The organism is Acinetobacter sp. 1124_18A, assembly GCF_052824995.1.
The window spans coordinates 1-55,900 of sequence record NZ_VTDF01000003.1 but is presented as its reverse complement, the minus strand read 5'-3'; the positions used below and the strand labels follow the sequence as shown (position 1 = coordinate 55,900).

64 protein-coding genes, 4 tRNA genes and 4 pseudogenes (1 of these 72 cut by a window edge) are annotated in these 55,900 nt (G+C 39.6%); 52 read left to right on the top strand and 20 right to left on the bottom strand.

Annotation, left to right across the window (positions count from 1 at the left end; all coding sequences use genetic code 11):
* The 4 genes and pseudogenes from FY048_RS07915 to FY048_RS07900 form a co-directional block, all read right to left on the bottom strand.
* Positions 1-239, bottom strand: the 5' end (the start) of a protein-coding gene (locus FY048_RS07915; protein ID WP_016140104.1) for a globin domain-containing protein. Its footprint begins 526 nt before the window's first position; the window shows 239 of its 765 coding nt (coding positions 1-239); the start codon lies at positions 237-239; the stop codon falls past the left edge of the window.
* A gap of 2 nt (positions 240-241) precedes the next feature.
* Positions 242-368: pseudogene (locus tag FY048_RS07910) on the bottom strand (hypothetical protein).
* A gap of 15 nt (positions 369-383) precedes the next feature.
* Positions 384-1,931 carry a helicase HerA-like domain-containing protein gene (locus FY048_RS07905; RefSeq protein ID WP_446090760.1) on the bottom strand — a complete coding sequence of 516 codons (1,548 nt, stop codon included), beginning with the start codon at positions 1,929-1,931 and terminating at the stop codon, positions 384-386.
* A gap of 42 nt (positions 1,932-1,973) precedes the next feature.
* Entirely contained in the window at positions 1,974-3,164 is a 1,191-nt protein-coding gene (locus FY048_RS07900) for a PLP-dependent transferase (protein WP_446090759.1), read from the bottom strand.
* 168 nt (positions 3,165-3,332) lie between these two features.
* Here FY048_RS07900 and FY048_RS07895 point away from each other — a divergent pair, with 168 nt between their 5' ends.
* From FY048_RS07895 to FY048_RS07750, 30 genes and pseudogenes are all read left to right on the top strand, one after another.
* Complete coding sequence (locus tag FY048_RS07895; protein WP_446090758.1) at positions 3,333-4,061, top strand: type 1 glutamine amidotransferase; 729 nt, start codon at positions 3,333-3,335, stop codon at positions 4,059-4,061.
* A gap of 252 nt (positions 4,062-4,313) precedes the next feature.
* Positions 4,314-4,625, top strand: coding sequence for a 30S ribosomal protein S10 (gene rpsJ, locus FY048_RS07890; RefSeq protein ID WP_004725677.1), 312 nt, complete (start codon positions 4,314-4,316; stop codon positions 4,623-4,625).
* A 58-nt stretch (positions 4,626-4,683) separates the two neighbouring features.
* Positions 4,684-5,322 carry a 50S ribosomal protein L3 gene (gene rplC, locus FY048_RS07885; RefSeq protein WP_446090757.1) on the top strand — a complete coding sequence of 213 codons (639 nt, stop codon included), beginning with the start codon at positions 4,684-4,686 and terminating at the stop codon, positions 5,320-5,322.
* Positions 5,323-5,333: 11 nt separating this feature from the next.
* The gene (gene rplD / locus FY048_RS07880) at positions 5,334-5,936 is read left to right on the top strand and encodes a 50S ribosomal protein L4 (RefSeq protein WP_003653663.1); all 603 of its coding nucleotides are present in this window, start codon (positions 5,334-5,336) and stop codon (positions 5,934-5,936) included.
* Positions 5,933-6,253 (top strand): 50S ribosomal protein L23, encoded by a 321-nt coding sequence (gene rplW, locus FY048_RS07875; RefSeq protein WP_003653662.1) that lies wholly within the window; start codon positions 5,933-5,935, stop codon positions 6,251-6,253. Before rplD ends, rplW begins: the two co-directional genes overlap by 4 nt.
* Before the next feature lie 11 nt (positions 6,254-6,264).
* Positions 6,265-7,089, top strand: coding sequence for a 50S ribosomal protein L2 (gene rplB, locus FY048_RS07870; protein ID WP_004789629.1), 825 nt, complete (start codon positions 6,265-6,267; stop codon positions 7,087-7,089).
* 13 nt (positions 7,090-7,102) lie between these two features.
* On the top strand, positions 7,103-7,378 hold the full coding sequence (gene rpsS, locus FY048_RS07865; RefSeq protein WP_001138119.1) for a 30S ribosomal protein S19: 276 nt from the start codon (positions 7,103-7,105) through the stop codon (positions 7,376-7,378).
* Between the two features lie 11 nt (positions 7,379-7,389).
* On the top strand, positions 7,390-7,719 hold the full coding sequence (gene rplV, locus FY048_RS07860; protein ID WP_004639524.1) for a 50S ribosomal protein L22: 330 nt from the start codon (positions 7,390-7,392) through the stop codon (positions 7,717-7,719).
* 1 nt (position 7,720) lies between these two features.
* A pseudogene (gene rpsC / locus FY048_RS07855) lies at positions 7,721-8,537 on the top strand (30S ribosomal protein S3).
* A complete protein-coding gene (gene rplP, locus FY048_RS07850; protein ID WP_002049688.1) occupies positions 8,477-8,890 on the top strand; it encodes a 50S ribosomal protein L16 in 414 nt (137 codons plus the stop codon). Before rpsC ends, rplP begins: the two are co-directional and overlap by 61 nt.
* Positions 8,890-9,087, top strand: a complete 198-nt coding sequence (rpmC, locus tag FY048_RS07845) for a 50S ribosomal protein L29 (protein ID WP_000849928.1) — start codon at positions 8,890-8,892, stop codon at positions 9,085-9,087. Before rplP ends, rpmC begins: the two co-directional genes overlap by 1 nt.
* Positions 9,084-9,341: a 30S ribosomal protein S17 gene (gene rpsQ / locus FY048_RS07840; RefSeq protein ID WP_001291845.1), complete on the top strand. Its 258-nt coding sequence runs from the start codon at positions 9,084-9,086 to the stop codon at positions 9,339-9,341. The genes rpmC and rpsQ overlap by 4 nt, the downstream gene beginning before the upstream one ends.
* A 92-nt stretch (positions 9,342-9,433) precedes the next feature.
* Entirely contained in the window at positions 9,434-9,802 is a 369-nt protein-coding gene (gene rplN / locus FY048_RS07835) for a 50S ribosomal protein L14 (protein WP_001982634.1), read from the top strand.
* Between the two features lie 9 nt (positions 9,803-9,811).
* A complete protein-coding gene (gene rplX / locus FY048_RS07830; RefSeq protein ID WP_002116820.1) occupies positions 9,812-10,129 on the top strand; it encodes a 50S ribosomal protein L24 in 318 nt (105 codons plus the stop codon).
* A 15-nt stretch (positions 10,130-10,144) separates the two neighbouring features.
* Positions 10,145-10,681 (top strand): 50S ribosomal protein L5, encoded by a 537-nt coding sequence (gene rplE / locus FY048_RS07825; protein ID WP_003653658.1) that lies wholly within the window; start codon positions 10,145-10,147, stop codon positions 10,679-10,681.
* A gap of 9 nt (positions 10,682-10,690) precedes the next feature.
* Complete coding sequence (gene rpsN, locus FY048_RS07820) at positions 10,691-10,996, top strand: 30S ribosomal protein S14 (RefSeq protein WP_016140109.1); 306 nt, start codon at positions 10,691-10,693, stop codon at positions 10,994-10,996.
* 11 nt (positions 10,997-11,007) lie between these two features.
* Positions 11,008-11,403, top strand: coding sequence for a 30S ribosomal protein S8 (gene rpsH, locus FY048_RS07815; RefSeq protein WP_005038490.1), 396 nt, complete (start codon positions 11,008-11,010; stop codon positions 11,401-11,403).
* Positions 11,404-11,416: 13 nt separating this feature from the next.
* Positions 11,417-11,950 (top strand): 50S ribosomal protein L6, encoded by a 534-nt coding sequence (gene rplF, locus FY048_RS07810; RefSeq protein WP_003653655.1) that lies wholly within the window; start codon positions 11,417-11,419, stop codon positions 11,948-11,950.
* Between the two features lie 14 nt (positions 11,951-11,964).
* Positions 11,965-12,315 (top strand): 50S ribosomal protein L18, encoded by a 351-nt coding sequence (gene rplR, locus FY048_RS07805; protein ID WP_003653654.1) that lies wholly within the window; start codon positions 11,965-11,967, stop codon positions 12,313-12,315.
* Between the two features lie 2 nt (positions 12,316-12,317).
* Positions 12,318-12,815, top strand: coding sequence for a 30S ribosomal protein S5 (rpsE, locus tag FY048_RS07800; protein ID WP_003653653.1), 498 nt, complete (start codon positions 12,318-12,320; stop codon positions 12,813-12,815).
* Between the two features lie 6 nt (positions 12,816-12,821).
* Complete coding sequence (gene rpmD, locus FY048_RS07795) at positions 12,822-12,998, top strand: 50S ribosomal protein L30 (protein ID WP_003653652.1); 177 nt, start codon at positions 12,822-12,824, stop codon at positions 12,996-12,998.
* A gap of 3 nt (positions 12,999-13,001) precedes the next feature.
* Positions 13,002-13,442: a 50S ribosomal protein L15 gene (gene rplO / locus FY048_RS07790; RefSeq protein WP_016140110.1), complete on the top strand. Its 441-nt coding sequence runs from the start codon at positions 13,002-13,004 to the stop codon at positions 13,440-13,442.
* A 45-nt stretch (positions 13,443-13,487) separates the two neighbouring features.
* Positions 13,488-14,807: a preprotein translocase subunit SecY gene (gene secY, locus FY048_RS07785; RefSeq protein WP_171056864.1), complete on the top strand. Its 1,320-nt coding sequence runs from the start codon at positions 13,488-13,490 to the stop codon at positions 14,805-14,807.
* Positions 14,808-14,827: 20 nt separating this feature from the next.
* A complete protein-coding gene (gene rpmJ / locus FY048_RS07780; protein ID WP_000867907.1) occupies positions 14,828-14,944 on the top strand; it encodes a 50S ribosomal protein L36 in 117 nt (38 codons plus the stop codon).
* 105 nt (positions 14,945-15,049) lie between these two features.
* Entirely contained in the window at positions 15,050-15,406 is a 357-nt protein-coding gene (gene rpsM / locus FY048_RS07775; RefSeq protein ID WP_003653646.1) for a 30S ribosomal protein S13, read from the top strand.
* 19 nt (positions 15,407-15,425) lie between these two features.
* The gene (gene rpsK, locus FY048_RS07770) at positions 15,426-15,812 is read left to right on the top strand and encodes a 30S ribosomal protein S11 (RefSeq protein WP_001040166.1); all 387 of its coding nucleotides are present in this window, start codon (positions 15,426-15,428) and stop codon (positions 15,810-15,812) included.
* Positions 15,813-15,824: 12 nt separating this feature from the next.
* Entirely contained in the window at positions 15,825-16,451 is a 627-nt protein-coding gene (gene rpsD, locus FY048_RS07765; protein ID WP_005301294.1) for a 30S ribosomal protein S4, read from the top strand.
* 17 nt (positions 16,452-16,468) lie between these two features.
* Positions 16,469-17,476, top strand: coding sequence for a DNA-directed RNA polymerase subunit alpha (locus FY048_RS07760; protein WP_003653641.1), 1,008 nt, complete (start codon positions 16,469-16,471; stop codon positions 17,474-17,476).
* A gap of 18 nt (positions 17,477-17,494) precedes the next feature.
* On the top strand, positions 17,495-17,872 hold the full coding sequence (gene rplQ, locus FY048_RS07755; RefSeq protein ID WP_042895180.1) for a 50S ribosomal protein L17: 378 nt from the start codon (positions 17,495-17,497) through the stop codon (positions 17,870-17,872).
* Between the two features lie 181 nt (positions 17,873-18,053).
* Positions 18,054-19,544 (top strand): flavin-containing monooxygenase, encoded by a 1,491-nt coding sequence (locus tag FY048_RS07750; RefSeq protein WP_446090756.1) that lies wholly within the window; start codon positions 18,054-18,056, stop codon positions 19,542-19,544.
* A gap of 51 nt (positions 19,545-19,595) precedes the next feature.
* Here the strand turns inward: FY048_RS07750 and FY048_RS07745 are convergent, their stop codons facing one another.
* Positions 19,596-20,768, bottom strand: coding sequence for an acyl-CoA dehydrogenase family protein (locus FY048_RS07745; RefSeq protein ID WP_133971649.1), 1,173 nt, complete (start codon positions 20,766-20,768; stop codon positions 19,596-19,598).
* 189 nt (positions 20,769-20,957) lie between these two features.
* On the opposite strand from FY048_RS07745, the gene FY048_RS07740 reads away from it, so the two are divergent.
* From FY048_RS07740 to FY048_RS07720, 5 genes are all read left to right on the top strand, one after another.
* The gene (locus FY048_RS07740; protein WP_016142980.1) at positions 20,958-21,215 is read left to right on the top strand and encodes an FAD assembly factor SdhE; all 258 of its coding nucleotides are present in this window, start codon (positions 20,958-20,960) and stop codon (positions 21,213-21,215) included.
* A 6-nt stretch (positions 21,216-21,221) separates the two neighbouring features.
* Positions 21,222-21,611 carry a hypothetical protein gene (locus FY048_RS07735; protein WP_262473532.1) on the top strand — a complete coding sequence of 130 codons (390 nt, stop codon included), beginning with the start codon at positions 21,222-21,224 and terminating at the stop codon, positions 21,609-21,611.
* A gap of 769 nt (positions 21,612-22,380) precedes the next feature.
* Entirely contained in the window at positions 22,381-23,469 is a 1,089-nt protein-coding gene (locus tag FY048_RS07730) for a hypothetical protein (protein ID WP_281836253.1), read from the top strand.
* An 83-nt stretch (positions 23,470-23,552) separates the two neighbouring features.
* Positions 23,553-24,128 (top strand): rhombosortase, encoded by a 576-nt coding sequence (gene rrtA, locus FY048_RS07725; protein ID WP_446090755.1) that lies wholly within the window; start codon positions 23,553-23,555, stop codon positions 24,126-24,128.
* A 177-nt stretch (positions 24,129-24,305) separates the two neighbouring features.
* Positions 24,306-26,501, top strand: a complete 2,196-nt coding sequence (locus FY048_RS07720) for a TRAP transporter large permease subunit (RefSeq protein ID WP_446090754.1) — start codon at positions 24,306-24,308, stop codon at positions 26,499-26,501.
* 162 nt (positions 26,502-26,663) lie between these two features.
* Here the strand turns inward: FY048_RS07720 and FY048_RS07715 are convergent, their stop codons facing one another.
* From FY048_RS07715 to rnr, 4 genes are all read right to left on the bottom strand, one after another.
* Positions 26,664-27,089 (bottom strand): hypothetical protein, encoded by a 426-nt coding sequence (locus FY048_RS07715; protein WP_446090753.1) that lies wholly within the window; start codon positions 27,087-27,089, stop codon positions 26,664-26,666.
* 11 nt (positions 27,090-27,100) lie between these two features.
* A complete protein-coding gene (locus FY048_RS07710; protein ID WP_004639498.1) occupies positions 27,101-27,310 on the bottom strand; it encodes a YheV family putative zinc ribbon protein in 210 nt (69 codons plus the stop codon).
* A 40-nt stretch (positions 27,311-27,350) separates the two neighbouring features.
* Positions 27,351-29,405 carry a M3 family metallopeptidase gene (locus FY048_RS07705; RefSeq protein ID WP_446090752.1) on the bottom strand — a complete coding sequence of 685 codons (2,055 nt, stop codon included), beginning with the start codon at positions 29,403-29,405 and terminating at the stop codon, positions 27,351-27,353.
* 135 nt (positions 29,406-29,540) lie between these two features.
* Positions 29,541-31,955: a ribonuclease R gene (rnr, locus tag FY048_RS07700; RefSeq protein WP_446090751.1), complete on the bottom strand. Its 2,415-nt coding sequence runs from the start codon at positions 31,953-31,955 to the stop codon at positions 29,541-29,543.
* Between the two features lie 261 nt (positions 31,956-32,216).
* On the opposite strand from rnr, the gene FY048_RS07695 reads away from it, so the two are divergent.
* The 4 genes from FY048_RS07695 (at position 32,217) to FY048_RS07680 (ending at position 33,209) form a co-directional block, all read left to right on the top strand.
* Positions 32,217-32,307 (top strand) — tRNA-Ser (locus tag FY048_RS07695).
* Between the two features lie 9 nt (positions 32,308-32,316).
* Positions 32,317-32,393 (top strand) — tRNA-Arg (locus FY048_RS07690).
* A gap of 38 nt (positions 32,394-32,431) precedes the next feature.
* A tRNA-Arg gene (locus tag FY048_RS07685) sits at positions 32,432-32,508 on the top strand.
* A 107-nt stretch (positions 32,509-32,615) separates the two neighbouring features.
* Positions 32,616-33,209, top strand: coding sequence for an HAD-IB family hydrolase (locus FY048_RS07680; protein ID WP_446090750.1), 594 nt, complete (start codon positions 32,616-32,618; stop codon positions 33,207-33,209).
* A 69-nt stretch (positions 33,210-33,278) separates the two neighbouring features.
* Here the strand turns inward: FY048_RS07680 and FY048_RS07675 are convergent, their stop codons facing one another.
* Entirely contained in the window at positions 33,279-35,384 is a 2,106-nt protein-coding gene (locus FY048_RS07675; protein ID WP_446090749.1) for a hypothetical protein, read from the bottom strand.
* A gap of 338 nt (positions 35,385-35,722) precedes the next feature.
* Here FY048_RS07675 and FY048_RS07670 point away from each other — a divergent pair.
* A pseudogene (locus FY048_RS07670) lies at positions 35,723-35,821 on the top strand (hypothetical protein); the annotation flags it as partial.
* Positions 35,822-35,962: 141 nt separating this feature from the next.
* Positions 35,963-36,039: transfer RNA gene (locus tag FY048_RS07665), tRNA-Arg, on the top strand.
* Positions 36,040-36,154: 115 nt separating this feature from the next.
* Here the strand turns inward: FY048_RS07665 and FY048_RS07660 are convergent.
* Positions 36,155-36,847: a nitroreductase family protein gene (locus FY048_RS07660; RefSeq protein ID WP_446090748.1), complete on the bottom strand. Its 693-nt coding sequence runs from the start codon at positions 36,845-36,847 to the stop codon at positions 36,155-36,157.
* Between the two features lie 222 nt (positions 36,848-37,069).
* On the opposite strand from FY048_RS07660, the gene FY048_RS07655 reads away from it, so the two are divergent.
* Together FY048_RS07655 and FY048_RS07650 are read left to right on the top strand one after the other, a co-directional pair.
* Positions 37,070-37,567 (top strand): YcxB family protein, encoded by a 498-nt coding sequence (locus tag FY048_RS07655; protein WP_446090747.1) that lies wholly within the window; start codon positions 37,070-37,072, stop codon positions 37,565-37,567.
* Between the two features lie 39 nt (positions 37,568-37,606).
* Positions 37,607-38,248: a fumarylacetoacetate hydrolase family protein gene (locus FY048_RS07650; protein WP_446090746.1), complete on the top strand. Its 642-nt coding sequence runs from the start codon at positions 37,607-37,609 to the stop codon at positions 38,246-38,248.
* 105 nt (positions 38,249-38,353) lie between these two features.
* Here the strand turns inward: FY048_RS07650 and FY048_RS07645 are convergent, their stop codons facing one another.
* Positions 38,354-39,601, bottom strand: a complete 1,248-nt coding sequence (locus tag FY048_RS07645) for a YihY family inner membrane protein (protein WP_446090745.1) — start codon at positions 39,599-39,601, stop codon at positions 38,354-38,356.
* A 360-nt stretch (positions 39,602-39,961) separates the two neighbouring features.
* Between FY048_RS07645 and wrbA the strand changes: the two genes are divergently transcribed.
* The gene (gene wrbA, locus FY048_RS07640; protein WP_446090744.1) at positions 39,962-40,570 is read left to right on the top strand and encodes an NAD(P)H:quinone oxidoreductase; all 609 of its coding nucleotides are present in this window, start codon (positions 39,962-39,964) and stop codon (positions 40,568-40,570) included.
* Between the two features lie 47 nt (positions 40,571-40,617).
* Here the strand turns inward: wrbA and FY048_RS07635 are convergent, their stop codons facing one another.
* The 3 genes from FY048_RS07635 to FY048_RS07625 form a co-directional block, all read right to left on the bottom strand.
* Positions 40,618-41,193, bottom strand: coding sequence for a xanthine phosphoribosyltransferase (locus tag FY048_RS07635; protein ID WP_004639480.1), 576 nt, complete (start codon positions 41,191-41,193; stop codon positions 40,618-40,620).
* A 71-nt stretch (positions 41,194-41,264) separates the two neighbouring features.
* On the bottom strand, positions 41,265-41,978 hold the full coding sequence (locus FY048_RS07630; protein ID WP_016140129.1) for a DUF3108 domain-containing protein: 714 nt from the start codon (positions 41,976-41,978) through the stop codon (positions 41,265-41,267).
* Between the two features lie 156 nt (positions 41,979-42,134).
* Positions 42,135-42,806 (bottom strand): hypothetical protein, encoded by a 672-nt coding sequence (locus FY048_RS07625; protein ID WP_446090743.1) that lies wholly within the window; start codon positions 42,804-42,806, stop codon positions 42,135-42,137.
* Positions 42,807-43,038: 232 nt separating this feature from the next.
* Between FY048_RS07625 and FY048_RS07620 the strand changes: the two genes are divergently transcribed.
* Positions 43,039-43,923, top strand: a complete 885-nt coding sequence (locus tag FY048_RS07620) for a TonB family protein (protein WP_446090742.1) — start codon at positions 43,039-43,041, stop codon at positions 43,921-43,923.
* Positions 43,924-44,024: 101 nt separating this feature from the next.
* On the opposite strand, the gene ybeY is transcribed toward FY048_RS07620, so the two are convergent.
* Genes ybeY through miaB form a run of 3 tightly spaced genes read right to left on the bottom strand, consistent with a single transcriptional unit; the run spans position 44,025 to position 47,094 of the window.
* Positions 44,025-44,507: an rRNA maturation RNase YbeY gene (gene ybeY / locus FY048_RS07615; protein ID WP_446090741.1), complete on the bottom strand. Its 483-nt coding sequence runs from the start codon at positions 44,505-44,507 to the stop codon at positions 44,025-44,027.
* Positions 44,508-44,516: 9 nt separating this feature from the next.
* Positions 44,517-45,605, bottom strand: a complete 1,089-nt coding sequence (locus FY048_RS07610; RefSeq protein WP_017388325.1) for a PhoH family protein — start codon at positions 45,603-45,605, stop codon at positions 44,517-44,519.
* 37 nt (positions 45,606-45,642) lie between these two features.
* Entirely contained in the window at positions 45,643-47,094 is a 1,452-nt protein-coding gene (gene miaB, locus FY048_RS07605) for a tRNA (N6-isopentenyl adenosine(37)-C2)-methylthiotransferase MiaB (RefSeq protein WP_199989512.1), read from the bottom strand.
* A gap of 287 nt (positions 47,095-47,381) precedes the next feature.
* On the opposite strand from miaB, the gene FY048_RS07600 reads away from it, so the two are divergent.
* The 4 genes from FY048_RS07600 (at position 47,382) to FY048_RS07585 (ending at position 51,663) form a co-directional block, all read left to right on the top strand.
* Positions 47,382-49,325 carry a transglycosylase SLT domain-containing protein gene (locus tag FY048_RS07600; protein WP_446090740.1) on the top strand — a complete coding sequence of 648 codons (1,944 nt, stop codon included), beginning with the start codon at positions 47,382-47,384 and terminating at the stop codon, positions 49,323-49,325.
* Between the two features lie 56 nt (positions 49,326-49,381).
* Positions 49,382-50,044 (top strand): ribonuclease T2 family protein, encoded by a 663-nt coding sequence (locus FY048_RS07595; protein WP_004789563.1) that lies wholly within the window; start codon positions 49,382-49,384, stop codon positions 50,042-50,044.
* A 210-nt stretch (positions 50,045-50,254) separates the two neighbouring features.
* Complete coding sequence (locus FY048_RS07590) at positions 50,255-51,241, top strand: malate dehydrogenase (protein ID WP_004639466.1); 987 nt, start codon at positions 50,255-50,257, stop codon at positions 51,239-51,241.
* A gap of 176 nt (positions 51,242-51,417) precedes the next feature.
* Positions 51,418-51,663 (top strand): DUF2789 family protein, encoded by a 246-nt coding sequence (locus FY048_RS07585; protein ID WP_446090739.1) that lies wholly within the window; start codon positions 51,418-51,420, stop codon positions 51,661-51,663.
* Between the two features lie 54 nt (positions 51,664-51,717).
* On the opposite strand, the gene FY048_RS07580 is transcribed toward FY048_RS07585, so the two are convergent.
* Complete coding sequence (locus tag FY048_RS07580) at positions 51,718-52,245, bottom strand: hypothetical protein (protein ID WP_446090738.1); 528 nt, start codon at positions 52,243-52,245, stop codon at positions 51,718-51,720.
* Positions 52,246-52,312: 67 nt separating this feature from the next.
* On the bottom strand, positions 52,313-52,918 hold the full coding sequence (locus tag FY048_RS07575) for a 2OG-Fe(II) oxygenase (protein WP_446090737.1): 606 nt from the start codon (positions 52,916-52,918) through the stop codon (positions 52,313-52,315).
* 117 nt (positions 52,919-53,035) lie between these two features.
* Between FY048_RS07575 and FY048_RS07570 the strand changes: the two genes are divergently transcribed.
* The 3 genes and pseudogenes from FY048_RS07570 to FY048_RS07560 all read left to right on the top strand — a co-directional run bounded on the left by FY048_RS07570 (position 53,036) and on the right by FY048_RS07560 (position 55,863).
* A complete protein-coding gene (locus FY048_RS07570; protein ID WP_446090736.1) occupies positions 53,036-53,893 on the top strand; it encodes a 23S rRNA (adenine(2030)-N(6))-methyltransferase RlmJ in 858 nt (285 codons plus the stop codon).
* A 41-nt stretch (positions 53,894-53,934) separates the two neighbouring features.
* Positions 53,935-54,768, top strand: coding sequence for a CDP-diacylglycerol--serine O-phosphatidyltransferase (gene pssA / locus FY048_RS07565; RefSeq protein WP_016140141.1), 834 nt, complete (start codon positions 53,935-53,937; stop codon positions 54,766-54,768).
* Positions 54,769-54,785: 17 nt separating this feature from the next.
* Positions 54,786-55,863, top strand: a pseudogene (locus tag FY048_RS07560) (DUF6670 family protein).
* The last annotated feature ends 37 nt before the right edge of the window (positions 55,864-55,900 follow it).

Here is a 55,900-nt window from a genome sequence, read left to right as displayed (position 1 = left end):
ATACGTTCAACAGCTTTAGCTAAAACAGTAGGGTTCTCAATATTTTCTGCATATGCAAGAACGGCAGCTGCAAGCGCGCGAGGCTGACGTAAGCTCGTTTGGTCATCTAAGTTAAAAACATTTTTTAATTCAGGATTGTTATTAAGCATACGTTTATAAAAGTATGTAGTCAGTGTAACCCCGTGTTCACGCAAAACAGGTACAGTGGATTTAACGAGTTCAATTTGTTGTGGAGTCATGGCTAGACCTTATTTATCTGGCTATATAAGATGTATTTAAAATACATCTTTAAAAGAAGAATCGCAATAGCTTTTTGAGAAAACCCTAAAAAAATTAGGGAATATAAAATTCCCTAATTTAAAAATGATATATAGCTAAGAAAATTATTTGCCAAATAGTGAACCAAGCAGACCTCTCACTAATTTTTGACCTGTACTTCCACCTAAACTTCGTGCAGCACTTTTTGCAAAAGTACCCACAATATCTTGCGTAAGCTTAGCTCGTTCACGTGCAGCTCGTTCTTCTTCTTTTAATTGTTCGCGCGCCAATCGTTCTTGTTCCTTCGCTTGCTGTTTTGCTAAAGTTTCTTGCTCTTTTTCCTGCTGTTTAGCAAGTTCGACACTTTGTTGTTGCTGTTCTCGTTCAGCGACTTTATTTTGTAGCATTTCATAGGCACTATCACGATCTACAGCCTGTTCGTAAATGCCAGCAATAATACTTTGAGTAATAATGTTCTTCCGCTCTTCTGGCGTAATTGGGGTAAATGAAGAGTAAGGCGGCATCACCCAGCCACGTTCTACAATCTGTGGAGTACCTTGTTCATCCAGACAGCTAATAAGTGCTTCACCGACACCCAGTTCAGTTATCGCTTCATCAACTTTAAAGTCTGAATTAGCACGGAAAGTATCGGCTGCAGTTTTTACTGCTTTTTGGTCTTTAGGCGTAAATGCACGTAGCGCATGTTGAACGCGGTTACCAAGTTGGCCAAGAACACTTTCTGGTAAATCCAGTGGATTCTGAGTAATGAAATAGATGCCTATCCCTTTAGAGCGAATTAAGCGTACGACTTGCTCAATCTTTTCTTGTAATGCTTGGCTGGCATTGTCAAACAACAAGTGAGCTTCATCAAAGAAAAACACGAGTTTAGGTTTATCCATGTCACCGACTTCTGGAAGCTGTTCAAATAGTTCCGAAAGCATCCATAAAAGGAAAGTAGCATATAGCTTGGGTGTATTCATGAGCTTGTCAGCAGCAAGAATATTGATATAGCCGTGCCCATTGGCATCTGTTTGTATAAAGTCCAGAATATTTAAAGCAGGTTCACCAAAAAATTGATCTCCACCTTGATCGGCAAGAGCAAGCAAATTGCGTTGGATAGCACCTAGGCTGGCTGGAGATAAATTGCCATATTCAGCTTTAAACTCGGCTGCATGTTCGCTGACAAACGTGATCATCGCTTTCAAATCTTTAAAGTCGACTAACAGTAGACCTTGGTCATCGGCAATACGGAAAACTGCTGCTAAAACGCCTTCTTGTGTATCATTTAAATTGAGCATGCGAGCCAATAAAATTGGCCCAATCTCAGAAATCGTCGTACGAATAGGGTGGCCTTGTTGGCCAAATAGATCCCAAAAAACGACCGGATTAGCTGCAAAAGGAACACTATCAATCTGCAAAAGCTTTAATCGTTCATTAAACTTATCTGAAGCTTCTCCCGCTTTTGCGAGACTTGAAACATCACCTTTAGCATCGGCAAGAAATACCGGTACACCAATTCGAGAGAAACTCTCTGCTAGAACTTTTAACGTCACTGTTTTACCTGTACCCGTGGCGCCCGCAATTAGTCCATGGCGGTTAGCAAACTGGGAAAGTAAAACAATTTCTTTTGACGTGTCATTAATATTTTTAGCAATAACAATCGGTGTACCCATATATTTTTATCCTTTGGTTCGAGTCACTATAATGTTGTCGTTTTACAGATGTTTTAGTGCGTTTTCGATATCTTGTATTAAATCTTGCGGATCTTCTAGTCCTATACAGAAGCGAACCAATAATCCTTGTTGTAAATGTGTATTCTCAAGTTTTCTCATCATTTTTAAATCATAAAGCATGATTAGGCTAACAGGTCCTCCCCAGCTAAAACCGAGCTTAAATAATGCTAATGCATCGCAGAAACGACGTACTGCTGTAATGTCATATTCAGGTTTAAAAATAACACTGACTAGACCAGCACTTTGACTATCTGTGCAGATTTCTTGCCAATATTGATGGCCGGGGGCAGTGTCATCACTTGGGTGTAGCACTTGTGCAAATTGAGGTTGGTCTTTTAGCCACTTAAGTAAAGTTTGGGCATTGGCTGACTGTTGTTCATAGCGTAAAGACATATGAGCAAGACTGCGTTGAATTTGAGCTGCGTCATCTCCTGAAACAGCAATACCTAAAGTGGCATGCGTACGGAACAGGCGATGATGAAGTTTGTCATCACGAGTTACTATGCTGCCCATTAAGATGTCACCGCCACCGCTCGGATATTTGGTAAGTGCATGAACGGTTAAATCGACTGATAGATGTTCATCTGAAAAATTAAAAGCATTAAACGCAAGCCCAGCGCCCCAAGTGTTATCTAGGGCTGTTAATACACCATGTTTTTTAGCTTTTTTGACTAGATTTTTAAGATCAGGGAATTCCAAAGTAACTGAACCCGCGGCCTCTAACCATAACAGTTTGCTTCTTTCAGTTGGTTGAAAGCTTGAAGCGTCAAGCGGGTTATATACTTTAACAATAATGCCATATTGATTTTGCAGATGATTTAAATGCTCTAGGTTGGGTCCATAAATATTGTCTGGTACCCATACTTCATCATGAGTGCTTAAAAATGCTGAGTTCACAACATTAATTGCTGATAAGCCACTTGGTGCAAGCAAACAATGCAATCCACCTTCAATTTGCGCAATATTGTCGCCTAAGGTGAAGGTGGTAGGGGTGCCATGTGTTCCATAACTATAATCGTAATCATCTGTCCAATGGCGGTCAAAAAGGTGCGAAGTCGATTTAAAAATAATAGTAGATGCACGAAATAAGGGTGGTTGGACTGTTTCAATAAATTGCGGAGCCTTTCTTGGGGCATGAATGAGGCGAGTCTGGAAGTCGTTATGCTTTTTCATAGTGCGTTGCATTTTAGATAATAAAGTTAGATTAAGAGAAATTTAGATTCTTCGCTAGATTTACGAAGTTTTATAAGACGTTTCGTTACAGTAGACTCATAAAATAAAAACTTGGCTTTATTTTTGCAAAGACCACTACAACATTCTAACAACAATAGGTTTAAGCGCATGAAGTCGCATTTACGTGTTCACTATTTTCAACATATCGCGGGTGAGGGTTTTGGGAGTTGTTACTCATTTTTAAAAGCTCACCACGCGACAATTAGCTCTACAGAGTTTTTTGCACTTCCGGTTGATCGGTCCCTAGAAATAGAAGCTTTACCTCAAATAGAAGAGGTTGATTTGTTATTGGTCATGGGTGGAACTATGAGTGTAAATGATGAGGCGAATTTTCCATGGCTCAAAATAGAAAAGAGGTGGTTGCGCCGTTATTTAGCAGCAGGAAAACCAGCTATTGGTCTTTGCTTGGGAGGGCAGTTAATTGCTAATGCATTGGGTGCGGCGGTGAGTCGTAATCGCTATCAGGAACTTGGATGGTCAACCGTTCAGCGAGTGGCAAATTTACCTCAAGAAAGCTTTCCATTACCAGAGAAAATAAAGGTTATGCAGTGGCATAGTGAGACATTTGAAATACCTAAAGGCGCTATACATTTGGCTCAAAGTCCGGCTTGCCGAAATCAGATGTATCAGATTGGAACAAATGTGCTGGGTTTTCAGTTCCATCCAGAGATGACGCCAGCAACTTTAGCGCTTTTACTTGAAGATGAAGAAGAGTTGTCTATTTTTGATGGAGAATATGTTCAATCTACGCGTGAATTATACTATTCCGAAGCACAAAAATTTGAGCAAGGTAATCAACTCCTAAATAAAGCGATTGAATTTGTAATAAATGCTTAGATGACGTCTCAATGCTCGATTACAGCGGGTTTTGTAGAGAAAATAGAAAAAGATAATTGCATAAGACTTAAACAATCGTTATAATGGGCGACCCTCAATAGGAGGGGCATTTGCTGCGAAGAAAGTGGTAAATGTGCATTACAGTCGTGGCATCGATCATGACCTTAGTGATTTTCACTGCCTTTGACACTTACCGATAGGTGAGATGCGTCAAGGGTGATTCTTTATATATTTGGCTTGGAGTTTACTGGTATGTCTAACCAGAGAATTCGTATCCGTTTGAAGTCTTTTGATCATCGTCTGATTGATCAATCTTCTCAAGAGATCGTAGAAACCGCTAAGCGTACTGGAGCACAAGTTTGTGGTCCAATCCCGATGCCTACTCGCATCGAACGCTTCAACGTTCTTACTTCACCGCACGTTAACAAAGATGCGCGTGACCAGTACGAAATCCGCACCTACAAACGTTTGATCGACATCGTTCAACCTACAGATAAAACTGTTGATGCATTGATGAAATTAGATCTTGCGGCTGGTGTTGATGTTCAGATCGCTTTGGGTTAAGGCTTTCGGTTAATTAACTTTTAAGTTAATTAGGCCGCTTTTTTAGAGGTTTATGCACATGGCTATTGGTTTAGTCGGTCGCAAATGTGGTATGACTCGCATCTTTACAGATGCAGGTGTTTCTGTACCTGTTACAGTCATCGAAGTCGATCCAAACCGCATTACGCAAATCAAAACACTTGAAACTGATGGTTATCAAGCTGTTCAAGTAACTACTGGTGAACGTCGCGAATCTCGCGTAACTAACGCTCAGAAAGGTCACTTTGTGAAAGCTGGTGTTGCTGCTGGTCGTTTAGTTAAAGAGTTTCGTGTTACTGAAGCTGAGCTTGAAGGTCGTGAAGTTGGCGGTACTGTTGGTGTTGATTTGTTCACAGTTGGTCAAGTTGTTGACGTAACTGGTCAATCAAAAGGTAAAGGTTTCCAAGGTGGTGTTAAGCGTTGGAACTTCCGTACCCAAGACGCTACTCACGGTAACTCACTTTCTCACCGTGTATTAGGTTCTACAGGTCAAAACCAAACTCCTGGTCGCGTGTTCAAAGGCAAAAAAATGGCCGGTCACTTAGGTGATGAACGCGTAACAGTACAAGGTCTTGAAATCGTATCTATTGACGCTGAACGTTCTGTTTTAGTTGTTAAAGGTGCAATTCCTGGTTCAACTGGCGGTGACGTGATTGTACGTCCTACCATCAAGGCCTGAGGGGAAATACCGTGAATTTAAAAACTGTTTCCGGCTCTGCTGTTGAATTGTCTGAAGTTGCCTTCGGACGTGAATTTAACGAAGCTCTTGTACACCAAGTTGTTACTGCTTACTTAGCAGGTGGTCGTCAAGGTACTCGTGCTCAGAAGTCACGTGCAGACGTTTCTGGCGGTGGTAAAAAACCATTCCGTCAAAAAGGTACTGGTCGTGCTCGTGCGGGTTCTACTCGTAGCCCTATCTGGGTTGGTGGCGGTAAAACTTTTGCTGCTCGTCCACAAGATTGGTCTCAAAAAGTAAACCGCAAAATGTACCGCGGTGCAATGCAATGTATCTTAGCTGAACTTGTTCGCCAAGATCGTCTTGTATTAGTTGAAGAGTTTGCTATTGCAGCTCCAAAAACTAAAGAATTGCTTGCTAAGCTTGGCGATTTAAATGCCGCTCGTGCATTGATCGTTACTGAAGCTGTAGATGAGAACTTATATCTTGCAGCACGCAACCTTCCACATGTAGATGTGGTGGATGCAACTGCAATCGATCCTGTAAGCTTGATCGCGTTTGATAAAGTTGTTATGTCTGTAGCTGCTGCTAAGAAAATTGAGGTAGAACTCGGATGAACAACGAACGTATCTATCAAGTCCTTAAAGGGCCAGTCTTCTCAGAAAAGGCACAAGTTTTAGGTGATACTGTTGGCGTTCAAGTGTTTAAAGTAGATATTAATGCTACTAAACTTGAAGTTAAAAAAGCAGTTGAAAAACTTTTTGGTGTAGAAGTTGTTAAAGTTAACACTACTATTACTAAAGGTAAAACTAAGCGCTTTGGTAAAACATTAGGACGTCGTTCTGATGTTAAAAAAGCATACGTCACCCTGAAAGCCGGCCAAGATGTTGAAATGGCTGACTTGGGCGATACCGCTGAAAGCGCAGCGGAATAAGGACGAAAATTATGCCGATTCAAAAATGTAAGCCAACGTCTCCGGGACGTCGCTTTGTAGAGAAAGTGGTTCATGATCACCTTCACAAAGGCGCGCCTTACTCACCGTTGGTTGAAGCAAAAAAACGTACTGGTGGTCGTAATAATAACGGTCACATTACAACTCGTCACGTTGGTGGTGGTCATAAGCAACACTATCGTATCGTTGACTTTAAACGTAATAAAGACAGCATCCCAGCTGTTGTAGAACGCATTGAATACGATCCTAACCGTACAGCACATATTGCTTTATTGAAATATGCTGATGGTGAGCGTCGTTATATCATTGCACCTAAAGGTTTACGTGCTGGCGATAAAGTACAATCTGGTAACGATGCTCCAATTCGTCCAGGTAACTGCTTGCCACTTCGTAACATGCCTATCGGTTCTACACTTCATAACGTTGAACTTAAAATTGGTAAGGGTGCGCAATTAGCGCGTTCTGCTGGTGCTTCTGTTCAGTTGTTGGGTCGTGATGGTTCTTACGCGATTGTTCGTCTTCGTTCAGGCGAAATGCGTAAAATTCATGTTGAATGCCGCGCTGTAATTGGTGAAGTTTCTAACCAAGAAAACAACCTTCGTTCATTGGGTAAAGCTGGTGCTGCGCGCTGGCGTGGTGTTCGTCCTACCGTACGTGGTATGGCGATGAACCCAGTTGATCACCCGCACGGTGGTGGTGAAGGGCGTAATAAAGGTATTCAACCTGTAAGCCCATGGGGTCAAAAAGCTAAAGGGTACAAGACACGTACCAATAAGCGTACGACTAAGATGATTATTCGCGACCGTCGCGTCAAGTAAAGGAATCTGACTAATGCCTCGTTCTCTGAAAAAAGGCCCATTCGTCGATGCGCACTTGTTCGCTAAGGTTGAAGCGGCTGTTGCTAGTAACTCTCGCAAGCCGATTAAAACTTGGTCTCGTCGTTCGATGATCCTTCCGGATTTTGTTGGTTTAACAATTTCTGTTCATAATGGTCGTAATCACGTTCCAGTAATTGTTACTGAGCATATGGTTGGTCATAAACTCGGTGAATTTGCGCCAACTCGTACCTATCGTGGTCACGGTGTTGACAAGAAGTCTAAACGTTAATAGGTGTCATGATGGAAGTAACTGCTAAATTACGCGGTGCCGCTATCTCGGCACAAAAGGCACGTTTGGTTGCAGATCTTATTCGCGGCAAATCTGTTGCGCATGCTTTAAATATCTTAAACTTCAGCAATAAAAAAGCTGCTGTTTTAGTAAAAAAAGCATTGGAATCTGCGATTGCAAACGCTGAACACAATAACAGTTTAGATGTTGATGATCTTAAAGTTTCTACGATTTACGTTGATGAAGGTGTTAGCCTTAAACGTATTATGCCACGTGCTAAAGGCCGTGCAGATCGTATTACGAAGCGTACTTGTCACATCACCGTTAAGGTAGGGGTTTGATATGGGTCAGAAGGTTCATCCAATCGGTATCCGCCTAGGTGTTGTGAAACGTCATAACGCTAACTGGTATGCGAGTCCGAAACAATACGCTGAATACTTGCTTAAAGATCTTCAAGTTCGTGAGTTTTTAAATAAAAAACTTAAGAATGCGATGATCAGCAACATTCTTATCGAACGTCCATCAGGCGCTGCTAAAGTAACTATTAGCACAGCTCGTCCTGGTATCGTAATCGGTAAAAAAGGCGAAGATATTGAGAAATTACAGCGCGAACTTACCAGCATTATGGGTGTTCCTGCGCAAGTAAGTATCAATGAAATTGATCGCCCAGACTTAGATGCGCGTTTAGTTGCTGAAGCAATCGCTTCTCAATTAGAAAAGCGTGTAATGTTCCGTCGTGCTATGAAGCGTGCGGTTCAAAACACTATGCGTGCTGGTGCTAAAGGTATCAAAGTTGAAGTGTCTGGCCGTTTAGGTGGTGCAGAGATTGCTCGTACAGAATGGTATCGTGAAGGTCGTGTACCTTTGCATACATTACGTGCAGACATTGACTATGCTACTGTGCGTGCAGAAACAACTTACGGTACGATTGGTGTTAAAGTTTGGATTTTCCGTGGTGAGATTTTAGGTGGCATGAAACAAGTCATGAACCCTGCTCCTGCTGAAGATCGTCCAGCTAAACGTGGTCGTGGTCGTGGTGAAGGTCAAGAGCGTCGTGGTCGTCGCGGTGACCGTGCTGCTGACAAGGGAGAATAATCCATGTTGCAACCTAAACGTACCAAATTCCGTAAGGTGCACAAAGGCCGTAATACTGGTCTAGCGCATCGTGGTAGTACAGTATCATTTGGTTCGATTGCAATTAAAGCAACTGAACGTGGTCGTATGACTGCGCGTCAGATTGAAGCTGCACGTCGTACTATTAGCCGCCGTATTAAGCGTGGTGGTAAAATCTTTATTCGCGTATTCCCGGATAAGCCGATTACTCAAAAGCCTCTTGAAGTGCGTATGGGTAAAGGTAAGGGTAGCGTGGAATACTGGGTTTGCCAGATCCAACCAGGCAAGATCCTGTACGAAATTGAAGGTGTGAACGAAGAATTAGCGCGTGAAGCATTTGCTTTAGCTGCTGCTAAACTTCCGTTTAAAACCACTATCGTGACTCGGACGGTAATGTAATGAAAACTAAAGATTTACGTGAAAAGTCGGTAGAAGAGTTGAAAGCTTTGCTTGATGAGCAACAGCTTAACCAATTCCGTCTTCGTATGGCGAAAGCAACTGGTCAGTTGGGTAAATCGCACGAAGTGCAAGTTGCTCGTAAGACAATTGCTCGTATTAAGACACTCCTTACCGAAAAACAGGGGAACGGACAATGAGTGAAAAAACAGTCCGCACGTTAACCGGCAAAGTCGTAAGTGACAAAATGGATAAATCTATTGTTGTTCTTATTGAACGCCGCGTTCAACACCCGTTGTATGGCAAGTCAATTCGCCGTTCAACTAAGTTACACGCTCATGATGAGAATAACGTCGCTAAAATTGGTGATGTTGTAACCATTAAAGAAAGCCGCCCAATTTCTAAAACTAAAGCTTGGACTTTAGTGGAAGTAGTTGAAGCAGCTGCTGAGTAATTCGACGTTCTTGTTGCATCATCGGTCAATTTCGAGTACTCTTTGAGCCTTTCGAAATTGTGACCGGTGATGCTCGGTTTTGGAGTAGGGCAATGATTCAAACCGAAACTATGCTCGACGTAGCAGACAACAGTGGTGCTCGCCGCGTACAATGTATTAAAGTACTTGGTGGTTCACATCGTCGTTATGCTTCTGTTGGCGACATTATTAAAGTTACTGTAAAAGAAGCAATCCCACGCGCACGTGTTAAAAAAGGTGACGTGATGAATGCGGTTGTAGTTCGTACTAAATTCGGCATTCGTCGTCCAGATGGTTCTGTGATCCGTTTTGATGATAATGCTGCAGTTATCCTGAACAACAACAAAGCTCCGATTGCTACTCGTATCTTCGGACCAGTGACTCGTGAACTTCGTACTGAACAGTTCATGAAAATCATTTCATTGGCTCCTGAAGTTCTATAAGAGGCAATCATGGCTAAGATTAAAAAAGGCGATCAGGTTATCGTGATCGCAGGTAAAGAAAAAGGCAAACAGGGTACTGTATTGTCTGTTTCTGAAGACCGCGTTAAGGTTGAAGGCCTTAACTTAGTGAAGAAGCATCAAAAGCCGAATCGTGTAACTGGCGCCGAAGGCGGTATTGTTACTCAAGAAGCTTCGCTTCATATTTCAAACGTGGCAATTTTAAATGCTACAACCCAGAAGGCTGACCGTGTTGGTTACCAAGTGATTGATGGCGTGAAAACTCGCGTTTATAAATCAAATGGTGAATCAGTGGCGGTAGCGAAGTAATAGGTTGAATAGGCGATGGCCAGACTTAAAGCACGTTACAATGATGAACTTAAAGCAAAGTTAAAAGAAGAACTTAGCGTTAAGAACGTGATGGAAATTCCACGCATCACAAAAATCACCCTAAACATGGGTGTAGGCGCAGCTGCAACTGATAAGAAATTATTAGATGGTGCTGTAGTCGACATGCAGTTAATTGCTGGTCAAAAACCAGTAATTACACTTGCTCGTAAATCTATCGCAGGTTTTAAAATCCGTGATGGATGGCCGATTGGTTGTAAAGTTACTTTACGTGGCGACCAAATGTACGAGTTCTTGGATCGTTTGATCTCAATCGCAATCCCTCGTATCCGTGACTTTCGTGGTTTCTCTTCGAAATCATTTGATGGTCGTGGTAACTACTCAATGGGTTTGAAAGAGCAAATCGTTTTCCCTGAAATCGATTTCGATAAGATTGATCGTATTCGTGGTATGGATATTACTATTACTACGACTGCTCGCACCGATGACGAAGGCCGTGCGCTTATGCGTGCATTCGGCTTCCCGTTCAAATAAGAGGTCGATATGGCTAAGAAAGGTATGATTAATCGCGAATTGAAACGCGAAAAAACAGTTGCGAAATACGCTGCAAAACGTGCTGAATTAAAAGCTACTATTGCAAACGTAAACGCAAGTGAAGAAGAGCGTTTCGAAGCGACGTTAAAGTTACAGGCATTGCCACGTAATGCATCTCCGGTGCGTCTTCGTAACCGTTGTGGTTTAACTGGTCGTCCTCATGGTTACTTCCGTAAGTTCGGTTTAAGCCGTAACAAACTACGTGAAACAGTAATGCAGGGTGATGTACCAGGCGTTGTTAAGGCAAGCTGGTAAGGAGCGACTAAATGAGTATGCAAGATACCGTTGCCGACATGCTAACACGTGTTCGTAACGCACAAATGGCTAAGAAACAAACTGTTTCTATGCCTTCTTCTAAGTTGAAAGTTGCAATTGCAAACGTTCTTCAACAAGAAGGTTATATTTCAAATGTAGAAGTTGCTCAAGAAGAGACAAAATCTACTTTGACAATTACTTTAAAATATTTCGAAGGCAAACCAGTTATCGAAGTGGTTAAGCGCGTAAGCCGTCCAGGTCTTCGCCAATACCGCGGTAAAGATAAACTTCCAAGCGTTAAGCAAGGTTTAGGTATTGCAATTGTTTCTACAAGCAAAGGCATCATGACTGATCGCGCTGCACGTGCTGCAGGCGTTGGTGGTGAAGTTATTGCTTTTGTTTCTTAATAGGTGATTCCTCATGTCTCGTGTGGCTAAAGCCCCAGTAACTGTACCGAATGGTGTAACAGTTACTCAGAACGGCCGGCAGGTCGAAGTGAAAGGCAGCAAAGGTACGTTGTCTTTCAACCTGCATGCGCTGGTCGAGCTAAAACAGGAAGAAGGTAAACTTCAACTTGCTCCAGTTAAAGAATCGAAAGATGCTTGGATGCAAGCTGGTACTGCTCGCGCTGTATTGAATAACCTTGTAAAAGGGGTTAGCGAAGGCTTTGAACGTAAGTTACAGCTAGTTGGTGTTGGTTATAAAGCTGCGGTTAAGGGTACTGTTGTAAACCTTAACCTTGGTTTTTCACACCCAATTGACTACGCTTTACCTGAAAGTGTAACAGCGGAAACTCCAACTGCAACTGAAATCATTTTGAAATCAGCAAACAAGCAGTTGTTAGGTCAAGTAGCGGCAGAAATCCGTGCGTATCGTTCTCCTGAACCATATAAAGGTAAAGGTGTTCGTTATTCGGATGAAGTCATTCTTCGTAAAGAAGCTAAGAAGAAATAAGGCGCGAGGTTCTTATGAACGAAAAGAAACAAACCCGTTTGCGTCGTGCGAAAAGCACACGCTTGCACATCCGTGCATTGGGTGCGACTCGTTTGTGTGTAAACCGCACTCCGCGTCACATCTATGCTCAAGTTATTTCAGCAGATGGTGGCAAAGTTTTAGCACAAGCTTCAACTTTGGATGCATCTTTACGTAGCGGTACTACAGGTAATGTAGATGCTGCTACTAAAGTAGGTGCTTTAATCGCAGAGCGCGCGAAAGCAGCTGGTGTAACTAAAGTTGCATTTGACCGTTCTGGTTTTAAATATCATGGTCGTATCAAAGCCTTGGCTGATGCTGCTCGTGAAAACGGCTTGGAGTTCTAATCATGGCTAAAGTTGAACAAAACGAAGGTCTTGTTGAAAAGCTGGTTGCCGTTGATCGTGTAGCCAAAGTTGTTAAGGGCGGTCGTATCTTCTCTTTCACAGCATTAACTGTTGTGGGTGATGGTAATGGTCGTGTTGGTTTTGGTCGTGGTAAAGCACGTGAAGTTCCAGCTGCTATTTCTAAAGCACTTGAAGCTGCACGTCGCAACATGATTACTGTAGACCTTGCTGGTACTACTTTACAACACCCTGTGAATGCTCGTCATGGTGCAAGCCGTGTATACATGCAACCTGCTTCTGAAGGTACTGGCGTAATCGCTGGTGGCGCAATGCGTGCTGTTCTAGAAGCTGCAGGCGTGCATAACGTACTTGCTAAATGTTATGGTTCTACTAATGCTGCAAACGTAGTAAACGCAACTTTCAAAGGTTTGCGTGATATGACTTCTCCTGAGAAAGTCGCTGCGAAACGTGGTAAATCAGTAGCAGAAATTCAAGGGTAATCAATCATGAAAACGATTAAAGTTACCCAGACTAAATCTTCTTCACATCGCTTGAAAAATCACAAGCTTTGCTTACAAGGTTTAGGTCTGCGTCGTATTGGTCATACTGTAGAAGTGCAAGATACGCCTTCTAACCGTGGTATGGTCAACAAAGTCTACTATATGGTTAGTGTAGAGGAATAAGCCATGACTCTGCGTTTAAATGAGCTTGCGCCTGCAGAAGGTGCAAAACGTGAAAACCGTCGTTTAGGCCGTGGTATCGGTTCTGGCGTTGGTAAGACCGGTGGCCGTGGTGTCAAAGGTCAGAAATCACGTAAAAGTGGTGGCGTTCGTCCAGGCTTTGAAGGCGGTCAAACTGCGATTTATCGTCGTTTACCTAAATTCGGTTTCACTAGCCAAATCGCTTTAAAAACTGCTGAAGTACGTTTATCTGAGTTAAACAAAGTTGAAGGCGACATCGTTAGCCTAGAGACTTTGAAAGCTGCGAATGTTGTTCGTCGTGACCAAATTCGTGCTCGTATCGTACTTTCTGGTGAAATCACTCGTGTATTCACTGTTCAAGGTGTTGCATTGACTAAAGGCGCTAAAGCTGCGATTGAAGCAGCTGGCGGCAAAGTCGAGGAGTAATCTCGAGTGTCTATGTCTCCTAGTTCTTCAGGTCATGTCAACATGATGAAAGGTCAGCCATTTCACGTGAAATATCGTGAAATTATTCGCCGGATGAGTTTTCTAATCGGTGCATTGCTGGTCTTTCGACTAGGAGCGCATATTCCAGTACCAGGCATTAATAATGCTGCGTTAGAAAATTTATTTCATGCGAACCAAGGAACTATTCTTGGGCTATTCAATATGTTTTCTGGCGGTGCTTTAGAGCGAATGTCTATTCTTGCTTTAGGAATTATGCCTTACATTTCTGCATCAATTATTGTGCAGTTAATGTCTACGGTAATTCCTTCACTAGAAGCCTTGAAAAAGGAAGGTGAGCAAGGTAAGCGTAAAATTAATCAATATACGCGTCAGGGTACATTATTGCTTGCAGTGGTTCAGGCAGTTGGTATGTGCGCAGGTTTGATTGGTCAGGGTATTACTCTGTCAGTTGGTCTTGAGTTTTATATACCAGCAGTTACATCACTTGTCGCTGGAACTATGTTCTTAATGTGGCTAGGTGAACAAATCACTGAAAGAGGTATTGGTAACGGTATCTCAATGATTATTTTTGCTGGTATTGTTTCTGGTTTGCCTAAATTAATTATGCAATCAGTTTCATCAGTAGATAATGGTCAGACAAGCTTAATTGGTCTTGTGATCTTTGGTCTTTTGTCTGTAGGTGTGTTGGCTGCGATCGTGTTTATTGAAAAAGCACAACGTCGCATTCCAGTAAACTATGCACAAAAGCAGCAAGGTCGTCGTATATTTACAGCACAGCAGACACATTTGCCATTGAAAATTAATATGGCTGGTGTGATTCCTGCGATTTTTGCAAGTTCTTTACTATTGTTCCCAGCGAGTCTTGGTCAATGGGTAGGAAGTGCAGATGCAAATGCTGGATTAATTAAGCGTAGCTTACAAGATTTAGCTCTAGTATTGTCGCCTGGACAGCCTTTGTATTTGGTGCTCTTTGGTGCGTTAATTATCTTTTTCTGTTACTTTTATACGGCTTTAGTATTTAGCCCTAAGGAAGTATCAGAAAATCTAAAACGCAGCGGAGCTTATGTGCCTGGTATTCGCCCAGGTGAGCAAACTGCTCGTTACTTAGATCATATTCTTAATCGTTTGACGTTTATTGGTGCGATTTATATTACGGTCATTTGTTTAATGCCAATGATTCTACAGAGTTCTTTTGGAATCCCATTCTCTTTGGGTGGTACATCATTACTAATCGTAGTTGTCGTTGTTATGGACTTTATGGCTCAGCTACAAGCGCACTTAACATCTCATCAATATGATAATCAAACATTAATGAGAAAAACGACTGCTCATCCTAAGGGATAAGCGCACTTAGAGGTTTCATCATGAAAGTACAAGCTTCTGTAAAGAAAATTTGTGGTAGCTGTAAAGTTATCCGTCGTAATGGGGTTATTCGCGTAATTTGTAGCGCAGAACCTCGTCATAAGCAGCGTCAAGGTTAATCTAATCAAGACCTGTTGATTTCAGTAGGCGAATTGGGTTAATATCCGCCCCTCAAGATTTTGTGGGGCGGTTGATTATCTCTACTGCCTTTTTGGAGAAAGTGAATGGCTCGTATTGCCGGTGTAAACATTCCGGATAACAAGCATGCTGTTATCTCCCTCACTTACATCTTTGGTGTCGGTCGCCATACTGCTAAGAATATCTTAACAGCAGTTGGTATTACTGAAACTACTAAGATCCGTGAGTTGGACGATGCTCAGCTTGATGCGATTCGTGCAGAAGTTGCTAAGGTTCCTACCGAAGGTGACTTACGTCGCGAAATTTCCATGAACATTAAACGTTTAATGGATTTGGGTTGCTATCGCGGCCTTCGCCATCGTCGCAGCTTGCCTGTCCGTGGTCAACGCACCAAAACTAACGCACGTACCCGTAAAGGTCCGCGCAAACCGATTAAAAAGTAAGATTTCTGGAAGCTAAAAGATGGCTAAAGATACTCGCACACGCAAGAAGGTCACCCGTACCGTCTCTGAAGGTGTTGCACACATTCACGCTTCTTTTAATAACACCATTGTTACGATTACTGATCGTCAAGGTAATGCATTGGCTTGGGCTACCTCTGGTGGACAAGGCTTCCGTGGTTCACGTAAATCAACTCCGTTTGCTGCTCAGGTAGCTGCTGAAGTTGCTGGTAAAGCAGCTTTAGATTACGGTTTGAAAAATCTGGATGTCCTTGTAAAAGGTCCTGGTCCAGGTCGTGAGTCTGCGGTTCGTGCATTAGGCGCAGTGGGTTATAAAATTAACAGCATTACCGATGTGACGCCAATTCCTCACAACGGTTGCCGTCCACCTAAAAAACGTCGCGTGTAAGGAGAAACATTCATGGCTCGTTATATTGGTCCAAAATGCAAACTCTCTCGCCGCGAAGGGACAGACCTGCAACTTAAATCTGGCGTTAAACCTTTTGACGTCAAAACTAAAAAAGCTAACAAAGCACCTGGTCAACATGGTCAGGCACGCGGTGGTAAGCAATCTGAGTATTCACTACAATTACGTGAAAAACAAAAAGTCCGTCGTATTTACGGTGTGTTAGAACGTCAATTTAGTAACTACTATAAAGAAGCAGCTCGTGTTAAAGGCGCAACAGGTGAGAACTTGTTGAAATTGCTTGAAAGCCGTCTTGATAACGTTGTTTATCGCATGGGTTTTGGTTCTACACGTGCAGAAGCTCGTCAGTTAGTAAGTCACCGTAGCATTACTTTGAATGGTCGTCGTGTAAACATCGCATCTATTCAAGTTAAAGCTGGTGATGTAATTGCGGTTCACGAAGGTGCTAAACAACAATTGCGTATTAAAAACGCGATTGAGTTAGCTGCACAACGTGGTATTCCAGCTTGGATCGATGTTGATCATTCTAAGCTTGAAGGTACGTTTAAAGCTGCACCAGATCGTGCTGATTTACCTGCTGAAATCAATGAAAGCTTGATTGTAGAATTGTATTCTAAATAATCCTTGAGGTAGCAATAATGACGCGTACTGCAAACGAGTTTCTAACTCCGCAAGCGATCAAGGTCGAAGCGGTTAGCGGGACCTCGGCAAAAGTGATTCTAGAACCTTTAGAGCGTGGTTTTGGCCATACTCTAGGTAATGCTTTACGTCGCATTCTATTGTCTTCTTTACCTGGCGCTGCTGTGGTTGAAGTTGAGATAGAAGGTGTCGAGCACGAGTACAGTACTTTAGAAGGCTTGCAGCAGGACATCGTCGAGCTCTTGCTGAACCTAAAAGGATTGTCTATTAAGCTGTTCGATCAAAATGAAGCATATTTAACATTAGAGAAACAAGGTCCTGGCGAAATTACTGCTGCTGATCTTCGTTTACCTCATAATGTTGAAGTGGTTAATCCAGAACATCTAATAGGTACTTTGAGTGCTTCAGGCTCATTAAAAATGCGCTTGAAGGTTGCTCAAGGTCGTGGTTATGAAACATCTGATTCTCGTTTCCCTGAAGGTGAAACACGTCCTGTTGGTCGTTTGCAATTAGATGCTTCTTATAGCCCGATTAAGCGTGTTTCTTACACCGTTGAAAATGCGCGTGTAGAACAACGTACCGATTTAGATAAACTGGTAATCGATCTCGAGACAAATGGAACGGTTGATCCTGAAGAAGCAATCCGCAAAGCGGCAACAATCTTGCAACAACAAATTGCAATTTTTGTTGATCTTCAGAAAGACCAAACTCCAGTTGCTCAAGAGCCTCGTGAAGAAGTTGACCCAATCTTGCTTCGCCCAGTAGATGATCTAGAGCTTACTGTTCGTTCTGCTAACTGTTTGAAAGCAGAAAATATTTACTACATTGGTGATCTTGTTCAACGTACTGAAGTTGAGTTGTTAAAAACTCCTAACCTTGGTAAAAAATCGTTAACAGAGATCAAAGATGTTTTGGCATCGAAAGGCTTACAACTCGGTATGCGTCTTGAAAACTGGCCACCAGCTAGTCTTCGTATGGACGACCGTTTTGCCTATCGTAGCCGTTAATTAAGTAGGACTATCACCATGCGTCATCGTAATAGTGGTGTGAAATTAGGCCGTACAAGCAGCCATCGTAAAGCGATGTTCCAAAACTTGGCTAATTCTTTATTTGAACACGAGTTGATTAAAACAACTGTGCCTAAAGCTAAAGAATTACGTCGTGTTGCTGAGCCTTTAATCACTCTAGCAAAAAACGATACTGTAGCAAATCGTCGTTTAGCATTTGCTCGTACTCGTAATGCTGCAACTGTAGGTAAATTATTTACCGTACTCGGCCCTCGTTACAAAGAACGTAACGGCGGTTATCTACGTGTTCTTAAAGCGGGCTTCCGTGCTGGTGATGCAGCGCCGATGGCTTACGTTGAGCTTGTAGATCGTGAAGTGAAAACTTCAGCTGAATAATTGATTTTATTCAAAAAAGACCGGTTTTATACCGGTCTTTTTTATTTCTGCTAATTAAATAAATTATAAAAATGTCCTCAACTGACATAAAAAAACGGATAAACGGTCAAACTTGACATTGTGTATTGTCAAAATTGTGCTTTAATAAACTTATATTCTCAACAATGGGTATAAAAATAAAATGGAAAAGCAAGTTGATATTTTAATCATTGGCGCAGGTATTTCAGGAATAGGAATCGCTGCTCATCTATCAAAAAATTCTCCACAACGCCAATTTGAAATTTTAGAGCGTCGTGAATCTTTTGGTGGAACATGGGATCTTTTCCGTTATCCAGGCATTCGTTCAGACTCAGATATGTCCACATTTGGTTTTAATTTTAAACCATGGTGTAAAGCGAATGTATTAGCTGATGGTGCTTCTATTAAAGGATATTTGGGCGAAGTAATTGATGAATATAAATTAAAAGAAAAAATTCACTTTGGTCATCGTGTACTTTCTGCTAATTATGATTCTGAATCAAAGAAATGGCAGGTTGTAATTGAAGATGGGAAGAAAAAACAACAAACTTGGATTGCTAACTTTGTTGTAGGGTGTACTGGTTATTATAACTATGATCAGGGATATGCGCCTTCTTTCCCAAATCAAGAAGCATTTAAAGGGCAACTCATTCACCCACAGCATTGGCCTGAGAATTTAGATTACACAGGTAAAAAAGTCGTTATTATTGGTAGTGGCGCAACTGCCATTACTTTAGTACCAGCGATGGCGAAAGGTGGAGCGGGGCATGTAACTATGTTGCAGCGCTCACCAACATATATTGCTAGTGTACCGTCTATCGACTTCATCTATGAAAAAACGCGTAAATTTATGTCTGAAGAGGCAGCTTATAAATTTACCCGTGCACGTAATATTGGTATGCAGCGCGCTATTTATGCATTATCACAGAAACATCCAAAGACTGTGCGTCGTTTACTCTTAAAAGCAATTGAAATGCAGTTAAAGGGTAAAGTTGATATGAAGCATTTTACTCCTTCATATAATCCTTGGGATCAACGTTTATGTGTGGTACCTGATGGTGATTTATTTAAGATTTTGCGTGAAGGTAAAGCTAGTGTAGAAACAGATCAAGTTGAGAAATTTACCGAAAAAGGTATTTTACTTAAATCTGGTAAACATCTTGATGCGGATATCGTGATTTCTGCAACTGGTTTACAAGTTCAGATTATGGGCGGCGTTCAAGCTACTATTGATGGGAAAGCAGTTAATTCATCTGAGCATATGCTTTATAACGGTGTGATGTTAAGTGATGTACCAAACATGGCTATGATTATTGGTTATGTAAATGCATCTTGGACCCTTAAAGTTGATATCGCTGCAGAATATATCTGTCGCTTGTTAAATTATATGGATAAAAATCACTATGATGAAGTGATCCCATCTGGTGATAAAACTGAAATGGAAGAAGATACTGTAATGGGTAAATTGTCTTCAGGTTATATTAGCCGTGCGGCACATGAACTTCCAAAACAGGGTAAGCATGCTCCATGGCAAGTCACTAATAACTATTTAGAAGACAAAAAATCGCTAAAAAATTCAAAATTTGAAGATGGTGTTCTACATTTTCATAAACGTTCAGAAACTAATGAGCGTAAACCAAAACTAGTATCTTAATAAATATTAGATAAATAAAAGGGGCGTAATGCCCCTTTTATAATGAAGCTATTAAAGTGTTCTAGAAATTAATTCTTTCATAATTTCATTGGTACCTGCATAAATTCGATTTGCTCGATGATCTATGTAGGCACGTGCAATTGGATATTCAAGCATGTAACCATAGCCCCCATGTAATTGAAGGCACTCATCTACAATTTTTGAGAACATATCTGAAATTTTATATTTAGCAGCTGCCGCAGCTTCTACACTTAATTTTTCTTCAAGTTGTAATTCCATACAACGATCTAAATAAGTACGGCAGAAATCTATTTCTGTTCTCAGTTCAGCAAGTTTAAAGCGTGTATTTTGAAATGCACCAATATGTTTACCAAATGCTTTACGGTCTTTCGTGTATTGAACCGTATGTGCAAATGCCGCTTCAGCTCCTGCCTGACAAATAATAGCCACTAGCATTCGTTCCCAAGCTAACTCTTTCATGAGCATAATAAAGCCCATGCCTTCCATACCTAAAAGATTTTCTTTAGGGACACGAACGTTATCGAAAAATAATTCGCAGGTATCTTGGCCCTTCATTCCAATTTTATTAAGAGGCTTACCTTTGCTAAAGCCTGCGCGGTCTGCTTCAACAATAATGAGCGATAAGTTTGCTGAACCTTTGTCGTTATTGCCAGTTTTACAAACCACTACGACCATGTCACATAAATAGCCATTAGTAATGAAAATCTTTGAACCATTAATTACATAATCGTCACCATCAAGTACGGCTGTAGTTCTTACTGCTTGTAGATCAGAACCAGTGCCAGGCTCAGTCATCGCAATAGCTGTGACCACTTCTCCTGTGGCCATTTTCGGTAACCACTTTTGTTTTTGTTCTTCATTACCAAAGTTGTTCACGTAATTGGCAACAATATCTGAATGCAAAGAAAAGCCAGTACTAGAGTCCATCGCATAAGCTTGTTCTTCAATTAAGATCATGCTGTACAAGCGGTCTACTCCAGAACCACCATATTGCTCAGGCATTGTGGTACACAGTAAACCTAAGTCTCCGGCCTTATTCCAAAGGTCACGATCAACATGTTGCTGTTTTTCATATTTTTCAATATTCGGAACAACTTCTTTTTCATAGAATTTACGCACTGTTTCGCGAAAAGCCTCATGCTCTTCATTAAATAGTTGTCTTGGTAACATATTTGGAATGGGACGAATAGCGCCAGATTGCATTTGTATTTCTTCCTTGGTTTAGGCGTGATGTTATGAGTCTAAACATACGTAAGCATTCCTTGCGTAACAATGTGATGAATGCTCAATTATGAGCACAAGATGATAAATTTGGTCAATTTGATATTTTTAGCGATCTTTGGAATGTGATCAGGTAAACTAAGCGCACTATCAATGTAGGTGGGGAAATAAATGTCTGACGAAATGACCTTGGAAGAACGTAAAGTAATTTATCGAGCACGCCGCGGCTTAAAAGAAATTGACGTCTATTTTGACCCTTATGTAAAAAACTATTATCTAAAAGCAGATCCGGCAGAGAAGGCTTTATTTGCAGAATTAGTTGAACAAGAAGATCCGGATTTATTAGATTGGTTCATGGAAGTTTCTGAACCTCCACGCACAGAATTACGTGAATTTATTTATAAATTAAAACAGTATGTACATGGCTAAACTGTTTTGATAAAAGAATTGAATTTTGAGCTGAAATATAGTCGTTTCTCGATAATATTTCAGCTTTTTATTGGCTTGAGTTTAGCAATCCTACTTTATCAATTGTTATCACCAATTTGGTGGTTGATTGCTCTCATTCTTTTGTCTATTAGTTTTCTATTTTTTTTGAAAAAATCACGAATTTCTCAAATTGCATATTTAGACCAAAAATCGTGGTCAGTTGCATACTCTTCGCAAAAGATGATTTCCCGTGTAGAAATCACTAAAATAATTAATTATCAGTTATTTATGGTTATTTATTTTGAGGGGGCCCCTATGAAAGTAGCCATTATTTGGTTTGATCAACTTCCTTTGCAGCATTGGAAAAAATTAAAAGTATTACAGAAAGTTTATTAATTGTTAGACAATTCTACATTTGTATATTTATATAAAATTTATTAAAAACAAAAACTTAATTAATATATTTTTTCTTGAATTTTAGATTGTCTAGTTAAAAGTTAGAAAAAAGACAGAGAAAGATGATTGTCTGACAATTTCAACGATGAGTCTTTATTCCATCGGTTAAAGTACAAACACCAACGTAAAGTGTGTCGGAGGTCTCAAAATGGAGATGCCAACATGGTCGTTCTTGGTCATTGCCATCATTTTGGCAGTGGTGATCGGAAGAGCAGGAACTTTACTCAGGGAACATCTTAGCAAAGTTAATTTTAACAAAGTTAAGAGACAGAGGATGCAAGGTCGTCGATCAGTCAATTATTAAATTGGTTAGTCGATTAATTTCATCAAGTGTCCAGTTTATAACTGGGTGCGATTGTAGTAAGGAGGTCTCTCATGGAGATTTCAATGTGGATGTTTCTGTTAATTGCAGTGCTTATGGCTGTGGTAGTAGGAAGAGCAGGAACTTTACTTAAGGATTATCTAGAACAAAAATAATATAAGCCGTTAAAAGCTTATCTCAGTTAATAAGTAGCATGTGCTGAACCGTCGCAATGCTACTTTTTTTTGCCTAAAATTTCTGTTTTCTGAAAAAACTGTCAATTTTATCTACTGTGAAGTATGTCAAAGTATAAGCGCTACAATTAGAGTAATTACTCTTTTATTCAAGATATGCATCTGCTAATGTACATCTGAAAAGGAAAAAACAAATTACATAGAGGACAGGAAGATGTCTAAAGTCCAAAAAATAAGCCAAGGTTTGGCGGTAAGTTTGCTTGCAGCTTCAGTTTTATCAGGTTGTTCATACGTCGTGAAAACCGGAGCAAATGTTGCTTTAGGTTTTACGGAAAAGCACGTCGTTCCGCCTATTCTAGCAATGCAAGATGCTGAAATGGTTTGTAATACGGGTAGTGCATTAACGCCTGCAATCATGTCTACTAAAGGTATGGGTGCAGATCCAACGCGTGTTGCTGTATTAATGTATGCCGCATCAGGTGTATGTGCAGAGAACCAGGCGTTAGAACAGGAATTACGTTATTTACGTGCATCAAAAGCAGGTCAAGTAACCGAAGCTCAAGATGCGCGTATTGCACAGAAACGTTGGGCAGCAATTGCTGCTGAGCGTCAATATACGGGCTATAAGTTGTTCGCTGACCGTTGGGAATCTAAATATAAATATCATTTAGGTGATTCTTGCCCAACTATGCGTAGTGATACTGATCAAACTGTTTATTTACTTGGAATGATTAGTGGCCTTCAGGCTGTAACCAATGACATTAACTCTGGTGGTGCAGTCAATGTTCCAAAAGATATTGCTGCTATTGTAGAGCGTGGCATGGTCTGTCTAGATAATGAAAAATTCTGGGGCGCACCTAATGCAACACGTGCTGTGATCTGGACTTTATTACCAGGGGCAGATGAAGGGAAACCTGACCCATATCAAACGTTAAAACAATCAGTGCAAATTGGTGAACAAAAAGGTGTTCGCTTGTCTCATGCTTTGTATGCGGTCGCTGCCCAAGCAAGTGGTGATGATGCAAAAATCCGTGATGCATTAAGATCATATGCGGCATCTCAAGCTGATGATAAGCCTGTCAATCCGAACTTTAAGTTAATCGATAGTATGGCTGGTCTGATTGTACGCGGTATTTCTGACCGTTATTGGACTGAGCATACCGGTGTGCGTACTGGAGATGATGGTATGTCTCATTTTTGGGATGATAAGAATGAAGGTGCAGCAGAGTTAGATGAATTATTTGATGGAGGGGCCGCATCTGAAGCTCCAGCAGACTCATCTGCTCCACAAGCAGCGCAATAAAAATATTTGAAAGGTTAACTTCTTGCGAGCCTGTTGTTCAGTTTTACAATGGAAGCAAGAAGTTTAATTTCAAGGAGTGTGCCATGAAGGATCATGTACTGAATCATAAAGTGCTTTTGGTCGCAGTGTGCATTTCTGTGTCTGCTTGTCTACAAGTATTTCCTGATACTTTTATTTATTGGCGAGAGAGTTTACTCGGTGAATTCTGGCGTCTATGGACTGCACATTGGGTACACGTTGGGTGGATTCATTTCCTTTTAAATATGATGGCATTCGCCTGTTTACCGTTCATCTTCCCGCATACCAAAGCGTGGCATCTTTTAAGTCTACTTTTTCTTTTGCCACCGTTCATTAGTCTGGTGTTCTATTTTTATTTACCTTATATCGAAGCGTATGCAGGGCTGTCTGGTGTGTTACATGGGCTCTATACGGCAGTTGCTTTAGTTTACTTGCAATATCGTAAAGAACGGAATTTTGCTTTTCTGGTTTTAGGATTAATTATTGCAAAACTGATATGGGAAAATACCTTTGGGCAAACAGGAACAGCCCAGTTAATAGGAAGCCCAGTTTTAACTGAAGCTCACTTATATGGAGCAATTGGTGGCGCAATCTTTGGGGGCTGCTATTGGCTTGCTCAAAGATTAAAAAAGAAATATTGACAATACAAACTGTTAAAAAAGTGATTTTAGTCATTCTTTATTAATAAAGTTTGATGCAAATTTGATCGTTGAATAAAGGGATTGGTAGAAGGGGGATGGAATTAACCCCTGACCAAGAAAATTGCATGACTCAAGCTCCTGTTTTCAGGTTTTTGAGAGAACAAAATTGGAATATTTATGCAAGGACATCAAGAAAAAAGATCTGGATTAGGTCTGCTGGGTTATATATGGAACGAATGGATCTCAACATTCGTCATCCTCACTCTACTATTAATGACTCTAATCATTGGTACCGGGGAAATGATCCACGGGCAATTATTACGTATCGGGGAACGTCTTTATGGTGATCCTGCGATAGGCATGCAATATTCATTTTTGCGTGCTGAACCTGAAAAGCCAACTTGTGATCGACATCCAAATATCGATGCTCAAGTAAAAGAACAAATGAAAGCCAATGCATCTGATGATTTTTCGAGTTTCTTTGGTGCAGCATCGGAAAGTGATGTCCGTGCATCACTACTCGCTGCGCAGCAACAATGTGACGAGAAATATCAGGCATATGACAAGACAATTAAATATATTGAAGCTAACCCTGGAGTGCGTACTTACCGTGCCATCGAGACAGGTTTCTTTGGTATTTTTAAATTTGGTACAGAAAATCGCGCAATTTTACTGATTTTTATGGTTCTAATTTCGGCGATTACAGCATCGTTAAAATTTCACCATATTGGCTTACGTAATCCAGCAACAAAAATAGATTACAAAGTCTATTCCATCTTTATGGTGGTTGCTAATGCTCTACTCAGTTTCTCTGTCATTAGCCAGTATCGTTCAGTTATCAATTCTGGGGTAACACCTACCTATGAAACAGTAACTATTTACTGGATATGGATGATTCTGTTTGTTGTTCTGACTTTAATTAGTCTTTATCAACTCTTTGTTTCACCGCCAGCAAAACGTGAAGGCGGAAATATTGGCTTAGCACTACTATGTGTGCCTTTATATGCTTATATGGGTTTGATTACGGGCATAGTATTTACATTCTTTATGGATTATCCAATGGGGCAAGGGATTTACCTTGGTTTATTGGTTGAGTTCTCAGGTATTTTCTTAAACCTTGCCTTGTTTATTTGGGCAGGTATGCTTTTAACTCAAACACGCGTTATGGACTTGTTCCTTAATGTGCTTCGTCCATGGAATTTGGCACCAGAAACCTTAACATGGTTAATTCTAATTGCAGCTGCGGTACCAACGGCTTATACAGGCGCGTCAGGTATTTTCGTTATTGCAGCAGGTGCAATTATTTATAAAGAAGTTTGGAATGCGGGTGCTCGCCGTCAATATGCGTTGGCTGTATCTGCAATGTCAGGTTCTTTAGGTGTCGTAGTACGTCCATGTCTATTGGTCGTTTTAATTGCAATGCTTGATAGCCGTCATGTAACGTCCGATGAGCTGTTCGGTCATGGCGTATATGTATTTTGGTTAACAGCATTTATTTTCTTGGGTGTTTCATTACTCTTGGCTGAAGAAAAATTCCGTGTGAATTCACCAAAAGTAGCGATTCCAGGCATGATGCGTGCATTTATACCTGTAATTCCATACATTTTGATTACTGTTGTTGTTCTTGCGATCTATAAATATGCGCTAGACACAGGAATGAATGAATTTACTGCACCAGTAATTTTGCCATTAGTCCTGATTGCAATGATCTTGTATGACAAAATGGTGGCGCCAAAAGAAGCTCCTGCAATCAATATTCATGAAGCAATTGTTCGTGAACATGAACAAAAATCACCATTCTTGCAGTCACATGATCCGCATAGTTCTCAATTCCGTCTTGGTTTTGGTGGAGCACTTCGTTTTGCAACCTCAGAAACAGTCGGCCATATTGGTGCACTAATTATCTTGATGGCATTGTCTGCAAGTGTAGGTGGTTTAATTGAACGTTCCGAAGTGGTTGAATTATTGCCAACTCATTTAGGCAGTATCTATATATCACTGGCATGTATTGCACTATTGCTTGCCATTATTGGTATGTGTACAGATCCATTTGGTGCTGTAATTTTAGTTGCTGCAACCATTGCGCCTGTGGCATACGAAAATGGTATTCATCCAATTCACTTCTGGATGATTGTGTTGGTTGCATTCGAGTTTGGTTATGTAACGCCGCCAGTAGCCTTGAACCATCTACTCACGCGGTTGTCCGTCGGAGATGATGAAGTTAATGCAGCGGATGCTGAAGCGAAAGAGAAATATACAAGCTTCTACTTCCGTTATGAGCGCTGGTTACTACCAATTATTGTCTTGTTCTCATCATTGGTATTGGTTACTTATGTACCGTATGTGTTCAAGTTATTCGATTGGTATAAATAACTTAAATTAAAGCATCTGTTATACAAAAAAGCCCTCCTAAATGGAGGGCTTTTTTAGTAGTAGAGTTCAGTAAATTTTGGAAAAAAGATGACTAGAATTATTTTAATTAAAATAAAAAGCTAAAGATGAATAACTTTAGCTTTTTAAGTTCCCATTGAAAAACTATTGATGCTTGAGTTGAGCTTCAAGCAATTTAACTTGTTCTTCTTTGAGCTTTGTTAATTGATCTGCATCTGCATGTTGGGCTTTTAATAAACTTTCTTGATTTTGCAACTGACGGTGGATGTCATCGAGTTTAGACACTTCTTCTTTTGCTAAAGACTCTTGAGCAGGTACAGGCTGGTTAAGCACATCTTCAGTCACAAGTTGTGGTGAACTTGCAGCCTCTGCTGTCGGTTCAGAAGCTGATGATGGATCAGTGGTTTTAACAGGCGCAGGTGTCGAAACAGGATGAGGATCAACCATTGGTGCGGCTGACTCGGTTTTTTTGAAAAACCATTGTGCAGCGAAAAAAAGCACTACGAGAATGCTTAAGCCCCCAATTAAAATCCACAATAGTTTTGAGTTTTGTTTTCTTTGTAGTGACATCTCTAAGACCTTTAGTCAGGACGACGAGGCTTGAACTGTATTACTCCAACTTCATCAGGTACAGCAGGTGCTTCAGGCTCATCAATATGAGTCGGACGATTTTCGCTATAACCGCATTCGATACATTCAATCCATTCGTCTTCAGCGGTGGTTAGCATGACAATCCGATCTGTTGCTTCACATTTTGGACATTTAGCCCCAGCAATGAAACGTTTTTTCATCTTTATCACCCTAACCACACGATCAATTTAGGCCCATAGTTTAAGCGGTTTTGCTGTCATTCGTCCAACCTTGATGACGTAACAATGCATCAATTTTAGGTTCACGGCCACGGAAATTAACAAATGCTTCAAGAGCAGTGTCTTTTCCACCTACAGCTAAAATTGCCTGACGGAATTCTTTACCCGTTTGAGTATTGAAAATGCCTTCATGTTCAAAACGGTCAAATGCATCGCTAGCTAACACTTCTGCCCATTTGTAAGAGTAATAACCAGCCGCATAACCACCAGCAAAAATATGGCTGAAGCTATGTTGGAAACGGTTGTATCCGACAGTAGGAACGACAGCATATTGGCTACGTATTTCATTTAAAGTCTGCTGAATTTTCTCACTGTTCAGTGCAGGTGTTTTGGTGTGAATTGTTAAATCAAACAAGGCAAATTCAAGTTGACGTAAAGTCTGCATGCCAGATTGGAAGAAGCGAGCATTCAATAAAGCATCGAGCAATTCTTGCGGTAAGGTTTGTTTACTCTCAATATGCTCACTTAATACATCCAGACTTTCTTTATCCCAAGACCAGAATTCCATGAACTGACTTGGAAGTTCTACCGCATCCCAAGCAACACCATGAGTACCTGCAACCGAAATGTTATCTACTTCGGTCAGCATGTGATGTAAACCATGTCCAAACTCATGGAATAAGGTGATGACTTCATCATGAGTTAGTAAAGCAGGTTGATCACCTACTGGAGGTGTAAAGTTACATACCATGTAGCAAATTGGTTTTTGTAGACCGTGAAGAGTCTGCATGCGTGAGCGGAAACCGTTCATCCATGCACCACCACGTTTGCCCGTACGTGCATAGATGTCAAAGAAGAATCCACCAATTACTTGGTCTTGGTCTTCTAACTCAAAATAACGAGCATCTGAATGCCAGACTGGTGCTTGTCTTTCGATGATGCTAATGCCATATAGACGCTGCACGATCTGGAATAAGCCTTGAATGACTTTAGGTGCAGGGAAGTAAGGTTTTAACGCTTCTTGAGATAAGTTGAACTGTTGTTGTTTAAGCTTTTCAGAATAATAAGTGGTATCCCAAGGTTGAAGTTCATCGACACCATCTTGTTTGGCAATATCTCGAAGTTCAGCAACTTCTTGGAGAGCAGGGGCACGTGCATGTTCGGCTAGATCAACCAAAAACTCATGTACTGTTTTTACATCTGGCGCCATCTTGCTTGCAAGAGAATATTCAGCATAGTTATTGAAACCGAGTAGCTTCGCCATTTCTTGACGAAGACTCAAAATTTCTTCCATAATTTTGCTGTTATCAAATTCAGCTTGCTCAGATTGATCAGAAGCACGAGTCACATACGCTCTGTAAAGCTCTTCACGTAATGCTCGATCATCTGCATAGGTCATGATTGCAAAATAAGCTGGGAAGTCCAGAGTCGCTACAGCTTGATCGAGTTCACGTTGTTCACCGTACTGTTTCAACAACTCAACATTACTTTCTGGAAGACCTTTTAACTCAGCTTCTGTAAGGGGTTTAAAATAAGCTTGTGTTGCATCAAGTACATGATTCGAAAAATCAGAAGAAATTTGTGACAAACGTGCAGAAATCTCTGCATAGCGTTTTTTCTCTTCACCCTCTAAAGCCACACCTGAAAGTTTAAAATCACGTAAGGCAAGGCGAATAGCACTTTGTTGGGCTGGACTAAGAGACGTATAGCCCTGACCATCATGGATATGCTGATAAGTTTGATAGAGCGCCGTGTGTTGTCCAAGCTGAGTGTAATATTCGCTCAATGCTGGTAATAATGATTGATAGACTTCTCTAGTTTCCGCATTGCTCATTACGGCATTTAAATGTGATAAAACGCCCCATGATTCACTGAGGTTGTTTTCAAGTGTATCGACTTGTTCAAGTACAACAAGTTGTTGAGCTGTATCGGTAGGTACAGCGGTAAGTGTATTTAAAAATTCTTGGCCTGCTTGAATCGCTTGCTGGATGTCTTGTTTTAAATTTTCTAATTCAATTTGATCAAAACGCGGAGTTGGTAAGGTCGCTTGTTGGAAAGTCATTGCTGTTAGCCACATTATTTTTTAAACATGGTATTAGATGTAGGTCCTGTCAGGTCGGAAATCAAGTTTAATTTGCAAAATAACCTTTTTAAAAAGAAATAAGCCTCACATTGGAGGCTTATTTCTGAGTTGGCAACTTCTATTGTTTAATTATTCAGCCTTTGATTTTGCATTCGCCTTTTTCTTTTTAGGCTTAGACTTTTTCTTTACTTTTTCTGGTTTAGTCTCGGCTTTTGCAGCGGTTTTTTTACCAGGTTTTTTAGTGTAAGAACTCGCCTTGGCTTTTTCTTTCTTTTTGTGAACAGGTCTTTCGCCATCACTACTTGTTGGTTTGCTGAAAACTTCTTCAGTTGCCTGTGAAGATGTTTTGGTTGTGCGTGGAGCTCGGCTACGAACTACTCGTCCTGCATGTGTGACTTGTTGAAGAAGTTGGAAGTCAATTTTACGTTCTTCAAGATTTACACCAGCAACCTGAATTTTAACTTCATCACCTAAACCAAAAACTTGACCTCTATTTTGACCTACAAGAGTTTGACTCGCTTGGTCATAAATAAAGAAGTCATCACCGAGTTGGCTAATGTGAATCATGCCATCAACATATAAGTCTTTAAGTGTCACGAATAAACCAAATTCGGTCACTGCGCTTACGATACCAATAAACTCTTCACCCAAATGCTGTTGCATGTAGTGACATTTCAACCAAGTCGTTACGCTACGAGAAGCTTCATCTGCACGGCGTTCAGTTTTAGAAAAATGTTCACCAGCATCATCTAGTGCGGCACCAGAGAGAGGAGAAGGTTTTTGTTTCAAGTGTGCTTTAATGGCACGGTGTAACAATAAATCTGGGTAACGACGGATTGGCGAAGTGAAATGAGTATAAGCTTCATACGCTAAACCATAGTGTCCTGCATTTTTTGCGCCATAATAAGCTTGCATCATTGAGCGTAATAAAACAGCATGAATGCTTGGCGCATCAATACGGTCTTTAGTTGCTTCAATAACTCGTTGGTAGTCTGCTTGAGTTGGCTGGTCAGGGAAGGGTAGACCCAGCAATTTCACAAAGTCTTTTACTTTCTGAATACGTGAAAACTCAGGAGCTTCATGCACGCGATATAACATTGGAACATCATTTTCTAATGCATATTCAGCCGCAGCAACGTTAGCAAGCAACATACATTCTTCAATGAGCTTATGTGCTTCATTACGTGTACGTGGCAAAATTTCTTTAATCCCGCCTAGCTCATCAAAAGTCATGTACGTTTCAATGGTTTCAAATTCCATTGCATGACGGTCAGCACGCAAGTTTTTCAAAATTTGATAAAGCTGGAAAAGCGTATTTAAAGATTTATGAACATCACGATCTTTTGGAATAGCATCTGTTGCACCTTCAAAATATTGCGCTACCTGTGTATAGGTTAAACGTGCTTTTGAGTGCATCACTGATGGATAAAACTCGAAACCAGTTACACGGCCTGTACGAGAGAGTTTAAGATCGCAAACCATACATAGACGGTCTACGTGAGGGTTCAAAGAACACAAACCGTTTGACAAAGCTTCTGGTAGCATTGGTAATACAAAGTGAGGGAAGTATACCGAAGTGCCTCGTTCCTCAGCTTCTTCATTGAGGGCTGAGTTTAATCGTACATAATGACTTACGTCGGCAATTGCGACTACAACGCGGTAACCACCACCCGGACGTTTTTCTGCATAAACTGCATCGTCAAAATCTCGAGCGTCTTCACCATCAATCGTAACTAACGCTAAATCTCTTAAATCAATGCGGCCTTCACGGTCTTGAGCAGATGGCTCTTTAAAACTTTCTGCTTCTTTTAATACCTGATCTGGAAACTCATATGGCAAACCAAATTCAAGAATGGTTTGTGGAATAATAATTTCTGTATCAGCTTTGTCCGCCATAGACTGAATAATATGCGCCGTTGAAAACTCTTCGCGGGTCGGATAAGTATCAATTGCAACACGTAGCATATCGCCAACATTCGCTTCAGCATGTTTTACAAGTTCTTTTTCCAAAGGAATAGGCTGGTGCTGATTAGGATTGTTGGGTTGAATAAAATATTCGCCCTCATGAACTGACAATTTACCGATCAATTGTTTGACGCGATGTTGAATAACCTCTGTAATAAAACCCCAAGGTTTACCTTTACGGTCTACCGAAGTCTGGCGCACTCTAACTCTGTCGCCATTAAAAACTAAACGTAATTCACGTTCAGGAAGTAAAAGGTCAGTTTGACCATCAATATGTGCTGTACCTAAACCTTTACTATTAATATAGACAGTTGCTTCGTATGTTGGTTGATCTGCCACCAACTGAAATTTAAAACCGTCTTTCATGATTTGACCATCACGAACCATAGCACTTAAACGATGACTTAACGCTTCGATACTTTTTTGGTCATGAATATTAAAATGATCGACAAGCTCTGCATGAGATTGTGGTGTTTGAACCTGCTCCAATGTATCTAAAATGAGAGTACGGCTTGGAATAGGATTGTCATAACGTTCAGCTTCAGCTTTCGCTTCAGGGTCAGCCCAGTTTTTTGTCATGTCGTTTGGTTTCACGCTTGGCAGATAAGTTTAGCATAAGCCATGCAGACCCGAACTGCACGTTTAGGTTTGCAATAATGTGTTATGCACTACAGTATTTTGATGAAGAAATAATATCTATCTTAACAAGCGTTTGATCGAAAAAGACGAAAATAATGAGTAAATCGCTTAAAAAATAATTCATTGAACTAAAAAACAAGAAAATTTCAGTATGATGACTTGATCAATGTGGTTTTAGTTTGTATTATGGCGGCTCGTTCCGGTGAGGTGGATGAGTGGCTGAAATCACTTCCCTGCTAAGGAAGCATACCTATTACTGGTATCGAGGGTTCGAATCCCTCTCTCACCGCCATTACTTAATGCGCTCATAGCTCAGCTGGATAGAGCACTTGGCTACGAACTAAGGGGTCGGGAGTTCGAATCTCTCTGAGCGCACCAAGTAAATAGAACGAATCGCTGAAAGGCACATAAGTTACGCGCTCATAGCTCAGCTGGATAGAGCACTTGGCTACGAACTAAGGGGTCGGGAGTTCGAATCTCTCTGAGCGCACCAACTTGAAGAATTAACCGCTTTTATAGCGGTTTTTTTGTGCTTGTTTTTTAGTAATTTTAAAAAAATCTAAATTTATAACTTTTTAATTATATTAGAGATAATCATAAATGAATCTAGCTTTATTTGATTTTGATGGCACCATCACTCACAACGACACATTCAGCTTATTTCTTAAATTTTCTTTAGACAGAAAAACACAACTCGTCGGTGGTATTCGACTTGCGCCGTATATAGCTGGCTATAAGCTTGGTTGGGTAACCGATAGAACCATTCGAACTAAGCTCTGCCAAGTAGGATATGTTGGCTATGATGCGAACTCTCTAAAATATATGGGACAAGAGTTTGCTAAAAAGGTAATTCCTACCTGTGTTCGTGAAAATGCCTTGGAGCGTATTCTTTGGCATAAAGAGCAAGGTGATCAGATTGTTGTTGTATCTGCATCATTAGGCGTTTATTTAGAAAGTTGGTGCCATTCTTTAGGTTTAGATGTTATATGCAATCAACTTGAAATACATAATGGTATTTTAACGGGTCATTTTATTGATGGTGATTGTGGTTATTTAGAAAAAGTAAATAGAATAAAAAATAAATATGATTTAAGCCAATATTCTACAATTTATGCCTATGGTGATACACCTAATGATTATGCAATGTTAGAGTTAGCACATAAAAAATATTATAGATGGCAAGAGATTAATTAGTATTAATTAACATTTAAAACTATATTAAGGTAGAAAGCCACTTATAAAAGTGGCTTTCTTTTAATAATATTAAACAGTATGGAAAGAATTATCTAAGAAGTTATCAGTAAGTAATGACTGAGGTACGATAGTATGCGTTGTATTTGTTACGCTAGATACTGTAGAAGTTACTCCACCGAGTAATCCGCCACTCGTTAATCCACCAAGTAAATTAGAAATAACATCTAAACCACTTCCACCCGTAACCCCACCAGTTAAGCCACCTAGAAGGTCAGTTACTACACCAAGAGGACTGTCACCGCCAGTAACTCCTCCAGTTAAACCACCGAGAAGATCAGTTACTACGCCAAGAGGGCTATCACCACCAACGCTACCAGTTGCGCCACCAATAGTTCCTGTCACTCCGCCAAGGATTTCTGTTAATAACCCCGTTGCAGTAGAGCCATTAGTAATAAGTGTACCTAGAATGCCAGTCGCTGATTCAGTTGCACCTTGAATATCACCACCGACTAAATCAGATACAACTTCAAGTGCACCATTTACCGTGTCACGAGAAGTTTCGAAAGTTAATGTACCAAGGTCTGCAATTTCAGAAACAGGATGCTCTACTTGTGGAAGAATACCGATAATTGTATCTGCTACTGTATCAATACCAGTGTTGATGATTTCAGTTTTTAAGCTTTCTACACCCTGAAGAATATCAATACCGCCTTGAACTACGTCAATCACTGGAGAGATTGGAGATGTCCCACCACCAATACCGCCTGTTACACCGCCGATAATATCAGTAACAACTTCAAGAGGGTTACCACCAATACCGCCCGTTACACCGCCGATAATGTCAGTAACAACTTCAAGAGGGTTACCACCAACGCCGCCTGTTACGCCACCGATAATGTCAGTCACGACTTCAAGAGGGTTACCGCCCACACCACCAGTTACACCACCGACTACATCTGTAACACTTCCAACAACACCAGTGATAATACCAGCAGCAGTTGTACCATTAGTGATAAGCGTATCAAGAATACCTGTTGCTGATTCAGTTGCACCTTGAATGTCGCCACCGACTAAGTCAGAAACAGTTTCGAGAGCACCATTTACAGTGTCACGAGAAGTTTCGAAAGTTAATGTACCAAGGTCTGCAATTTCAGAAACAGGATGTTCGGTTTGTGGAAGGATGCTAATAATTGTGTCAGCAACAGTGTCAATACCTGTATTAATAATTTCAGTTTTTAGGCTTTCTACACCCTGAAGAATATCAATACCGCCTTGAACCACATCAATGACTGGAGAAATTGGAGATGTGCCACCGCCAATACCGCCAGTCACACCACCAATAATATCTGTGACAACTTCAAGAGGGTTACCACCAACACCGCCAGTTACGCCACCGATGATATCAGTCACGACTTCAAGAGGGTTGCCGCCCACACCGCCTGTTAAACCACCGACTACATCTGTAACACTTCCAACAACGCCAGTGACAATACCTGTAGCAGTTGTACCATTAGTGATAAGTGTATTAACAATACCTGTTGCTGAAGTAGTTGCGCCTTGGATGTCACCACCGACTAAATCAGAAACAACTCCAAGTGCACCATTTACAGTGTCACGAGAAGTTTCGAAAGTTAATGTACCCAGGTCTGCAATTTCAGAAACAGGATGTTCAGTTTGTGGAAGTACTCCAATTACTGTCCCTGCAACAGTTTCAATGCCAGTGTTGATAATTTCAGTTTTTAGGCTTTCTACACCCTGAAGAATATCGATACCGCTTTGAACCACATCAATGACTGGAGAGATTGGAGATGTCCCACCACCAATACCGCCTGTTACACCGCCGATGATGTCAGTCACGACACCAACTGGGTTGCCGCCAGTAGCACCACCAGTTACGCCACCAGTTACGCCACCTATTATATTGGTGATGGTTCCTAATGGATTTGTAGAGCCGACAGTACCTGTTACTGTGCCAAGGACATCAGAAACTAAGCCTGTTGTTGTGTGGGTAACGGTATTAGTTACTGTTGAAAGAACATTTGAAAGTAAGCCTGATGTTGAAACATTCGCATCAACAGAGGAACCCGTGTTTACAGTGGTAGTTACCGATACAACATTACCCAAGTCTTGAGTAACTTTTGATATCGAAGATACGAGATTTTTTAGTAAAAACATGTTGGTCTATTTCCTATATAATTATGTATTTTTAAGTAAGTATTATTTATTGCGCTACATAATTAGTGAGATGTATATCTCAATAATTAAAATTTAGTATTGGTTAGATCTCAAAAGCTGTCAATGTGTATTTTTAGTCACATTTTTTGATATTAAATAATATTTAATGAAATAATAATTTATTTAATTTAGACGTAAAAATAATAATAGTTTTTATATAATATTTTTTTGATGAATTATTTTTTAATCATATTTTCACTCATTTGAAGCATTATCTTAGATAAATTTTACTCGTGCCTATAATGTTAAAGTTCAACTAGAAATATATTATTTCTATAATGTTGACTAAAACAGTAGCCTTTATCTTGTAGGTAGATGGCCAAATGCTTCAAAAAGCCTATAAAACTTATTTGAAAAAAAATATTTCAAATACATCTTAGGTGAGAAAAACATCAATAATTTTAGCTCCCATTTTTTATAAAATAGGGGGTGGCTAAGAACTAGACGGTTGGTGACAGAAAGATGAAAAAAGACTTCCTAAGCTTTGAAAAATGCGTATAATGCGCAACATCAAGTACGCGCTCATAGCTCAGCTGGATAGAGCACTTGGCTACGAACTAAGGGGTCGGGAGTTCGAATCTCTCTGAGCGCACCACTTGAAGAATTAACCGCTATTATATAGCGGTTTTTTTGTGTCTGATTTTTATCATCTTTATTAAAAGCCGGTGTTCATAGAAACCAGCTTTGAAAAGAATTAAAGGTGGAAAAGATTAACCAAATGTTTTAAAACGGCTTTCATCTTCAATAAAAGCTTTTTCACCTGCTTCGCCTTCGATTGAACCAAATACTAATTGAGCTCTTAATTTCCAGTGAGTAGGAATATTAAAAGCTGCATTAATTTTCTCATCAATGATTGGATTATAGTGTTGCAATGAAGCACCAATGCCTTGTTCAGCTAGGACGTTCCATACTGCAAATTGTGCAATTGCTGTTGAATGCTCAGACCAGATTGGAAAGTTATCAGCATATAGCTCGAATTGCTCTTGTAGACCTTTAATCACATCTTGGTCTTCAAAAAATAAAACTGTACCTGCACCTGATGCAAAACTTTGAATTTTCTGTTCAGTTCCAGTTAGGGCTTCTGCCGGAATAATGGTTTTTAATACATCTAGAACTATATTCCAGAAATTTTGGTGTGATTGATCAAATAAAACTACAACGCGAGAAGATTGGGAGTTAAAAGCAGATGGGCTATGTTTTACAGCCTCTTGAATTAGTTTTTCAATTTCAGTAGGAGAGTGTTTTAAATTTTTTCCTATTGAATAAATAGAACGGCGTTTTTTAATTAATTCTAAAAAGCTTGGTTCATTGAAGAGATTTGTCTCTTGAGTGGTTTGCGTAACCACATCTTTTGAGACTGTTGCTTTTTGATTTAAACCAAATAATTTTGCAAAAAAAGACATGAGACATTCCACTAAGAAGGTGATGCTCTTATTGTAGAAATTTTAAAAAGTGAAATAAGCCCAATAAATATGAATCTACGTTCCATATATGCAACGAAAAATATTTTTAATCTCGCTACTAAGGCTACTTTTGAGCAAAACAAAAAATAGCCTTTGATTCATTTTAAAGCTGAAATGAATATGCTCTAATAGTTCCGATTTATTGAGTATCGATGCAGTGCAATGACCGAGCAAAAAACAGCTTTATCTTTACGTTACTATTTGAATTTAGAAGAGTCACAAGATGGATTTTCATTAGTGACATTTGGGAAAAAACAATTTACCCGTTTTCTAACACCTGCGATTAGTATCGCAATTATTATTTGGGGACTTTATTTAGGTTTCTCTGGTGTAGGCCGATATTATGTCGGGTTAGGTTTGTTTTTTCTGGTGATGCAAGGGTTGATGCGTTACTGGCTTTTACCGATGTTATTTAAACGTCAATTTGTTCGTTACCAGTTTGGAAGGAGCGAGCAGGGAATCGAACTCTATCAAGATTATTTTGAGCTTTATTCCAGTGAGCGTAAGCAAGTGGTGCAATATGCGGATGTGCAAACCTTTGCTAAAGGTAAGTTGACTTACATGCTTGAGTTGAAAAATAAAACTGTAATTATTGTGCCAAAGCGCGCATTTGCACAGGTTTCAGATCAAACGATATTTGAAAATACATTTAAGAAATAAATTATTGGAATTATTAGCCGCAACAACAAAGGAAGCCTCATGAATACACGTCCTTCAAAAATCGTTTGCGTAGGCAGAAGCTATGCTGATCATGTCAAAGAATTAAATAATGCTATGCCTGACAAGCCTATATTATTTATTAAACCACCTAGTAGTTTGATTGGTTTAAATGACGGTATTTCTTGGAATCCAGCTTGGGGCAGTTGTCATTTTGAGTGTGAATTAGTTTTACGCATTGACCAGCCTTTAAAAGGTGAAACAGATCCTGCAAAAGCATTGAAAGCGATTGGTGCTGTGACATTAGGTCTTGATTTAACAATGCGTGATTTACAGAATGATCTGAAAAGTAAAGGTCACCCATGGGAACGTGCAAAAGCTTTTGATGGTGCTTGTGTATTGGCTGATTGGGTAGATACAAAAGAAATTACAAATTGGCAAGAGACCAAATTCACTTTCCATATTAATGATGAGTTACGTCAAGATGGAAATACTGAACTATTAATGTTTACCATTGGTGATCTATTAACAGATATTAATCAGGTCTTTTCACTAGAGCCGGGTGATGTGATTATGACAGGTTCACCTGCTGGTGTTGGGCCATTACATTTGGGCGATCAGTTAAAAATGACATTAAAAGGTGCAACGCAAGATTTTGTATGGAAAACTTTTGTGAAAGCATAATCCACTCCTAAATTTTCCAATTTTTAACCCTATTATTTTTCAATAATAGGGTTTTTTAGTGTTTAGAAGTGGAAGACATTTATATTAATAAATCGTCTTATTTTTCTATTTCTCTTCAAAAATTGTTGAAAGAGGAATAGAAAGTTTTGCAGCCAAATAATCATTAGACTCAATGAGTACTGGTCCAATTTTTTCCATCCACTCATCGTCATCATGCACATTTTGGACATCTTGACGTAAAGGTAGTGGGTATGGAAGGGCGGTGAAAAAACTCCAGAAATCAACTTGGGATAAATTACGCGCTAGAACATATTCATCTTTATCAGTACGTTTAACCAAATTTTGTTCTTCTAGTAAAAGCACATAAGCAGGCCAGCGACCAATTTCTCCACGGCCTAAAATTTCTAAAGCTTCTTTATCACTTACACTTTCACCCAGCTTTTGCTTTTTATAAAACAGCTCAAGAATATCTAATAACATTAGAACAGGGTGTCGTTTTTGCTCTTTACCTGAGTGAAAAGCAGTTAAAGCAAAACTAACTTCTACGCCCAGTAAAATAATATTCCATGAAAGAAAGATCCATAACAGGAAAATAGGTACTGCTGCAAATGCGCCGTAGATCAGTTCATAGCTGGTGAAATTTGACATGACGAAGCTGAATAGGTTTTTGAGTATTTCAAAAAGTACAGCACTTAAGCAAGCCGCTATACCGGCTGCATAAACTGGAACTGTTCGGTTCGGAATAGTCCAATACAAAATAAAAAAGCCAACAATGGTCAATAAGAAAGAAATTAACCAGAGTATAAATGATCCATCAAGTTGATATCCTGCAAAATTATTGCTGAGAATATTCATGGAAGCGACAGTCGAGGAAATGACGAATGCACTTCCTAAAATAATCGGACCCAAAGAGATGATGGTCCAGTAACGCATAAAACCCATAATGCCACTACGAGTTTCTTTTACGCGCCAAATACGATTAAAGACTGTTTCAATTGAGGTCAGCATTAAAACGGTAGTGACGAATAAAAACAGTACACCAATAACGGTTAGGTTGCTCGATTTCTCTGTGAAAGCATTTAAAGCTTTATCAAACGCAATAGTGCTCTTTGGTAAAAAGTTACTATAGATCAAATGTTGGAGCTGTTGTCTTGCAGGTTCTAACGCTTTAATTGAAGAAATAATAACTAAAAAAACCGTTAACATCGGTACAACTGCGAATAGTGTTGTATAGGTAAGGGAACTAGCTTGTTCACGGCACCGATCAGCTTCAAAACGTTTAAATACATATAAAACGAACTGAAACCAGGTTTTATTATAAAAAGGAAGCTTATTTAAGAAACGTTGTAACATGCGTTGTCTATCCCGATTTTTTTAATCATCATGTTGGGCGATTAATAGCTTATCAAAGTATGAGCTGAAGAACTCAAATCGTAGATTAAAGCAAAATAATAACTTATAGAATTAAAGTCGTTCTGTAAGTTTACTATGCGCTATAGAAAAAATTGTAGCCATAATCTTTTCAAAAAAGTTGGCTTTCTGTTGTGTGATCATAAGATTCATTAAAAGTTGGTGAACCTTTTACTCAACGATTTTGAGAAATTTGCTCGTGTTACCTTTAACGCTAAACAATTAATCACCTCTAGAATTTCATAAAATTGGTTTCGCCAAAAAAATAAAAAATACCGTATAGTGTTCTTTTTAACAAAATTTATGAAACCGATGCAACCTTACATTCTTGTACTCTATTACAGTAAATATGGTTCTACTAAAGAAATGGCGCATTTAATTGCCAATGGTGTTGAATCTGCGGGTATGTCAGTGAAAATTCGGACAGTGCCAAATATTGCTCCAGTCGTCACGGTAGCTGAACCAAGTATTCCGGCAGAAGGTGATATCTACTGTACGTTAGATGATCTGGCGAATTGTGCGGGTCTGGCGTTGGGTTCCCCAACTCGCTTCGGAAATATGGCAAGTGAAATGAAATATTTTTGGGACCAAACGACGAGTCTTTGGCTTAATGGGGCATTACATAATAAACCTGCTTGTGTTTTTACTTCTTCTGGATCTATGCATGGTGGGCAGGAGAGTACTTTACTCACGATGCTACCACCGTTATTTCATCACGGGATGATGATTTTGGGATTACCAAATGCAATTCCAGCTTTATCTAACACTAAAACAGGTGGAACACCGTATGGGGCAAGTCATGTAAGCGGCCCCCGCCATGACCAGAACTTAAGTCAGGATGAAAAGATTTTGTGTGAAGCTCAAGGTAAGCGTTTGGGTGAAGTGGTTAAAAAGCTTGTAGTTTCTCTTTAAACAGCCAAAAAAAAGAGCGGATATCCGCTCTTTTTTATTTGCACAATTTATTCTTTTACAAAAGTAACTTTACCATCTGTAAGAGAAAGAACACGTGCTAATGACTCAACTCGATAGCCTTTTTCAAGCAATAAATCACGGCCCGATTGGAATGATTTTTCAATCACAATACCAACCCCTACAACTTCTGCATTTGCTTGGTGAATTAAATCAATTAGTCCTAATGCTGCTTGACCATTCGCCAAGAAGTCATCAATAACTAATGCTTTATCAGTTGAATGAAGGTGTTTGTTTGAAATCGCAATCGTGCTTTCAGTTTGTTTAGTAAAACTAAACACTTTAGAGCGATATAAGTCATCTTTTAACGTCAATGACTGATATTTACGAGCGAAAATTACAGGTACACCAAGTTCCAAACCTGCCATGATTGCAGGTGCGATACCTGATGCTTCAATGGTAATAATCTTGGTAATCCCTGCATCTTTAAAGCGAGCGGCAAATTCTTTACCAATCTGCTGCATTAATACAGGATCAATTTGGTGGTTTAAGAAAGCGTCGACTTTCAAGACTTGATCAGATAGAACGATACCTTCTGTTAAGATTTTCTGTTCTAGTGCGTGCACGGGAGAATCCTCTAGACGGATGCTTTTAAAGCAAAGGCGTATTTTAAAAAGCATCCGAAAAAATGCAAGCTTTAATTCGTTTTACCCGTATAACTTGTTAATAACAGGCCATAAGAAGTTTTACCATCAACATGGCTGACTTTAACTGGTAAATAGTCCAATTTAGGTGCTAACCAGAAAATAGTATTACGGTCTGGTCTGCCATGTTCTAAAACAACTTTTACGGTATCAAAGGTGCCATAAGAGGTTTTAATTTTCTCAGTGCCCTGTTTTACAAAACGACGATTTTCAACTTCTTTTGCATCGGCAAGAGGGTATGAAGTTTTAAGTGAACCATTTTTTAAATCTTCACGAACTTGTAATTCTGCATTTAACTCATCAAGCACGCCAGGCTGCCAAGCAAATGAACGTGCTTTATCATCTTTCTTGGTAGAAATAGTTTTGCTGTTTGGATTAAAGTTAATATTCATAGTGTTGTTATGAATCAAAATTTTGCTGGTACGGCTAAAACTTTGAGATCCAATTTTACCATTAGCAAAACTAAATTTACTTGTTTCACTTGCAGAAGCAATTCCACCTGCTTTTGCAGTGAAATTATAAGTCCAATTATTACCTTGCTGGCTTAAGGCACGTGTAGCTGAACCCATACCTTTATTATTATAAGTGAACTGATAATTTGCCTGAAATGGGCTCATGGCAAGTGCATGGCTTGAGAAACCTGCAAAAAGCAAAGTTGTTGAAATACCTGTTGCGATGCCAAACGATTTCAGAAATTTTGTTGCCATAAGTAAATATCCTTGTACAGACTGAAAAGTCAGTGCTGATGCATCTATAACTTAAACATATTATGCCTGCTGATCATGGAGAAAAAATCAGGATTTATGCTAAATGTGTAATCTATTTGTGTTTTTTGGCATTTAATTCATTTTTATTCAGAACAGCTATACATCTTTTTGCTGGATTGGTGTGATTTCAGAATCTTCTAATTCATCTTCAAAATCATCGTCCTGATCACGGTAAAGTAGCGCTGCTAAATTCACATTTCCAAATACGACTAACTCAGCCTCACGAACTCGTGCGTAATTTACATGCACTTTACTTAATGTCTCAATGATGCTGGCCTTTTTACCAAACCAACGATTGAGATCAAGAAATATGAGTTCATCACTTTCCTCTGCTACATTAAAACGTTCCAGAATCATTCCTAAAGGATCTTTTTTCAAAATTTTATGGTAGTAAAAAACAGCGGCTTTTACGGCAATCTTCTGCCAAAAGTTTTTATATTTCGCTTCAATAATTTGTGTATTACTAATTTGTTCAAAAACTAAAAGCTGTTGTTCTTGATTAAATTCCATCTGAATCAGTTTTAAATCAACAGATAATGTCGTCTCTAGACCTTTTACATGCATGGTTGCATATAACCTTAACCAGTCATGATAAAGATCCGCGTGGAGGTCATCTAGAAATTCAACATTATTGGTGACATAACGTTGTAAAGTCGCATTCAGAAAGGTTTGTGATAACGTAAAATCTCTTTCTTCTTCAATGAATGCTTCTGCTTTTTGGTAGACTTTTTTAAGGCGTCTGACTAATGATGAAAATAGCGTTTGCATAAAAGAACTTCCAGAAGATAATTTACTTAAGAACCAACACAATCTTTATTATGATAAAAAACGAGTTTTGATATTGCAGTGTAACAAATTTAATTGATACATTTTGACAAAATGAAAATGGATAAAACTCTATATTTGAAGTGAATCACACTTTTATCCAGATTTGAATATCAGTTTATATTTTATTCGGTATTAAACCGTGGGGATAAGGCATTTATATGCTTTTAAGATTATGTTGAACAAAAGAAGTCTATCCATAGAGCCTTTTTACCATTGGTGGCAAGACCGAGTCTTTATTGCTGCAACAATATTGGCAGTCTTCCTGCATATTTTTGTGTTGCTCATTCACTTTGCGATGCCTAGCCCATCAGAGCAATCGACTAAAGAAATTGCAATTTCAATTCGATCAAGCAATGAGGCAGTTCAGCAGGCAGACTTTTTGGCACAAGCGGACCAGCAAGGTTCAGGCGCATTTCGTGAAGCCCACCGTACCTCTAGTGATACTCCAAATCCGACGCCTAATGATGCTTCAACTGGAGATGCGCAGTTAGAAACTTTGCAAAAGGTTCAGCAACAAAGACAGCTTAAATTTGAAGAAAAAGTCTTAATGACTGTTTTGAGTTGGCAAAAACAAGCTGACGCCAGTCAAAGGAAAAAAGAATTAGAACAATTACAAAGTCAATTTCAGGCAAAAGCTGCGATGGTTGCGAGCCTTGAAGCACAATATTTACAACGCAGACAAGATTTCAGCCGCCAGCAAAAAATAAAAACAGTAGATGGAATTCAGGCAAAAAAAGATGCTTCGGCTGCTTATTTAGATAAGTTCCGTGAAAAAGTGGAGTTGTATGGTAATCGCTATTACCCAGAAGAAGCCAAACTGCAACAGTTAAAAGGCGAAGTCCGTTTAATGGTTATTTTAAATGCACAAGGAGGGATTCGTGCAATTCGGTTGCTTGAGAGCTCAGGGCATTCGGTATTGGATGAAGCTGCAAAGTCTTCAGTACGTCGCGGCGCACCATTTGGGCATTTTGATACCAATATGAAAGACATTTCTGAATTGCGTATTGTACGTACTTGGCGTTTCGATCCAGCTCAAGCAGAATTTGAAGTGCATTAATAAAAAATGTGGATAAGTTTTGGCTTATCCACATTGATTTTAGTTCATTAAACAACATCTCACCTGAAGGCAGACTATGTTTTTCATCTAATCAATAATGATTAGATCTGTTCTTGGTAGGGATTGTCTATATTCAGCTTTGCTAGAATTTCAACTTCAATCCCTTCCATTTCTTCAGCTTCTTCGTCACTAGTTTCGTGGTCATAACCCAGTAAATGTAAAACACCATGTACCAATAAATGTGCAAAGTGTTCTTGAGCTGTTTTCTTTTGTTCAACCGCTTCTTGCAATACAACTGGAATACAAATGACTAAGTCACCCAGAGGAAAGGCATCGAGCATTGGTAAAACTTCTTCAGGAATATCACTTGGAAAAGATAAAACATTGGTTGGCTTATCTTTCTCTCGATATTGCAGATTAAGTTGTTGGCTTTCTGCTAAATCGACACAAGCAACGCCAATTTCGCAATCTTCGTTATAACCAACGTGGCGTAAGGTTGTTTCAATGATTTTTTTGAGTTGAGCTCGTTTGAGCTCTAACTCAGGGGATAGGAAGTCTTGTTGTAAAGTTAAACTGATTTTCAAAATGAATCCTTAAGCATCCTGATGTTGCAAGTCTGCTGCTGTATCGTTTTCAGTCATTAACGCTTCTTGACGTGCTTTGCGTTCAGCACGAGCTTCAGCATTAAGACGATGTTGTTCTCCATCCCAACCTTCATACGCTTCAACAATTTTTTGAACCAGTTGATGACGTACAACATCGCGGGAATGGAAACGGGTAATATGAATTTCGGTAATATTCTCGAGTACGCGAAGTGCGTGTGCCAGACCAGATTGTTGACCTTTAGGTAAATCGACTTGAGTAATATCCCCTGTAATTACTGCACGAGAGCCAAAACCTAAACGGGTTAAGAACATTTTCATTTGTTCAGGTGTTGTGTTTTGAGCTTCATCCAAAATTACAAATGAATGGTTAAGTGTGCGACCACGCATATATGCAAGAGGCGCAACTTCAATTACTTGACGCTCAATTAACTTGGCAACTTTTTCAAAGCCAAGCATTTCGTAAAGGGCATCGTAAAGAGGGCGTAGATATGGGTCAATTTTCTGGGTTAAATCACCAGGTAAGAAACCCAGCTTTTCTCCAGCTTCTACAGCAGGACGTACAAGTAAAATCCGCTGGATTTCATTACGTTCTAGCATATCTACGGCGGCGGCAACTGCTAAATAGGTTTTACCTGTACCAGCAGGACCAACACCAAAAGAAATATCGCTTTGTAAAATACGTTGTACATAACGTTTTTGATTGGCACCACGTGGATTAATACGGCCTTTTCGTGTCTGGAAATAGACATCGAGCGGCGCATCATGTTCATCCATTTCGTCACCAACCAACTCGAAATTGCGTTCAGTTTGTGAAGATTGAATGAGGAGGTGTAATAGATCGGCACTGATTTGCTGGGATAGCTCAGACTCTTCGTAGAGTCGTTGCAATAATGCTTCGGCTCTCCCAACAGCATCAATTTCACCATCTATGTGAAAAACATCTCCACGATGAGTAATTTTGACATCTAAACGCTGTTCAATTTGCTTCAGGTGCCCATTATAGGCACCCAGAATGCTCTTTAAACGTTCCATTGAAATTTCAGGAAATGTTACGGTACGTCGAATCGCTGCAGTCAAGAGAAAACCTTTCAGTAGACTTTAGAATACCTCTACATTACGCCACGTCAGGTTCAAGATTCAAGAGCTCACCGTAAACAAAATTTAAAGTTTTAATTTCAGTAATCTCGATCTCTGCAAAACGACCAACCCAAGTCGCATCACCAACGAAAGTGACCAGACGTGTATTGTCAGCAGTACCAATTAAAATATTAGGGTCTTGATCAGATACTTTTTCAATAAGTACACGTTCAATTTTACCTAACATGGCATCTGTTTTTTCAATACTAGACTGCTTAATTACTTTTTGAACTTGAGCTAAACGTTCTTTTTTAACTTGCTCAGGTGTGGTGTCTGGCAAGTCTGATGCTGGCGTACCTGGGCGTTTTGAATAAACAAAACTATACGAATGATCGAAGTCTAAATCATTGATAAATTGCAATGTTTCTGCAAAATTTTCATCGGTTTCACCAGGGAAGCCAATAATAAAGTCACTTGATAAATGCATATCTGGACGAATTTTGCGTAGCTTCGCAATTTTATCAATATAGACATCAATCGTGTGATTTCGCTTCATTGCTTTTAAAACATCATTTGAACCACTTTGTACCGGCAAGTGTAAATGTGACACCATTTGAGGTAAATCTTCATAACACTGAATAAGCTCATCAGAGAACTCAAGTGGGTGCGAAGTTGTATAGCGTAAGCGTCCAATACCCGGAATTTCTGCAACGAGTCGTAACAATTCAGGGAAAGTGCAGATACCACCTTCAAAGGTTTCACCGCGGTAACCATTTACATTTTGTCCAAGAAGAGAAATTTCACGGACACCTTTTTCAGCAAGTCCTGCAATTTCTGCAAGTACATCGTCTAATGGTCGAGAAACTTCTTCACCGCGTGTATAGGGAACTACACAGAAAGAACAGTATTTAGAACAGCCTTCCATAATAGAAACAAATGCTTTAAAGCCTTCTACACGTGGTTCTGGTAAAAAGTCGAACTTTTCAATATCTGGGAAAGAAATATCAACCAGTTTGATTTTATCTTTTTTAGGTTTTTCTACTTGAGCATTATGTTGATCAAGCATTTGCGGTAAACGGTGTAATGTTTGAGGGCCAAAAATCATGTCTACATAAGGCGCACGTTTTTGAATATTGTCACCTTCTTGAGAGGCAACACACCCACCAACACCAATCACAAGATCAGGATTTTTGTCTTTTAATTTGCGCCAGCGCCCTAATTCACTAAATACTTTTTCCTGTGCTTTTTCACGAATAGAACACGTATTCATGAGCAGGATGTCTGCTTCGCTAGGGTTGCTCGTTAAAATGTAACCGTGAGAGTCCCCTAAAAGGTCTGCCATACGGTGACTGTCATACTCATTCATCTGACACCCTTGAGTTTCAATATAAAGTTTTTTTATTGAAACATCAGTGGTGTGCGTTGGCTGGGTAACAGTGTTTTCTGAGGCAGCTTTGGCACCATTGGGAATGAAGGTTTGAACCGTCATGCAGGCTCCTAACAGATCGATCTAAAAAAGAATAAATTTGCCCAAAATGGGTCAAACCATTCATTATAGCAGTATTTGGACCGAACCGATAACAGTAAACCTTCAGAACATGACACGGTTTTTTTGAAGTAAATTATGTAAATTTTAATGATGTTGAATCAGAGAGTTACATAACACAACAAAAGAAAGCACGAAGACTAATTAAACTATGCTCTGAAGGTGAATAGTCAGGGTTTAACACATTTATGAGACCAAGTAGAAAGAGCTCATCAATCCATAGTCGTGTAATGAAAAATAAATATATGCATCGTAGCTGGTTAGGAGCTATGTGTTTACTTGGTTGTTCATTTACCTATGCTGCCGAAGAGCAGTTTAATGACGCATTAAACGCTGCAAATAGTGGTAATACAGCATTATTAGACCAATATCAGCTTGCTATGCAAAATGATGTATTGGGATACTATCCGGAATATTGGAAACTTAATACCAATCTAGGCTTTCAACCTTCAGCCTCGATTGTAAGTTTTGCTCAACGTTATCCTCAATCAGCAATGGCTGAGAAATTAGCCGCCGATTATGTGGAAGAAAAAGTTAAACAAGCTGACTTCGCATCTGCACAACCTTTACTATCTTATGTAACTAATCCTGATCAGGCCGAAAATTGCGCATTGGCACAGGTGCGAGCGAAAACCGGTGACGCATTAGTTTTTGCTGAATACAAAGATGTATGGTTAGCCACCGAATCGCAACCTGAATCTTGTGTGGGCTTAGGACGCTTGATGTTATCTAGCCCATTAATGAGTCAGCAAGATAAACAACAACGTCTTTGGGTGCAGTTACGTTCTGGTTTAACAGGGCAGGCCCTTGCTACCGCACAGACTTTGGGAATGAATTTGTCGTTGGCGCAGCTTAACCAAATTCAGGCTAATCCACTCAATTATTTGTGGAGTGCGCCTAAAACCAATGATACAGACTATGCTTATTTGATTTTTGCATTAGGTCGTTTGGCTAATAATGACTTAAGCAACGCTTTTTCGAACGTACAACGTGTCGCTCAAGGTACACCAGAGAATATACAAAAGTATTTATATAGAACGGTGGCTTATATTGGTGGCACCACGGTCATGAAAAATAATTTCAATCGTGAAGTTCTTCAATATTTTGATGCAAGTTACGGTTATCCTCTAAGTCCTGAAGAAGCTGAAATTTATGCGCGTCAGGCAATTCGATTTGGTGCTTGGGAAAGTTTAATTCGTGCCATTGATGCTATGAGCGTGACACAAAAACAAGAAGATCGCTGGCAATATTGGCTTGCTCGTGCAACAGAGCAGCGCGGTGATAGTGGTTCGAAAAATACTGCGCAACGTATTTATAAGAAGTTAGCTGAAAGTGGTGATGACTATCACAACCTTTTAGCAAAAGATCGTTTGGGTGAACGTTATAATCATCAACCCTATGATGATCAGCCCACTTCAAGTGATTTAAGACGTTTAGATCAGAATGTTCACTTTAATCGTGCTTTTACTTTAAGACGTATTAATGCAAATCCAACCTATACCAACCGAGAATGGAACTGGGCAGTTCGACAAGCTTATCTTCAACATGATGATGGTGTGTTGTTAGCTGCTGCAAAGCGTGCTCATGATATGGGGTGGTATGACCGTGCAATTTATGCAGCAGATCGTACAACAAATAAACATAATGATACGTATCGCTATGTGACGCCTCATAAGACTAATGTTGTAAGTCATAGTTACAATGCAGGAATTGATCCAGCGTGGGCTTATGGTTTAATGCGACAAGAAAGTCGGTTTGTTACTTCTGCACGTTCTCATGTTGGAGCGGGAGGTCTTATGCAAATTATGCCTGATACGGCGAAGTTGATTGCACGTCAAATGGGCGAAACCTATAATCCAGCGGCATTAAATGAAATGAATACCAATATTCGATATGGTACATTTTATTTGTCGATGATTCAGGGGCAATTAAGCAATAATCCAGTTTTGGCAACGGCAGGTTATAATGCTGGGCCTAATCGGGCAAGACGTTGGCAACCGGACTTTCAATCAATTTCGGCTGACCAATATACAGAGACAATTCCATTGTTAGAGACCAGAGACTATGTCAAGCATGTTATGACGAATGCTACACATTATGGTGTGATATTGGGGCAAGGGGCTCAATCATTATCACAACGTATGAAAGTCATTCCAATGCGTACATCGCCTTAAATTTAGGTGCTTGATGATGGATCTTCTTTTAATTGGCATATTCAAGTTTTAATTAAATGAAATATAGATATTTGGAACTTCGTTCAATTTTGCAACTTGCATGGTGGCTTATCTGTGCAGGGGTAGGATTGATGAGTTCCGTTTTGCATGCCGAACCTGTTAATTTACAGGGATATGTTATGCACGTACAAATGACACCTGCCGCATGTGCGTTAGATCCCTCTAAACAAAAACAACGTAAATGTCTTGAAGGATATTCACTGACAATTACAGGCCTTATGCCAGAAACAAATCAAACTGATTGTTCAACAGAAAGTTCGGCCGCTCTTTCTCCATTACAAGCCAAAGTCGTAGCTCGGGTCATGCCTGACAATAATGCACGTGTACAGCTTTGGAAAAGTGTAGGGGGATGCGTTCCTATGAATGCAAGTCAATATTTCCGGACAGTCATTAACTTTGCTGAGCGTTTAAAAATTCCAGCTAGCCTTACAAGTTCAACGAATGTTGAAATTCAACAGTCGGCCTTAAAACAGCAATTTACTCGTCTTAATCCGAGCCTGCCTCAAAATGGTATTCGTTTGACTTGCCAGTTATCGCGTTCAGATGTTGTTTTAACCGAAGTGAAGGTGTGTTACACGGTAAAAGGTCAATATAAACAATGTGCAAATCATGTTGTATCGAATTGCCCAGGTGAAATCACAATTAAAGGTAGTTACTAAAGATGACGATCATTTCGTAAAAAATGCTGACCATGCATTGAATCTTTTTGTAAATATTAATTTGTATTTTCTATCAGACTTTTGGTGAAAATGAGTCGCTTTTACATGCATCTGCCACATCTTTAGAGTACAATCTTTGCCGTTTATGATGATTTAGTTAGATGGAATTCCTATTTAGCTAGATTAAGGACACTCATTGGAGACAATTACATGAAGCAACCCGTTCGTGTTGCCGTGACTGGCGCTGCAGGTCAAATTGGTTACAGCTTATTATTCCGTATCGCAAGCGGTGAAATGTTAGGTAAAGATCAACCTGTTATTTTACAATTGCTTGAAGTTCCAGTTGAAAAAGCTCAACAAGCGCTTAAAGGCGTAATGATGGAACTTGATGACTGTGCTTTCCCTTTATTGGCTGGCATGATCGGGACTGATGATCCGAAAGTTGCATTTAAAGATGCTGACTACGCTTTATTGGTAGGTTCTCGTCCACGTGGTCCTGGTATGGAACGTGCTGACTTGTTAAAAGTTAACGGTGAAATTTTCATCGGTCAAGGTCAAGCATTAAACGAAGTTGCTAGTCGTGACGTTAAAGTATTAGTTGTAGGTAACCCTGCAAACACTAATGCTTACATCGCTATGAACTCTGCTCCAGACCTTCCAGCGAAAAACTTTACTGCAATGTTGCGTCTTGACCACAACCGTGCGTTGACTCAAGTTGCTCAAAAAGCTGGTGTTGCAGTTGCTGATATCGAACACTTAACAGTTTGGGGTAACCACTCTCCAACAATGTATGCTGACTACCGTTTCGCAACTGTAAATGGCGAAAGCTTAAAAGACAAAATCAACGATGCTGCATGGAACAAAGATGTGTTCCTTCCAACTGTTGGTAAACGTGGTGCTGCGATTATCGAAGCACGTGGTTTGTCTTCTGCTGCTTCTGCTGCTAACGCTGCAATTGACCATATGCGCGACTGGGCACTTGGTACAAACGGCAAATGGGTAACTATGGGTATTCCATCTGATGGTTCTTATGGTATTCCAGAAGGCGTTATGTTCGGTTTCCCTGTAACAACTGAGAATGGTGAATACAAAATCGTTCAAGGTTTAGAAATTGATGAATTCAGCCGTGAACGTATTAACTTTACGTTAAATGAGCTTGAAGAAGAACGTGCAGCAATTGCTGACATGTTGAAATAATTTATCTTTTTGATAAGTTAAAAAAAGCACTCTTTTTAGAGTGCTTTTTTATATTTAATCATTTGAAACAAAACACAAAAAACAACAAGAAAATATAAACATTATCATGCATATAAAAAGGTTTTATTGTTAGATTAGTTAACAGATGATTTAAAACAATTTATAGGAGAAGAACAATGTTTGAGCAGCAACCTACTTTAGAGCTTTTATTTGATCAGCTGGGTTTAGATTCAGATGAAGCCAGCATCGAAACCTTTATCAAAACACATCAATTGCCTGCTGAACAGAAATTACATGAAGCTTCTTTTTGGTCAAAAGGTCAAAGTGATTTTTTAAAAAGCCATTGGGAAAAAGATGATGAATGGATTGTGGTGATTGATGAGCTTAACGAACAACTACATGAAGACAGTCTGAATAAATAGAACGAAGGCCTGTTTTAAATTCAATAAATAAAACAGGCCTAATACATTAAGTGTTTAATGCGTCTTTAGTTTTAAATGATCTTTATACCAAGGCTCATGACGTATAAGGTCAAATGCAGGTTGGCCATGAAGCAATTCAAGGTCACACGTGCTTGTTGATAAATATTTAGTTAACCAATGCCGTGTTAATGCTGACTCTTGTCGAGCGGCTGACGAATAAGCCAAGAAGAAATATATATCTGCATGTTCATGGTGAGCTAATGGCTTCAAAATTTGTTGAGTAATCAACGCAAAACGTTTTTCTTTATTTAATTCAAAATAGAGCATATACGCTTTAGCCAAGTGTAAAGATAAATTAAGGTATAAGCTCAATGGCATTTCTTCATATTCCATACGAGCTTGTTCAAGTAAAACAATCGCTTCTTGTAAAAAGTGAAGTTGCTCTTGGCGAACACGACTTAATACGACAAGCTGCATGCGTAGTTCAGCACGCTCCAAAGCAAGCTCCGGCGTATTTTCAGTCAAATAAAGTTGGTCTGTTTCACCAATTCGGTTCACAATTGTTTTACTTTCAATAGACATACGCCATTACCTTCTTTAATCAATAGCTTTTATATCGGGTTCATTTACCAAATTTAAAGAGTAACCATTAAACCCAAATGGAATTTCCACTACGAAGCCAAGCTGTAATGGAGAGTCTTTGTTGTTTAGAGGGTAATACTTCATGTAATAAATTGCTTTGAAATATTATAAGTCGATTTGGCTCGGGATTAACGATATGCCACTTCTCATTTTTATCTTGCAGTCGTAATTGACCACCCCAATCTTCTTGCCATTCTGGATGTAAATAATAAACGGTTGAGATAATACGATCATTTTTTTGCTGAGGGTTGTCTCGGTGTAAAGCATAAAACTCACCCAAACCATAACGGGCGAAATGAGCTTCAACCTCTTTAATTCCTAAATAGAATGCTTGATTTAGATTTTGTGAGAAAGAACTTAAGGTTTCAATATGCTGTTGAGCAATAGGAAGTTGATCATTAATCCAGAGAATATGATCGCTACGGATATTACTCACCACGCCGTTTTGAATACCAGCTTCTCTAAATTCATCAATATGATGGCTACATTCTTTGGCGACTTGAGCGCGATATTGATCCGAATAGGCGTGATTAATAATCGCAAAGCCATGCCTATTTAAATCATCTAGAATTTGATCCAGATCCCATGAGTCCGGAAGCAGGTGAGAGAGCATATAACCTCGAGTAGATCGTAAAAATATCAAGCTGCTCTATTTTAGATGATCACAACCTTACGAAAGAATATTTTTTTCATGTTAAACTATTTGTTGAATTGAGGAATTAAAGTCAACATGAATTACCGTCACCATTTCCATGCGGGCAACTTTGCAGATGTTATGAAGCATGTGCTTTTGCTACAGCTTCTCAACCGCTTAAATGCTAAAGATAAACCTTATCGTTATATCGATACGCATGGAGGTGCAGGAAAATATAATTTATCTCTGGCACCTTCACAAAAGTCTGGAGAGTTTCTTACAGGCATTCACCGTCTAGTTCAGATATCTGACATGGAAAAGCGTCAGGCACCTGAAGCAATCCAGCAATATTTGAAGTTAGTAGAAGAACTACGCTCTCAAGAAGGTAAAGGAAGTTATCCAGGGTCACCATGGTTTGCTTTGCAAGGCATGCGTGAAATTGATAAAGCAACCGTTTTTGAAATGCAACGCGATGTTTTTGAGCAATTGCGACATAACATTTATGATAAACGTGCAGGTTTACATGAGCGTGATGCCTACGAGGGCTTGCTTGGTGTAATTCCGCCAAAAGAAAAACGTGGTTTGGTCATGATTGACCCACCTTACGAATTAGAACGTAAAGATTTTCCGCAATTAGTTGAACTGTTACAACAAGCTCATAAGAAATGGCCAACAGGCGTTTTTGCAGTTTGGTATCCAATTAAAGACCGACCGATGATTGAGCGTTTTGAAAAGAAAATGTTTAAAACGGGAATTCGTCGTCAATTAATCTGTGAAATTTGTGTATGGCCAGACGATACACCTATAGGTTTGAATGGTTGTGGTCTATTAGTGATTAACCCACCTTGGCAGTTCTCAGAACAAGCAGATCAAGCACTACAGTGGTTATTCCCGCATCTACGCATGCAAGAAACGGGCGGTCACGCTGCTGTTCGCTGGTTAGTAGGTGAGTAACAGTTAACTTAAATCAATGCACATGTTTGGAATAGAAAATAATGACAAATGCGCCTAAACCAGAGCAAGATTTAACTCATAATGAACATTCATTTGATGGGATTACATTCGAAGTGGTTGAAGAAGAAGATAATCCGGAAGGACAAAAAGTGAAGCGCCGAGGAATCTATCTTTGGCCTAACTTAATTACGACAGCCGCTTTGTTGTCTGGTTTCTATTCCATCATCGCAAGTATGAATGGGGACTTTACCCAAGCCATTTATGCCATTTTTATTGCAGCACTACTAGATGGTTTAGATGGTCGAGTTGCTCGCGCGATTGGTGCACAAAGTGCTTTTGGCGAGCAATATGATTCTCTCTCTGACTTGTTAGCTTTTGGTGTAGCTCCGGCAATGCTGATGTATAGCTGGAGTTTGCATGATTTAGGTCGTATTGGCTTAGCATGTTGTTTTGTATATACAGCATGTGCAGCTTTCCGCTTAGCGCGCTTTAATGTTCAGATTGGTGTTGTCGATAAACGCTATTTTATCGGCATAGCAAGTCCACTCGCTGCCATTATCATTATTTCACTTGTGTGGGTTGCTCGCGATTATCCTTTCATTTTTGATTTACGTGATATTGCGATTAAAAGCATTAATGCTGTGATTATGGTTGTTGTGGGATTGCTCATGATTTCCAATATTAAATATTACTCTTTCAAACAAATGGACCGTAAACGCGTTCCCTTTGTAGTTATGTTGCCAGTAGTACTGATTTTTGCAGCAATCACTTATAATATTCCAATGGGCATTTTGACTGTTTCAATTATCTATGCTCTCTCTGGTTTTGTTACGACACTATTTGCACGCAAAAGTAATGAAACAATAAAAACATAAAATAGAAGAGGTTCAGTATGCCTAAGTTGATAAGTCAAATTAATCAATTACAGCAGCTGAGCCTTAATGCTAAAGAGAGGGTTGTATATCAACCTTCTCGTGGTTTTTTTAAAATCGTTTATCAAGGCTTAATCCTTCCAAATCTTCCTGCTCCACTGCGCTATTTTAATTACATTAGTCTAGTTGGACAGCCACGCATTCCTCTTTGCTATAACGCTCACACAATTACAACTTCGGCAATCGATACGGCAACTGTGCTTGTCAGTAATAGCCAACACAGTGTGGGGCATTTAAAAACTTATTCTATTCGGCGGCAATGCCAGTTTGACTCAGAACAATATCAGTTTGATAAAACAGATTTGATTGAGTGGAAAATCCCAAAGATCCATCTTCAGCGATTAGACCTAGAAATGGGTTGCAATCTTACTATTCAAATTCCAGACAATATCTCTAATACGTCTGCATTGCAGTGGGGCGTTTCAGACTATTGGTCAACATTATGTTTATGCGAAGGTGAAGTTTTTTATAAAGGACAAAAGTATCAAGTTGACGGGTTGGGGCGATTTAAACACGCAAGAGCTCTGCATTTACCGTTCTTATCTTTATGTTTTTACACATGCCAAATTATTAATTTAAATGAAACGACTCAGCTTACATTTTCACAAATCAGAAATCAGTGGAATATCATCTTATGTTCAAGATTAGATATTCAAGAATTTGGGAAGCCTGTTGAAAGCTTTACTGAAGATGTAAATTTAAATATCCATCGCGTTTATCCAAAAGTTAGAACACCGAATGGTAAAGAGATGTATTTGCCCAGAGAGTTTTCTTGGCAATGTAAAAAAAATGGAAAAATTATTTTTGAACTTTATGCGCAAAGCCGTGGTGACTACAAGTTTGGATTAGCTGCTGGATATGTAGGAAGCTTCCAATACCAATTAAGTTGGAATGAACAATGTCTACAAGGTGAAGGTGGGTATTGTGAATATATTGATTGTCGCCCACTTAGGTGGCAAGAAAAGAATCAAGATGAGAAAATTTTAGATAAATTGATGCTTTTACAGCCATGTTTATATAAAAAATGACTATTTTTAGCATTTTTGATTAAAAAAAGAACTGTTGTTGCAGTAGT

Excerpts from the sequence above, each read along its gene's own strand:
- FY048_RS07585 (WP_446090739.1), top strand. The coding sequence starts at position 51,418 with ATGTTTGAGCAGCAACCTACTTTAGAGCTTTTATTTGATCAGCTGGGT.
- FY048_RS07730 (WP_281836253.1), top strand. The coding sequence starts at position 22,381 with ATGTCTAAAGTCCAAAAAATAAGCCAAGGTTTGGCGGTAAGTTTGCTT.
- rplR (WP_003653654.1), top strand. The coding sequence starts at position 11,965 with ATGAACGAAAAGAAACAAACCCGTTTGCGTCGTGCGAAAAGCACACGC.
- FY048_RS07645 (WP_446090745.1), bottom strand. The coding sequence starts at position 39,601 with ATGTTACAACGTTTCTTAAATAAGCTTCCTTTTTATAATAAAACCTGG.
- FY048_RS07655 (WP_446090747.1), top strand. The coding sequence starts at position 37,070 with ATGACCGAGCAAAAAACAGCTTTATCTTTACGTTACTATTTGAATTTA.
- FY048_RS07675 (WP_446090749.1), bottom strand. The coding sequence starts at position 35,384 with ATGTTTTTACTAAAAAATCTCGTATCTTCGATATCAAAAGTTACTCAA.
- FY048_RS07680 (WP_446090750.1), top strand. The coding sequence starts at position 32,616 with ATGAATCTAGCTTTATTTGATTTTGATGGCACCATCACTCACAACGAC.
- rplX (WP_002116820.1), top strand. The coding sequence starts at position 9,812 with ATGGCTAAGATTAAAAAAGGCGATCAGGTTATCGTGATCGCAGGTAAA.
- rplN (WP_001982634.1), top strand. The coding sequence starts at position 9,434 with ATGATTCAAACCGAAACTATGCTCGACGTAGCAGACAACAGTGGTGCT.
- rpsQ (WP_001291845.1), top strand. The coding sequence starts at position 9,084 with ATGAGTGAAAAAACAGTCCGCACGTTAACCGGCAAAGTCGTAAGTGAC.
- rplW (WP_003653662.1), top strand. The coding sequence starts at position 5,933 with ATGAACAACGAACGTATCTATCAAGTCCTTAAAGGGCCAGTCTTCTCA.
- FY048_RS07710 (WP_004639498.1), bottom strand. The coding sequence starts at position 27,310 with ATGAAAAAACGTTTCATTGCTGGGGCTAAATGTCCAAAATGTGAAGCA.
- rplO (WP_016140110.1), top strand. The coding sequence starts at position 13,002 with ATGACTCTGCGTTTAAATGAGCTTGCGCCTGCAGAAGGTGCAAAACGT.
- FY048_RS07905 (WP_446090760.1), bottom strand. The coding sequence starts at position 1,931 with ATGGGTACACCGATTGTTATTGCTAAAAATATTAATGACACGTCAAAA.
- FY048_RS07580 (WP_446090738.1), bottom strand. The coding sequence starts at position 52,245 with ATGTCTATTGAAAGTAAAACAATTGTGAACCGAATTGGTGAAACAGAC.
- FY048_RS07595 (WP_004789563.1), top strand. The coding sequence starts at position 49,382 with ATGAAATATAGATATTTGGAACTTCGTTCAATTTTGCAACTTGCATGG.
- FY048_RS07750 (WP_446090756.1), top strand. The coding sequence starts at position 18,054 with ATGGAAAAGCAAGTTGATATTTTAATCATTGGCGCAGGTATTTCAGGA.
- rpsK (WP_001040166.1), top strand. The coding sequence starts at position 15,426 with ATGGCTAAAGATACTCGCACACGCAAGAAGGTCACCCGTACCGTCTCT.
- FY048_RS07900 (WP_446090759.1), bottom strand. The coding sequence starts at position 3,164 with ATGAAAAAGCATAACGACTTCCAGACTCGCCTCATTCATGCCCCAAGA.
- rnr (WP_446090751.1), bottom strand. The coding sequence starts at position 31,955 with ATGACAAAAAACTGGGCTGACCCTGAAGCGAAAGCTGAAGCTGAACGT.
- FY048_RS07620 (WP_446090742.1), top strand. The coding sequence starts at position 43,039 with ATGTTGAACAAAAGAAGTCTATCCATAGAGCCTTTTTACCATTGGTGG.
- rrtA (WP_446090755.1), top strand. The coding sequence starts at position 23,553 with ATGAAGGATCATGTACTGAATCATAAAGTGCTTTTGGTCGCAGTGTGC.
- rplF (WP_003653655.1), top strand. The coding sequence starts at position 11,417 with ATGTCTCGTGTGGCTAAAGCCCCAGTAACTGTACCGAATGGTGTAACA.
- FY048_RS07895 (WP_446090758.1), top strand. The coding sequence starts at position 3,333 with ATGAAGTCGCATTTACGTGTTCACTATTTTCAACATATCGCGGGTGAG.
- rplB (WP_004789629.1), top strand. The coding sequence starts at position 6,265 with ATGCCGATTCAAAAATGTAAGCCAACGTCTCCGGGACGTCGCTTTGTA.
- FY048_RS07720 (WP_446090754.1), top strand. The coding sequence starts at position 24,306 with ATGCAAGGACATCAAGAAAAAAGATCTGGATTAGGTCTGCTGGGTTAT.
- rpsJ (WP_004725677.1), top strand. The coding sequence starts at position 4,314 with ATGTCTAACCAGAGAATTCGTATCCGTTTGAAGTCTTTTGATCATCGT.
- rpsE (WP_003653653.1), top strand. The coding sequence starts at position 12,318 with ATGGCTAAAGTTGAACAAAACGAAGGTCTTGTTGAAAAGCTGGTTGCC.
- rpmJ (WP_000867907.1), top strand. The coding sequence starts at position 14,828 with ATGAAAGTACAAGCTTCTGTAAAGAAAATTTGTGGTAGCTGTAAAGTT.
- rpmD (WP_003653652.1), top strand. The coding sequence starts at position 12,822 with ATGAAAACGATTAAAGTTACCCAGACTAAATCTTCTTCACATCGCTTG.
- rplQ (WP_042895180.1), top strand. The coding sequence starts at position 17,495 with ATGCGTCATCGTAATAGTGGTGTGAAATTAGGCCGTACAAGCAGCCAT.
- FY048_RS07650 (WP_446090746.1), top strand. The coding sequence starts at position 37,607 with ATGAATACACGTCCTTCAAAAATCGTTTGCGTAGGCAGAAGCTATGCT.
- FY048_RS07760 (WP_003653641.1), top strand. The coding sequence starts at position 16,469 with ATGACGCGTACTGCAAACGAGTTTCTAACTCCGCAAGCGATCAAGGTC.
- pssA (WP_016140141.1), top strand. The coding sequence starts at position 53,935 with ATGACAAATGCGCCTAAACCAGAGCAAGATTTAACTCATAATGAACAT.
- rplP (WP_002049688.1), top strand. The coding sequence starts at position 8,477 with ATGTTGCAACCTAAACGTACCAAATTCCGTAAGGTGCACAAAGGCCGT.
- FY048_RS07740 (WP_016142980.1), top strand. The coding sequence starts at position 20,958 with ATGTCTGACGAAATGACCTTGGAAGAACGTAAAGTAATTTATCGAGCA.
- rplV (WP_004639524.1), top strand. The coding sequence starts at position 7,390 with ATGGAAGTAACTGCTAAATTACGCGGTGCCGCTATCTCGGCACAAAAG.
- FY048_RS07625 (WP_446090743.1), bottom strand. The coding sequence starts at position 42,806 with ATGCAAACGCTATTTTCATCATTAGTCAGACGCCTTAAAAAAGTCTAC.
- rplC (WP_446090757.1), top strand. The coding sequence starts at position 4,684 with ATGGCTATTGGTTTAGTCGGTCGCAAATGTGGTATGACTCGCATCTTT.
- rpsS (WP_001138119.1), top strand. The coding sequence starts at position 7,103 with ATGCCTCGTTCTCTGAAAAAAGGCCCATTCGTCGATGCGCACTTGTTC.
- wrbA (WP_446090744.1), top strand. The coding sequence starts at position 39,962 with ATGAAACCGATGCAACCTTACATTCTTGTACTCTATTACAGTAAATAT.
- FY048_RS07600 (WP_446090740.1), top strand. The coding sequence starts at position 47,382 with ATGAAAAATAAATATATGCATCGTAGCTGGTTAGGAGCTATGTGTTTA.
- FY048_RS07705 (WP_446090752.1), bottom strand. The coding sequence starts at position 29,405 with ATGTGGCTAACAGCAATGACTTTCCAACAAGCGACCTTACCAACTCCG.
- rpsH (WP_005038490.1), top strand. The coding sequence starts at position 11,008 with ATGAGTATGCAAGATACCGTTGCCGACATGCTAACACGTGTTCGTAAC.
- FY048_RS07630 (WP_016140129.1), bottom strand. The coding sequence starts at position 41,978 with ATGGCAACAAAATTTCTGAAATCGTTTGGCATCGCAACAGGTATTTCA.
- rplE (WP_003653658.1), top strand. The coding sequence starts at position 10,145 with ATGGCCAGACTTAAAGCACGTTACAATGATGAACTTAAAGCAAAGTTA.
- rpmC (WP_000849928.1), top strand. The coding sequence starts at position 8,890 with ATGAAAACTAAAGATTTACGTGAAAAGTCGGTAGAAGAGTTGAAAGCT.
- FY048_RS07660 (WP_446090748.1), bottom strand. The coding sequence starts at position 36,847 with ATGTCTTTTTTTGCAAAATTATTTGGTTTAAATCAAAAAGCAACAGTC.
- miaB (WP_199989512.1), bottom strand. The coding sequence starts at position 47,094 with ATGACGGTTCAAACCTTCATTCCCAATGGTGCCAAAGCTGCCTCAGAA.
- FY048_RS07745 (WP_133971649.1), bottom strand. The coding sequence starts at position 20,768 with ATGCAATCTGGCGCTATTCGTCCCATTCCAAATATGTTACCAAGACAA.
- rpsD (WP_005301294.1), top strand. The coding sequence starts at position 15,825 with ATGGCTCGTTATATTGGTCCAAAATGCAAACTCTCTCGCCGCGAAGGG.
- secY (WP_171056864.1), top strand. The coding sequence starts at position 13,488 with ATGAAAGGTCAGCCATTTCACGTGAAATATCGTGAAATTATTCGCCGG.
- FY048_RS07570 (WP_446090736.1), top strand. The coding sequence starts at position 53,036 with ATGAATTACCGTCACCATTTCCATGCGGGCAACTTTGCAGATGTTATG.
- FY048_RS07575 (WP_446090737.1), bottom strand. The coding sequence starts at position 52,918 with ATGCTCTCTCACCTGCTTCCGGACTCATGGGATCTGGATCAAATTCTA.
- FY048_RS07590 (WP_004639466.1), top strand. The coding sequence starts at position 50,255 with ATGAAGCAACCCGTTCGTGTTGCCGTGACTGGCGCTGCAGGTCAAATT.
- rpsN (WP_016140109.1), top strand. The coding sequence starts at position 10,691 with ATGGCTAAGAAAGGTATGATTAATCGCGAATTGAAACGCGAAAAAACA.
- FY048_RS07715 (WP_446090753.1), bottom strand. The coding sequence starts at position 27,089 with ATGTCACTACAAAGAAAACAAAACTCAAAACTATTGTGGATTTTAATT.
- rpsM (WP_003653646.1), top strand. The coding sequence starts at position 15,050 with ATGGCTCGTATTGCCGGTGTAAACATTCCGGATAACAAGCATGCTGTT.